At 40.0% G+C, this 57128-nt stretch carries 62 protein-coding genes, 1 tRNA gene, 1 pseudogene and 1 other annotated feature (1 of these 65 running past the window's edge); of the genes and pseudogenes, 57 read left to right on the top strand and 7 right to left on the bottom strand.

What is annotated here, in order from left to right:
- The 23 genes from MOZ64_RS07525 to MOZ64_RS07415 form a co-directional block, all read left to right on the top strand.
- Window positions 1-2656 carry the 3' portion of an acyl-CoA dehydratase activase gene (locus MOZ64_RS07525; RefSeq protein ID WP_320325963.1) on the top strand. It extends 263 nt beyond the left edge of the window, so the window shows 2656 of its 2919 coding nt (coding positions 264-2919); the start codon falls outside the window, past its left edge; the stop codon is at window positions 2654-2656.
- 1 nt (window position 2657) lies between these two features.
- On the top strand, window positions 2658-3908 hold the full coding sequence (locus tag MOZ64_RS07520) for a 2-hydroxyacyl-CoA dehydratase (protein WP_320325962.1): 1251 nt from the start codon (window positions 2658-2660) through the stop codon (window positions 3906-3908).
- Window positions 3905-4777 carry a putative ABC transporter permease gene (locus MOZ64_RS07515; RefSeq protein ID WP_320325961.1) on the top strand — a complete coding sequence of 291 codons (873 nt, stop codon included), beginning with the start codon at window positions 3905-3907 and terminating at the stop codon, window positions 4775-4777. Before MOZ64_RS07520 ends, MOZ64_RS07515 begins: the two co-directional genes overlap by 4 nt.
- 100 nt (window positions 4778-4877) lie before the next feature.
- Window positions 4878-5174 carry a 30S ribosomal protein S6 gene (gene rpsF / locus MOZ64_RS07510; RefSeq protein WP_320325960.1) on the top strand — a complete coding sequence of 99 codons (297 nt, stop codon included), beginning with the start codon at window positions 4878-4880 and terminating at the stop codon, window positions 5172-5174.
- A gap of 10 nt (window positions 5175-5184) precedes the next feature.
- Window positions 5185-5646 (top strand): single-stranded DNA-binding protein, encoded by a 462-nt coding sequence (gene ssb, locus MOZ64_RS07505; protein ID WP_320325959.1) that lies wholly within the window; start codon window positions 5185-5187, stop codon window positions 5644-5646.
- Window positions 5647-5661: 15 nt separating this feature from the next.
- Complete coding sequence (gene rpsR / locus MOZ64_RS07500; RefSeq protein WP_128520116.1) at window positions 5662-5892, top strand: 30S ribosomal protein S18; 231 nt, start codon at window positions 5662-5664, stop codon at window positions 5890-5892.
- Window positions 5893-5940: 48 nt separating this feature from the next.
- Window positions 5941-6813, top strand: coding sequence for a YybS family protein (locus tag MOZ64_RS07495; RefSeq protein WP_320325958.1), 873 nt, complete (start codon window positions 5941-5943; stop codon window positions 6811-6813).
- 1 nt (window position 6814) lies between these two features.
- Window positions 6815-8782, top strand: coding sequence for a GGDEF domain-containing protein (locus tag MOZ64_RS07490; protein WP_320325957.1), 1968 nt, complete (start codon window positions 6815-6817; stop codon window positions 8780-8782).
- Window positions 8763-9212, top strand: coding sequence for a 50S ribosomal protein L9 (rplI, locus tag MOZ64_RS07485; RefSeq protein ID WP_320325956.1), 450 nt, complete (start codon window positions 8763-8765; stop codon window positions 9210-9212). The genes MOZ64_RS07490 and rplI overlap by 20 nt, the downstream gene beginning before the upstream one ends.
- Before the next feature lie 3 nt (window positions 9213-9215).
- Window positions 9216-10562 (top strand): replicative DNA helicase, encoded by a 1347-nt coding sequence (dnaB, locus tag MOZ64_RS07480; RefSeq protein ID WP_320325955.1) that lies wholly within the window; start codon window positions 9216-9218, stop codon window positions 10560-10562.
- Complete coding sequence (locus MOZ64_RS07475; RefSeq protein ID WP_320325954.1) at window positions 10552-11304, top strand: MBL fold metallo-hydrolase; 753 nt, start codon at window positions 10552-10554, stop codon at window positions 11302-11304. Before dnaB ends, MOZ64_RS07475 begins: the two co-directional genes overlap by 11 nt.
- Window positions 11305-11367: 63 nt before the next feature.
- Window positions 11368-11988, top strand: coding sequence for a uracil phosphoribosyltransferase (upp, locus tag MOZ64_RS07470; RefSeq protein ID WP_320325953.1), 621 nt, complete (start codon window positions 11368-11370; stop codon window positions 11986-11988).
- A gap of 8 nt (window positions 11989-11996) precedes the next feature.
- Entirely contained in the window at window positions 11997-12359 is a 363-nt protein-coding gene (locus MOZ64_RS07465) for an ATP synthase subunit I (RefSeq protein ID WP_320325952.1), read from the top strand.
- Window positions 12343-13050 (top strand): F0F1 ATP synthase subunit A, encoded by a 708-nt coding sequence (atpB, locus tag MOZ64_RS07460; RefSeq protein WP_320325951.1) that lies wholly within the window; start codon window positions 12343-12345, stop codon window positions 13048-13050. Before MOZ64_RS07465 ends, atpB begins: the two co-directional genes overlap by 17 nt.
- Window positions 13051-13075: 25 nt before the next feature.
- Window positions 13076-13321, top strand: coding sequence for an ATP synthase F0 subunit C (atpE, locus tag MOZ64_RS07455; RefSeq protein WP_128520107.1), 246 nt, complete (start codon window positions 13076-13078; stop codon window positions 13319-13321).
- 5 nt (window positions 13322-13326) lie between these two features.
- A complete protein-coding gene (gene atpF / locus MOZ64_RS07450) occupies window positions 13327-13839 on the top strand; it encodes a F0F1 ATP synthase subunit B (protein ID WP_320325950.1) in 513 nt (170 codons plus the stop codon).
- Entirely contained in the window at window positions 13836-14366 is a 531-nt protein-coding gene (gene atpH / locus MOZ64_RS07445) for an ATP synthase F1 subunit delta (RefSeq protein WP_320325949.1), read from the top strand. Before atpF ends, atpH begins: the two co-directional genes overlap by 4 nt.
- A gap of 10 nt (window positions 14367-14376) precedes the next feature.
- Window positions 14377-15912: a F0F1 ATP synthase subunit alpha gene (gene atpA, locus MOZ64_RS07440; protein WP_320325948.1), complete on the top strand. Its 1536-nt coding sequence runs from the start codon at window positions 14377-14379 to the stop codon at window positions 15910-15912.
- A complete protein-coding gene (atpG, locus tag MOZ64_RS07435; RefSeq protein WP_320325947.1) occupies window positions 15899-16747 on the top strand; it encodes an ATP synthase F1 subunit gamma in 849 nt (282 codons plus the stop codon). Before atpA ends, atpG begins: the two co-directional genes overlap by 14 nt.
- A gap of 11 nt (window positions 16748-16758) precedes the next feature.
- A complete protein-coding gene (gene atpD / locus MOZ64_RS07430; RefSeq protein WP_320325946.1) occupies window positions 16759-18165 on the top strand; it encodes a F0F1 ATP synthase subunit beta in 1407 nt (468 codons plus the stop codon).
- A 1-nt stretch (window position 18166) separates the two neighbouring features.
- Window positions 18167-18550, top strand: a complete 384-nt coding sequence (gene atpC / locus MOZ64_RS07425) for an ATP synthase F1 subunit epsilon (RefSeq protein WP_320325945.1) — start codon at window positions 18167-18169, stop codon at window positions 18548-18550.
- 25 nt (window positions 18551-18575) lie between these two features.
- On the top strand, window positions 18576-19115 hold the full coding sequence (locus MOZ64_RS07420) for a DNA-3-methyladenine glycosylase I (protein ID WP_320325944.1): 540 nt from the start codon (window positions 18576-18578) through the stop codon (window positions 19113-19115).
- A gap of 42 nt (window positions 19116-19157) precedes the next feature.
- Window positions 19158-19232: transfer RNA gene (locus MOZ64_RS07415), tRNA-Glu, on the top strand.
- Between the two features lie 33 nt (window positions 19233-19265).
- On the opposite strand, the gene MOZ64_RS07410 is transcribed toward MOZ64_RS07415, so the two are convergent.
- On the bottom strand, window positions 19266-20099 hold the full coding sequence (locus MOZ64_RS07410) for an AraC family transcriptional regulator (protein WP_320325943.1): 834 nt from the start codon (window positions 20097-20099) through the stop codon (window positions 19266-19268).
- Between the two features lie 123 nt (window positions 20100-20222).
- Between MOZ64_RS07410 and MOZ64_RS07405 the strand changes: the two genes are divergently transcribed.
- From MOZ64_RS07405 to aroE, 6 genes are all read left to right on the top strand, one after another.
- Window positions 20223-20633 carry a Dps family protein gene (locus MOZ64_RS07405; RefSeq protein ID WP_320325942.1) on the top strand — a complete coding sequence of 137 codons (411 nt, stop codon included), beginning with the start codon at window positions 20223-20225 and terminating at the stop codon, window positions 20631-20633.
- 1 nt (window position 20634) lies between these two features.
- The gene (ahpC, locus tag MOZ64_RS07400) at window positions 20635-21198 is read left to right on the top strand and encodes an alkyl hydroperoxide reductase subunit C (RefSeq protein WP_320325941.1); all 564 of its coding nucleotides are present in this window, start codon (window positions 20635-20637) and stop codon (window positions 21196-21198) included.
- A gap of 56 nt (window positions 21199-21254) precedes the next feature.
- Window positions 21255-21551 (top strand): glutaredoxin domain-containing protein, encoded by a 297-nt coding sequence (locus tag MOZ64_RS07395; RefSeq protein WP_320325940.1) that lies wholly within the window; start codon window positions 21255-21257, stop codon window positions 21549-21551.
- A 114-nt stretch (window positions 21552-21665) separates the two neighbouring features.
- Window positions 21666-22787 carry a 5-methyltetrahydropteroyltriglutamate--homocysteine S-methyltransferase gene (locus MOZ64_RS07390; RefSeq protein WP_320325939.1) on the top strand — a complete coding sequence of 374 codons (1122 nt, stop codon included), beginning with the start codon at window positions 21666-21668 and terminating at the stop codon, window positions 22785-22787.
- A 59-nt stretch (window positions 22788-22846) separates the two neighbouring features.
- Window positions 22847-23251 (top strand): hypothetical protein, encoded by a 405-nt coding sequence (locus MOZ64_RS07385; protein ID WP_320325938.1) that lies wholly within the window; start codon window positions 22847-22849, stop codon window positions 23249-23251.
- Between the two features lie 100 nt (window positions 23252-23351).
- Entirely contained in the window at window positions 23352-24227 is an 876-nt protein-coding gene (gene aroE, locus MOZ64_RS07380) for a shikimate dehydrogenase (RefSeq protein WP_320325937.1), read from the top strand.
- A 41-nt stretch (window positions 24228-24268) separates the two neighbouring features.
- Here the strand turns inward: aroE and MOZ64_RS07375 are convergent, their stop codons facing one another.
- Together MOZ64_RS07375 and MOZ64_RS07370 are read right to left on the bottom strand one after the other, a co-directional pair.
- Complete coding sequence (locus tag MOZ64_RS07375; protein WP_320325936.1) at window positions 24269-26269, bottom strand: oxidoreductase; 2001 nt, start codon at window positions 26267-26269, stop codon at window positions 24269-24271.
- Window positions 26270-26396: 127 nt separating this feature from the next.
- A complete protein-coding gene (locus MOZ64_RS07370; RefSeq protein WP_277633650.1) occupies window positions 26397-27284 on the bottom strand; it encodes a LysR family transcriptional regulator in 888 nt (295 codons plus the stop codon).
- A gap of 148 nt (window positions 27285-27432) precedes the next feature.
- Here MOZ64_RS07370 and MOZ64_RS07365 point away from each other — a divergent pair, with 148 nt between their 5' ends.
- The 7 genes from MOZ64_RS07365 (at window position 27433) to MOZ64_RS07335 (ending at window position 34170) form a co-directional block, all read left to right on the top strand.
- Window positions 27433-28308 carry a shikimate dehydrogenase gene (locus MOZ64_RS07365; RefSeq protein ID WP_128520089.1) on the top strand — a complete coding sequence of 292 codons (876 nt, stop codon included), beginning with the start codon at window positions 27433-27435 and terminating at the stop codon, window positions 28306-28308.
- Window positions 28309-28334: 26 nt separating this feature from the next.
- Complete coding sequence (locus MOZ64_RS07360) at window positions 28335-29546, top strand: MFS transporter (protein WP_128520088.1); 1212 nt, start codon at window positions 28335-28337, stop codon at window positions 29544-29546.
- 5 nt (window positions 29547-29551) lie between these two features.
- Window positions 29552-30313 carry a type I 3-dehydroquinate dehydratase gene (gene aroD, locus MOZ64_RS07355; RefSeq protein ID WP_320325935.1) on the top strand — a complete coding sequence of 254 codons (762 nt, stop codon included), beginning with the start codon at window positions 29552-29554 and terminating at the stop codon, window positions 30311-30313.
- Between the two features lie 86 nt (window positions 30314-30399).
- Complete coding sequence (locus MOZ64_RS07350; RefSeq protein WP_173446580.1) at window positions 30400-30948, top strand: TRAP transporter small permease; 549 nt, start codon at window positions 30400-30402, stop codon at window positions 30946-30948.
- A 1-nt stretch (window position 30949) separates the two neighbouring features.
- The gene (locus tag MOZ64_RS07345; RefSeq protein ID WP_320325934.1) at window positions 30950-32245 is read left to right on the top strand and encodes a TRAP transporter large permease; all 1296 of its coding nucleotides are present in this window, start codon (window positions 30950-30952) and stop codon (window positions 32243-32245) included.
- A 6-nt stretch (window positions 32246-32251) separates the two neighbouring features.
- Entirely contained in the window at window positions 32252-33268 is a 1017-nt protein-coding gene (locus tag MOZ64_RS07340) for a TRAP transporter substrate-binding protein (protein WP_320325933.1), read from the top strand.
- A gap of 80 nt (window positions 33269-33348) precedes the next feature.
- Window positions 33349-34170: a shikimate kinase gene (locus MOZ64_RS07335; protein ID WP_320325932.1), complete on the top strand. Its 822-nt coding sequence runs from the start codon at window positions 33349-33351 to the stop codon at window positions 34168-34170.
- Here MOZ64_RS07335 and MOZ64_RS07330 read toward each other — a convergent pair.
- Window positions 34162-35058 carry a LysR family transcriptional regulator gene (locus MOZ64_RS07330; protein WP_320325931.1) on the bottom strand — a complete coding sequence of 299 codons (897 nt, stop codon included), beginning with the start codon at window positions 35056-35058 and terminating at the stop codon, window positions 34162-34164. The genes MOZ64_RS07335 and MOZ64_RS07330 overlap by 9 nt on opposite strands.
- A 91-nt stretch (window positions 35059-35149) precedes the next feature.
- On the opposite strand from MOZ64_RS07330, the gene MOZ64_RS07325 reads away from it, so the two are divergent.
- The 5 genes from MOZ64_RS07325 (at window position 35150) to MOZ64_RS07305 (ending at window position 39724) form a co-directional block, all read left to right on the top strand.
- Window positions 35150-36571 (top strand): alanine/glycine:cation symporter family protein, encoded by a 1422-nt coding sequence (locus MOZ64_RS07325; protein ID WP_320325930.1) that lies wholly within the window; start codon window positions 35150-35152, stop codon window positions 36569-36571.
- 120 nt (window positions 36572-36691) lie between these two features.
- The gene (locus tag MOZ64_RS07320) at window positions 36692-37567 is read left to right on the top strand and encodes a DMT family transporter (RefSeq protein ID WP_320325929.1); all 876 of its coding nucleotides are present in this window, start codon (window positions 36692-36694) and stop codon (window positions 37565-37567) included.
- Window positions 37548-38132 carry a DUF308 domain-containing protein gene (locus MOZ64_RS07315; protein WP_173446574.1) on the top strand — a complete coding sequence of 195 codons (585 nt, stop codon included), beginning with the start codon at window positions 37548-37550 and terminating at the stop codon, window positions 38130-38132. The genes MOZ64_RS07320 and MOZ64_RS07315 overlap by 20 nt, the downstream gene beginning before the upstream one ends.
- Entirely contained in the window at window positions 38116-38925 is an 810-nt protein-coding gene (locus tag MOZ64_RS07310; RefSeq protein ID WP_320325928.1) for a Cof-type HAD-IIB family hydrolase, read from the top strand. Before MOZ64_RS07315 ends, MOZ64_RS07310 begins: the two co-directional genes overlap by 17 nt.
- A 28-nt stretch (window positions 38926-38953) precedes the next feature.
- Entirely contained in the window at window positions 38954-39724 is a 771-nt protein-coding gene (locus MOZ64_RS07305) for a carbon-nitrogen hydrolase family protein (RefSeq protein ID WP_320325927.1), read from the top strand.
- 57 nt (window positions 39725-39781) lie between these two features.
- Here the strand turns inward: MOZ64_RS07305 and nadA are convergent, their stop codons facing one another.
- Entirely contained in the window at window positions 39782-40699 is a 918-nt protein-coding gene (nadA, locus tag MOZ64_RS07300; protein WP_320325926.1) for a quinolinate synthase NadA, read from the bottom strand.
- A gap of 123 nt (window positions 40700-40822) precedes the next feature.
- On the opposite strand from nadA, the gene MOZ64_RS07295 reads away from it, so the two are divergent.
- The 3 genes from MOZ64_RS07295 to MOZ64_RS07285 are packed head-to-tail and all read left to right on the top strand — an operon-like array spanning window position 40823 to window position 43517.
- On the top strand, window positions 40823-42097 hold the full coding sequence (locus tag MOZ64_RS07295; RefSeq protein WP_173446571.1) for an L-aspartate oxidase: 1275 nt from the start codon (window positions 40823-40825) through the stop codon (window positions 42095-42097).
- Between the two features lie 9 nt (window positions 42098-42106).
- Window positions 42107-42961, top strand: coding sequence for a carboxylating nicotinate-nucleotide diphosphorylase (gene nadC, locus MOZ64_RS07290; protein ID WP_320325925.1), 855 nt, complete (start codon window positions 42107-42109; stop codon window positions 42959-42961).
- 10 nt (window positions 42962-42971) lie between these two features.
- Window positions 42972-43517: a transcription repressor NadR gene (locus MOZ64_RS07285; RefSeq protein WP_320325924.1), complete on the top strand. Its 546-nt coding sequence runs from the start codon at window positions 42972-42974 to the stop codon at window positions 43515-43517.
- A 27-nt stretch (window positions 43518-43544) separates the two neighbouring features.
- Here MOZ64_RS07285 and mnmE read toward each other — a convergent pair whose 3' ends face one another.
- On the bottom strand, window positions 43545-44873 hold the full coding sequence (mnmE, locus tag MOZ64_RS07280) for a tRNA uridine-5-carboxymethylaminomethyl(34) synthesis GTPase MnmE (protein WP_320325923.1): 1329 nt from the start codon (window positions 44871-44873) through the stop codon (window positions 43545-43547).
- 37 nt (window positions 44874-44910) lie between these two features.
- On the opposite strand from mnmE, the gene MOZ64_RS07275 reads away from it, so the two are divergent.
- The gene (locus MOZ64_RS07275; RefSeq protein ID WP_320325922.1) at window positions 44911-45513 is read left to right on the top strand and encodes an L-threonylcarbamoyladenylate synthase; all 603 of its coding nucleotides are present in this window, start codon (window positions 44911-44913) and stop codon (window positions 45511-45513) included.
- 28 nt (window positions 45514-45541) lie between these two features.
- Window positions 45542-45750, top strand: a binding site (T-box leader).
- Window positions 45751-45788: 38 nt separating this feature from the next.
- Window positions 45789-47699 carry a lysine--tRNA ligase gene (gene lysS, locus MOZ64_RS07270; protein ID WP_320325921.1) on the top strand — a complete coding sequence of 637 codons (1911 nt, stop codon included), beginning with the start codon at window positions 45789-45791 and terminating at the stop codon, window positions 47697-47699.
- 113 nt (window positions 47700-47812) lie between these two features.
- On the opposite strand, the gene MOZ64_RS07265 is transcribed toward lysS, so the two are convergent.
- Window positions 47813-48208: a pyridoxamine 5'-phosphate oxidase family protein gene (locus MOZ64_RS07265; RefSeq protein ID WP_320325920.1), complete on the bottom strand. Its 396-nt coding sequence runs from the start codon at window positions 48206-48208 to the stop codon at window positions 47813-47815.
- A 109-nt stretch (window positions 48209-48317) separates the two neighbouring features.
- Between MOZ64_RS07265 and MOZ64_RS07260 the strand changes: the two genes are divergently transcribed.
- From MOZ64_RS07260 to MOZ64_RS07210, 11 genes and pseudogenes are all read left to right on the top strand, one after another.
- On the top strand, window positions 48318-48662 hold the full coding sequence (locus MOZ64_RS07260; protein ID WP_320325919.1) for a winged helix-turn-helix transcriptional regulator: 345 nt from the start codon (window positions 48318-48320) through the stop codon (window positions 48660-48662).
- A gap of 233 nt (window positions 48663-48895) precedes the next feature.
- Window positions 48896-50179, top strand: coding sequence for a M48 family metallopeptidase (locus MOZ64_RS07255; protein WP_320325918.1), 1284 nt, complete (start codon window positions 48896-48898; stop codon window positions 50177-50179).
- A complete protein-coding gene (locus tag MOZ64_RS07250; RefSeq protein WP_320325917.1) occupies window positions 50169-50861 on the top strand; it encodes a DUF434 domain-containing protein in 693 nt (230 codons plus the stop codon). The genes MOZ64_RS07255 and MOZ64_RS07250 overlap by 11 nt, the downstream gene beginning before the upstream one ends.
- Window positions 50858-51808: a sugar-binding transcriptional regulator gene (locus tag MOZ64_RS07245; protein ID WP_320325916.1), complete on the top strand. Its 951-nt coding sequence runs from the start codon at window positions 50858-50860 to the stop codon at window positions 51806-51808. The genes MOZ64_RS07250 and MOZ64_RS07245 overlap by 4 nt, the downstream gene beginning before the upstream one ends.
- A gap of 157 nt (window positions 51809-51965) precedes the next feature.
- On the top strand, window positions 51966-52757 hold the full coding sequence (locus MOZ64_RS07240) for an SDR family oxidoreductase (RefSeq protein WP_320325915.1): 792 nt from the start codon (window positions 51966-51968) through the stop codon (window positions 52755-52757).
- Window positions 52758-52760: 3 nt separating this feature from the next.
- Window positions 52761-53180, top strand: a complete 420-nt coding sequence (locus tag MOZ64_RS07235) for a PTS sugar transporter subunit IIA (protein ID WP_320325914.1) — start codon at window positions 52761-52763, stop codon at window positions 53178-53180.
- Window positions 53180-53668: a mannose/fructose/sorbose PTS transporter subunit IIB gene (locus MOZ64_RS07230; protein ID WP_320325913.1), complete on the top strand. Its 489-nt coding sequence runs from the start codon at window positions 53180-53182 to the stop codon at window positions 53666-53668. Before MOZ64_RS07235 ends, MOZ64_RS07230 begins: the two co-directional genes overlap by 1 nt.
- A gap of 15 nt (window positions 53669-53683) precedes the next feature.
- The gene (locus MOZ64_RS07225) at window positions 53684-54490 is read left to right on the top strand and encodes a PTS mannose/fructose/sorbose transporter subunit IIC (RefSeq protein WP_320325912.1); all 807 of its coding nucleotides are present in this window, start codon (window positions 53684-53686) and stop codon (window positions 54488-54490) included.
- Window positions 54491-54502: 12 nt separating this feature from the next.
- Window positions 54503-55336: a PTS system mannose/fructose/sorbose family transporter subunit IID gene (locus MOZ64_RS07220; RefSeq protein WP_320325911.1), complete on the top strand. Its 834-nt coding sequence runs from the start codon at window positions 54503-54505 to the stop codon at window positions 55334-55336.
- 13 nt (window positions 55337-55349) lie between these two features.
- Window positions 55350-56585 (top strand): zinc-binding dehydrogenase, encoded by a 1236-nt coding sequence (locus tag MOZ64_RS07215; RefSeq protein WP_320325910.1) that lies wholly within the window; start codon window positions 55350-55352, stop codon window positions 56583-56585.
- Between the two features lie 77 nt (window positions 56586-56662).
- A pseudogene (locus MOZ64_RS07210) lies at window positions 56663-57128 on the top strand (sulfide/dihydroorotate dehydrogenase-like FAD/NAD-binding protein); the annotation flags it as partial.

Genomic DNA, 57128 nt, shown 5'->3' with positions numbered 1-57128 from the left:
ATTATATCCAGAAACGGATTGTGCCATTGAATTGGGTGGAGAAGATGCCAAGATCTTATTTTTTAAAGGAAGCATCGAACAACGAATGAATTCTCAATGTGCTGGAGGTACGGGTGCTTTTATTGATCAGATGGCGCAATTGCTCAATATGAGTTTGGAAGAAATGAATGAAGCGAGTCTTCAATATCATCGTATCTATCCGATCGCATCGCGTTGTGGTGTATTTGCGAAAAGTGATATTCAACCACTGATCAATCAAGGTGTTGCGAAAAGCGATCTCTGTGCGAGCATCTTTCAAGCGGTTGTCGGACAAACCGTGACATCTTTGGCACAAGGCCATAAGATTGAGGGTAATATCTTATTTTTAGGGGGCCCTTTATACTTCCTTTCGGGTTTGCGTGATCGTTTTCAAGAAACGTTGCATTTAACGGATGATCAAATCAATTGTCCCGATACGGCCATTCATTATGTGGCTTTAGGAACAGCTCTTTGCGCTGATAAAACCTATACACGAGAAGAACTCGAGAAAATTCTTACGGATGCGGTTTCGGCTCCAATGGAAATGTCTGAATCCGAACCATTGTTCGAAACCGAAGCCGATTATGAAGCATTTAAGAAACGTCACCAAAGTCATGATGCGAAATATGGGGATTTAGCTACGTATACGGATAAAGCGTATTTAGGAATCGATAGTGGTTCGACAACCACCAAATTGGCATTGATTGGTGAATCCGGAGAGATCCTATATGATTCGTATTCATCCAATAAAGGAAATCCATTGGATGTGGTATTAGCGGATTTGAAACAAATCTATAAGACTAATCCAGATATTCGTATCTATGGTGCATATGCGACCGGATATGGGGAAGAATTGATGCGCCATGCCTTCCATTTGGATGGGGGTGTGGTTGAAACCTTGGCGCATTATACCGCTGCCAAGACATTCAATCCTGATGTGGATTATATTTTGGATATTGGTGGACAAGACATTAAATGTTTCAAGATTCGTGATGGCCATATCGATGATATTATCTTAAATGAGGCTTGTTCTTCGGGGTGTGGATCCTTTATTGAAACCTTTGCGAATTCCTTAGGCTATGATTCTAAGACTTTTGCGAAATTGGGATTAAAAGCCAAACATCCCGTTGATCTTGGTACGCGTTGTACGGTCTTTATGAATAGTGGTGTCAAACAAGCGCAAAAAAATGGGGCGACGGTTGAAGATATTTCGGCGGGTTTGTGTCGATCAGTGGTTCGTAATGCCTTATATAAAGTTATTCGTACGCGAAACAAAAACGAGATTGGAAAACATATTGTTGTTCAAGGCGGAACATTCCAAAATGATGCGGTATTGCGTTCTTTTGAACAAGAATTAGGATACAATGTCATTCGTCCAAGCATTGCTCATTTGATGGGGGCTTATGGTGCTGCTTTGTATGCACAAAAGTTACATCGTACACCAAGTGCTATTTTGACGGCCAAGGAACTGGATACTTTCCGTCATACTTCGGAAAGTCGGGCTTGTGATCTTTGTACGAACCATTGCGCATTGACGATCAATACCTTCTCGGATGGCTCGCGTTTGATTGCAGGTAATAAATGTGAGCGTCCATTGAAATTAAATAAAGCCGAAGTGGAATTGCCGGATATGTATAAGATCAAAATGGCCATGCTTCAAAAGGTGCGGACTAAGTACAAACATAAGAAGAAGATTGGGATGCCTTTGGTCTTGAATAACTATGATTTGATGCCTTTCTGGTCTCAATTCTTTGATTCTTTGGGCTATCAAGTTATTTGGTCTTTGCCAAGTACTTTAGAAACCTATCAATTGGGACAACAAACCATTCCATCGGATACGGCTTGTTTCCCAGCGAAAGTCACGCATGGTCATATCCAGCAACTATTGAATTATCATTTGGATACGATTTTCTATCCTTGTATGACCTACAATGTGGATGAAAATTTGGGTGATAATCATTACAATTGTCCTATTGTGGCTTACTATCCACAAGTCATTCAAAATAATATGGATCTGGGTGATACAAAATTTATTTCCCCTTTCTTATCTTTTGATGATGAAAAGAAATTTATTCAAGCCATTCAAGTGCATTTTGAAAAAGCAGGTATTTCTTTTAAGAAAAAAGATATTAAAATTGCGTTGCATGCGGGTGTCAATGCCTATAATGAATTTATGTATGAGCTACATATCAAGCATAATGAACTTGTTGATTTTGCTCGAAAGAATCAGTATCCCATTGTTGTTTTGTGTGGTCGTCCGTATCATTTGGATCCATTGATCAATCATCAGATCAATCAATTATTGACACAATTGGGTTTTGTGGTTGTTTCAGAAGAATCCGTACCGGAACAAGCACCACATCCAACCAATGTATTGAATCAATGGACATATCATGCCCGTTTGTATCAGGCTGCTCATTATGTTTGTGAAAACGAGGATATGCACTTAGTGCAATTGGTAAGTTTTGGATGCGGACTGGATGCCGTAACGACCGATGAGGTCAAATCCATTCTTAAATCAGCGGATAAGTTCTATACGCAGATCAAAATCGATGAAGTGGATAATTTAGGTGCGGTCCGTATTCGTTTGCGTTCTTTAAAAGGGGCTATTGAAGAAAAAGCAGAGAAAGGAGCTTAATATGTATACGAAGTTTACCTCGGATATGAAAAAGGATCATTTGATCCTTGTCCCTAGTATGTTACCCATTCATTTTAAGTTTCTAAAACCTGTTTTTGAGATGAATGGCTATCATTTGGAAGTCTTAGAGACCGATAATGACAATATTCGTCAACAAGGATTGGCTCATGTACATAATGATATGTGTTATCCGGCCTTATTGGTCATTGGTCAAATGATCGATGCCTTAAAAAGCGGGAAATATGATTTGAATCATGTGGCTTTAGCCATTACCCAAACGGGTGGTGGATGTCGTGCCAGCAACTATTTATCTTTACTTCGAAAAGCCTTGGAACAAGAAGGTTGGGACTATATTCCCGTTATTTCTGCGAATATGTCCGGTTTGGAAAAAGATAGTGGGATCGATTTTACACTGCCATTGATCTTGCGTGTTGTGTATGGTGCTTTATATGGGGATGCATTGATGTGGTTAAAAAATCAAGTACAGCCTTATGAAGTACATCCGGGACAGACGGAACGAGTCATTGACGAGATTGTCGATGAATTGATGGGTTCTTTTGAAACGGGGGATTATCGCAAATCCAAACGAATCTATAAGATCATGATCGATCGTATGAAAACCGTAGAACGTACGACGGATAAAAAAATTCGGGTTGGCATCGTGGGCGAAATCTATATGAAGTATTCGCCATTAGGCAATCAACATCTGGAAGATTATTTGATGCAAGAGGGATTTGAACCGGTTTTATCCGGCGTGATGGATTTTGCGTTGTATTCTATTGAAAATGGAATCATTGATTATAACTATTATCATATGCATGCCAAAACGCATTATTTCTATCAATTGGCCAAGGATATCATCATGCGTATGCAAAAAACCTTCCGTGATGCCATTCAGGCGGATGGCACGTTTACCCCACCGGATGATTTTAGTGAAGTGATTGCCAATGGAAAAACGGTGATCGATCCAGGTGTGAAAATGGGTGAAGGCTGGTTATTGACAAGTGAAGTGGTATCGTTGGTGAAATCGGGCGTGGATAATGTCATCATGTGTCAGCCTTTTGGTTGTCTACCAAATCACATTGTCGCAAAAGGAATGACTAAGAAAATCAAGGAAGAATATCCCCAAGTCAATATTGCACCGATTGATTATGATCCATCGGCATCGAAGGTCAATCAAGAAAATCGTATTCGTTTGATGATGGCCAATGCCCGTCTAAATGCCCAAGCCAAACAGGAGAAGTATCAATGAGTGGGGCTGATCTTGTTTATGCTTATTTTTATTTCATCATTTATTCGATGATTGGTTGGGTATGTGAAACAACCTATGTGAGCATCGGAAAAAGACATTTTGTGAATCGTGGTTTTTTCTATGGGCCATATATTCCTATTTATGGATTGGGTTCTTTGATTGCCTTGTATCCTTTGGGAGGAAATATGCCCATCCAGACCCCAAATCCTTTGGTGATCTTCTTTGTGGGGGGCTTACTATGTACGATCTTGGAGTATTTTACTTCCTGGTTGATGGAAAAGCTCTTTCATATGCGTTGGTGGGATTATTCGCATAAAAAGTATAATATTCATGGACGTGTTTGTTTGTTGAATAGTACTCTATTTGGACTCATGTTGTTGGTGTTGGTTTATATTGTCCATCCGATGTTTGCGAATGCTTCGGGCCAAAAAGTTCCATGGTCATTTGTGGAACCGTTTGTTCAAATATTTACCGTTGTCTTCGTGATCGATGCTATCTTCACACTGATCAGTTTGTTCAAACGGAAACATATCATGGAGAAAATTCAAAAAGATATGGAAGCCTTTCAGGTTCAATATGAACAAGATCGAGCGATTCGATTGGCCAAATGGGATAATATGCGTGCAAAAGAAAAAGAGAAGCGATTGGCTTATGTGGCAGATTGGGATGCGCATAAAGATGAATTTATTGATTGGTTAAATCAGAAAAGTGATTTATCCGATCGTGTCCATGCTTTCCATGAAAATATGGATAAGATTCGTGATCTACAACATACGCATGCGGCCAATGCATTCCCTGAACGACAAGTGGAAGAAGATTTTGTGGAATTGAAGAAAGTAGCGGATGAATTGAATAAGAAATTGAAATAATTCTTTGCAACCAAAGGAAATAAGTGCTACTATTACAGAGCAAGTTTGCGCTTGCTCTCTGTTTCGCATAGAAACCAAAAGACCAAAGGGAGGTGTACACATGAAAAAATACGAAATCATGTACATTGTCAACGCATCTTTAGATGATGATCAGTTCCAAAAGGTAACGGATCGTTTGAACAACACAATCACTGAAAATGGTGGAACCATTGATTCATTCGATGATTGGGGAATCAAAGAATTTGCGTATGAAATCGATCACATGAAAAAAGGACATTATGCAGTTGTGAATGTAACTGCCAATAATGAAGGTATTGCTGAATATCAACGTTTAGCTCGTATTAGCAATAGTATTATCCGTATCATGGTTGTAAAAACAGAAGACGAAAAGAAGTAAGAGGTAGATCATGATCAATCGTGTCGTATTAACGGGTCGCTTGACAAGAGATCTGGAATTACGTAGAACGCAAAGTGGAACTTCGGTTGTATCGTTTACTTTGGCTGTTGATCGTAATTTTCGCCGAGAAGGTCAGCCGGAAGCTGATTTTATCAACTGTGTCGCATGGAATCGCCAAGCTGAAACCATGGCACAATATTTACATCGCGGATCTTTGATTGGTGTGGATGGACGTCTGCAAACACGAAATTATGAAAATCAACAAGGACAGCGTGTCTATGTGACAGAAGTTGTTGTTGATAATTTTACGTTCTTGGAATCGCGTGCTCAATCGCAACAAAATGCGACAAGCTATAATTCGAATCCAATGCCAAGCCAACCACAACCGCAACAACCAATGGATTCTTCTTTTGATACTTCATTTGATGAAAATGATACACTCGATATTGCGAGTGATGACTTACCATTCTAGAAAGGAAAGGATAACATGGCATTTAGAAAACAACGTATGGGCCGTAAAAAGGTTTGTTACTTCACAAAAAATAAGATCACATACATTGATTATAAAGATGTTGAATTATTAAAACGTTTTATCAATGCGAATGGAAAAATTATTCCTAGACGCGTAACGGGAACACGTGCAAAATATCAAAGAATGCTTGCGAAAGCAATCAAGCGTGCTCGTCAAATGGCTTTATTGCCTTATGTCGTTGATTAATCAGGTGCTCAATGAGCATCTTTTTTTATGTTATGGTAGAATATGAATATGGACACTAAACAAATTACTCGTGGCGCAATGATGTGTGCCATTTATGGCTTATTATTATTTTTGAATCAACAAACCGCATTGACCATTGAAACATCGGCCAATTGGCTTTTTGCTTTTCCAATCCTGATTTATACATCGATGTATGGCAACTATGGAGGTGGTATCGTCTCCCTGGCAATGATCTTGATGACTTTTTTATTTGGTGGTTTTACCACTTGGTTTTATAGTTGGTCGGCGATCTTGATTGGTTACTTATATGGATCTGGCGTTTATCATAAACGAAGTCATATGAGTAATTTTTTATTGACGGCGATCCTGTCGATCATTGCGACGGCTTTGATCATTTACTTATGGGCAGGCATTTTTGGGTATGATGTGAATACGGATTTTAAAGACATTGTTGCTTTATTCCCAACTATTCATTTGCGTGTTTTGGTTTTCTTGTTTGTGATCGTATTGGGTACAATGGAAGCTTTAGCTATCCATATGGTTGGATTGATGATCTGCATGCGCTTAAAAATTGATATGGTACCTATCAAACCCATCACCAAGATGTTGCCACCTCGTTGGTTTGGCATTCTTTCGATCCTCATGTGTGTTTTATACCTTTTTAGCCAGAATGTGTTACACTTAAGCGTAGATATTACCGATTTGCTCCAAGTGCTCGCCATTTTAGATCTAATGGTCTTGGATTATTTCGGTGTTTTATATTTTATGAATAAAGTGATTCAAAAATCGCAAAGAAAATGGGCTTTTTTTGCCATTATAGGTGCCTTTATTCCAATTGTGAATGGCATCTGGGTCGTAGCGGGCCTTTTGGATTGTCTATGTGGCTTGCGAGCCCGACAACAATTAGACTCGAGGGAGTAGTATGAAAGATTTTCAAAAATGGATTTCATTGATCATTTTCGCAAGTATTGCCTCTGTCATTTTTATTGTTTATGAAATCAATGGTGGCTATCGATGGGAAGCAGGCATGTTGTTTGTCATTATTTTGCTTTTCCTTGCTGCTTTTTATGGGTTTTGGTCGACAGTTCACAAACAAGGCGTCAAGACGGAAGTGGATATTTCGCGCTTTTTAGGAAAAGATGCCAAAGGCGCTCTGAATTTTGGCAATATTGGTCTATTGACCTATGATGATGAATATGTCGTTACTTGGGCATCGGATTTTTTTAAGAAACGCAACATTGATATTGTCAATAAAAAAGCAACAGCTTGGATTCGGGATATTCGTCATTTGTTCGAAGATAAAGTGGATGCGATCATTGGTCGTTATCAAGATTCGTATTATGAAATCATTCGGGCGGAAGAATCCAATGTGTTATATGTGCGGGATGTCACTAAATACAAAAAATTATCCAAGATCTATGAACAAAATAGTATTGTGGTTGGCTTGATCCAATTGGATAACTATATGGAGTACCAAAGCTATGAAAGTGAAGATATGATGGCTTTGATCAATACGCATTTGCGTGTTCCCGTCGTTCAATGGGCCCATGATCATGGTATCTTGATTCGACGCTTGCGATCGGATCGTTTCTTCTTGGTTTTAAATCGTGAAATCTTTAAGGCACTTCAAGCTGAAAATTTTGCCATCTTACAAATCATCAAGGATGAAGCCGATAAATTGGATGTATCGATGTCCTTAAGCATGGCTTTTGCGTATGGGACCAATGATTTTACCAAGCTGGATCGCATGGTCAATGAATTGATTGAATTGGCGCAATCGCGTGGTGGGGATCAAGTGGCTTTCCGCAATGCGAATGGTTCGGTTCGTTATATTGGGGGCAACAGTGAAAGTGCTTCCAGTCGTTCGAAGGTGCGTGTACATACCATGGGGCAAACGATCCAAAGTTCGATCAAAGATGCACCAAAAGTTTTTATTGCGGGACATGTCGATTCGGATTTTGACTGTATGGGAGCTGCCTTAGGCGTTTCGGCCTGGGTCAAATCTTTAGGAAAATCCGCTTATATCGTATTAAAGAATGTACCTCGTGATGCGCAACTTCAGGAAACGATGGATCATTATCATCAAACGATCTTAGATCGTCATACATTTGTTTCTCCAGATGAAGCCTATGAAATGATGGATCTGGAGAATGATTTGTTGATCATGGTAGACCATGGAGTAGGTGCAATTTCAAGTGCTCAAAAATTTGAAGAACTTTGTAAGAATGTGATCGTGATCGATCATCATCGTCGCGGGGATCATTTTGTTTCCAATGCGAAATTAGCGTATGTGGAAAGTGGCGCTAGTTCGACTTGTGAATTGATCGTTGAATTGATGCAAAATGTTCCTAATCATATTCCTATCTATGAAACCGAAGCAACCATCATGTATTTGGGTATTTTAGTCGATACCAATCGTTTTAAGATGCATACGGATTCGCGTACTTTTGAAGCGGCGGCTGCTTTGCGTTCGTGGGGTGCCAATGGAAACTTGGCAGAACGGGCACTTTGCGTGAATTTTGATGAATTTAAAACTAAAAATCATTTGATCGATCAAGCCAAACAATATGGTCATTTTATGGTTGTTTGTGTGGATGAGCCACAAGATAAGACCATGTTAGCGAAAGCAGCACAATCGTTGACCTTGGTCAAAGGCTGTTATGCATCGTTTGTGATTGCACCTTTAAAAGGCAAAGAAAAAGTAACAGCTGTCTCCGCTCGAAGTTTGGGTCGATTCAATGTGCAAAAGATCATGGAGCAATTGCAGGGGGGTGGCCATTTTTCGGCGGCTGCCGTGGAGCGAAATGATTTAACACCAAATGAATGCAAGACCATATTATTGGAAGTATTACAGAAGGAGGAAGAACAGGATGAAGGTAATCTTGCTTAAAGATATTCGTAAATTAGGAAAAAAAGATGAAGTCAAAGAAGTGAGTGATGGGTATGCACGCAACTATTTGATCAAGAATGGGTATGCCGTAGCGTATACCAAGGGATCCAAAAAAGTATTGGATCAACAAATGGAAGTGCGTAAAGAAGAAGAGGCGGAATTAAAAAAAGAGGCCGAAGCCATTAAAGAACAATTGGAAAACACACCCGTTGAATTTTTGTTGAATGCAGGGGCCAATGGCCAAGTTTTTGGGTCTGTTTCGACCAAGAATATTGTGGCTGCCTTACAAAAGAAAGGCATTCAAATTGATAAACGAAAAATTGAATTGGATGCACCCATTTCGAGTTTAGGAACTACGCGTGTCAAAGTTGATCTGTATCGGAATCAGGTCATTGGCGAAATCGTCGTAAAAGTTCGCCAAAAGGGGTAAGCCATGGTGCGCGAGTTACCCAATAGTCAACCATTAGAGTGCGCACTTTTGGGAGCTATGATGATGTGGCCCGAAGTTTTCACGATGTGTTTGGATGCCGACCTAGAAGCGGAAGAATTTTATTTGCCTGCTCATCAGCGTCTGTATCAAACGATGTTTGACCTTCATGAACAAGGTAAACCCATTGATCAAATCACGGTGATGACAAGACTCCAAGATCAGGATCAATTGGCAAGTGCTGGAGGGGCAGATTATATTGTCTCTTTGGTGGATACAGCGATTGGCCCATCGATTGTCCCTTCTTATATTGAAGAGATAAAAAATAAAGCGCAATTGCGTCGTTTGATCCAAACCAGTGATGCGATCACGAATTTAGCTTATACAGATAGCAGTGATATCGATGCGGTATTGGATCAAGCCGAACGTTCAATCATGGATGTGACCCGGGTTCGTCGTGGTGCGGAATTTGAATCGAGTCGCGAAATCAGTAATCGAGTCATTGCGGAATTAAATGAATTACGCAATCATGAAGGTGTTACTGGAATCAAAACTGGATTTACGGATCTGGATGGGATCACCAATGGCTTTCAAAGAGGGGATCTTATTATTCTCGCGGCTCGTCCAGCCATGGGAAAATCGGCTTTGGCATTGAATTTTTTGAATCAAGTGGCCAAGCGCAATGCCGGTTGTGTGGCGATGTTTTCTTTGGAAATGCCAAGTGATAGTTTGATGAAGCGTTTGTTGAGTTGTGAAAGCCGTGTGTATGCCGATAAGTTACGTAGTGGTCATTTGAATGAGTCGGATATGTCGAAGTTAAATGCAGCAGCTTCGCATTTAAGCGAACGCGAAATTTATATCGATGATACTTCGAGCATCCGGGTATCACAAATCTTTTCGAAGTGTCGGAAATTAAAGAGTGAACATGGCCAACTTTCTTTAGTTGTCATCGATTATCTGCAATTGATCACGGGTGGACGTCAAGAATCTCGTCAACAAGAGGTGTCGGATATTTCACGTAATTTAAAGATCTTAGCGAAAGAAATGGATTGTCCCGTTATCGCGCTATCCCAGTTATCACGAAAAGTGGAAGAACGAACGGATCATGAACCGCAATTATCGGATTTGCGTGAATCAGGTTCCATTGAACAGGATGCGGACATTGTCATGTTTTTATATCGTGAAAACTATTATGAAAAGGATAAAGAAGAGGAAAGTGATACGGAAGTGGTTGATCTTTCGTTGGCAAAACATCGAAATGGTGCCATTGGCAAGATTCATTTAGCGTTTGAAAAGAGTTTGTCGCGCTTTACGAATTATGCCAGTCAAGGAGATGATATTTATGCGCATTGATTTATTGTGTTCGGGATCGAAAGGAAATAGTTGTTTGATTCGGAGCGCGCATTCACAGCTCTTGATTGATTGTGGCTCAACCAAAAAATATTTGGCGAAAGCTTTTGATCAAGTGCAGGCAGATATCAATGACAGTGATGGAGTACTAATCACACATACGCATAAGGATCATATATCACGGATCAAGGATGTGGCGCATTTACCAGTGTATTCCTATTGCGAAATCGATGATTTGAAAGAGCATCATGTGGTATGTCCCAATGAAACGTTTGATTTGGGAGATTTTCATATTCGGGTTATTCGTTTATCGCATGATGCGCCAAAGACAGTGGGCTATGTGATCGAAACGCAAACCCAAAAGTTGGTTTATATCACCGATACGGGTTTTGTTCCCAATGAAGAAAAAGAATACTTACAGGATGCGGATTATTATATTTTCGAAAGCAATCATGATGTGGCAAAACTCATGCAGACAAGCCGCCCCATGTTTATCAAACAGCGGATCTTAGGGGATGATGGCCATTTGAACAATGAGGATTCTGCGCATAATTTGATGCAGGTAGTCAATACAAGAACCAAGGAAATTGTTTTGGCGCATCTTTCGCAGGAAGCAAATCATCCGCAATTGGCATTGGATGTTTTAGAGGATGCGTTTCGTAAGCAGGGATCGACACATGCAGGCATTCGCTTGCGAGCAGCCAATCAATTTGATGTATGCACAATTGGAAAAGTGTTGTATTGAAAACGCTTTTTTCTTTGTTTAAAATAGATAATTGTAAGATGTTGAATAGGAGAAAAGAAACAAATGTTAACAGTGATTAATCATCCATTGATTCGTCATAAATTGACGATCATGCGAAACAAGAATACCGGAACGAAAGATTTTCGTCAGAATTTAGATGAAATTGGTGGCTTGATGGTGTATGAAGTGACGCGCGATCTACCAACTCGAGATATTCAAATTGAAACGCCTATGGCCCCTTATGTCGGTCAGGAATTGGCTAAGAAGGTTGTGATCATGCCCATCTTGCGAGCCGGCTTAGGTATGGTTTCGGGCATCATGGATTTGATTCCAACGGCTCAAGTAGCGCATGTTGGTATGTTCCGTAATGAAGAGACGTTACAACCACAAGTGTATTTTGAAAAATATCCAAAAGATTTTCCAGAATCCGAAGTGATCATCGTTGATCCGATGTTGGCAACCGGTGGTTCAAGCATAGCCGCGATTGATATGGCCAAGGCCCATGGCGCCCAATCGATTCGTTTGGTTTGTTTGGTTGGGGCCCCTGAAGGGGTCAATGCCGTGGAAAAAGCGCATCCAGATGTACATCTATATTTAGCTGCTTTGGATGAGCGTTTGAATGAGCATGGATATATCATTCCTGGTTTAGGAGATGCAGGCGATCGAATTTTCGGTACGAAGTAATGGATGCCATGCAGAAAATGACGGATTTCGTTGTTCGCACATCACTTTTGTTTGGCATCGTAGCCGCTTTGATTGGCTGGGTTTTCTTTGATGGAAAAGTGGCATGCAGCATTGGAATTGGTCTAGGGATGGGATTGCTAGGTTATTGTTCGATTGTTCGTTTGACGCAATCTTTATCTATGGAAGATGGCAAGGCACAAGGTCAAAAAGGATATGTGGTTCGCTATACTATGTATGGTTTGATCTTGGTGATTTGTGCTTGGATGCATCTTTCGATTCTTGGTGTATTGGTTGGGTTTTTAATGCATAAAGCCAGTCTTTTGGCTTATGCACAAATAGATAAGGAGGATCATCATGGGAGAGCAAGTTAGTGCATTAGAGATCCAAATGGGAAGTTTTCATTTGGAGATCCAACAATCCATCTTGGTGTGGTTTTGTTTATGCATTTTGTTTGCGATCTTCTTCTATGTTGCTGGCAAGAAAATTGATCAAGCCGATCCTTCAAAGAAACCAACGGGTGTGGTATATGTAGCAGAAGAGATGCTCAATGCGATCATGTATGTCATCAAACCGAATTTACGGGAAAAAACATGGGAGTATCTGCCTATTTTTGGTACGTTGTTTTTTATGATGATCGCTAGTAACTTAATGGGTCTTCTTGGTCTACAAAATCCAACATCCAATGTGAGCTTCAATGGAACCTTGGCTTTGAGCTTATTTGTGATGGTACAGGCATATGGAATTAAAAAGGCGGGTCTTGTATCGCGTTTGAAGGAATGGGCACAACCGTTTTGGTTCTTATATCCATTGAACTTGATTGGTGAAGTAGCACCGGTTATTTCTTTGACGATGCGTTTGTTTGGAAACATGCTGGCCGGATACATCATCATGATGTTGGTCTATACATTGATGAAGATCACGATGCCGTGGGGTGTGCTTGGGTATATCGCAACGCCATTTTTGCACATGTATTTTGATTGTTTCTCGGCATTTATTCAATCATTTATTTTCTTTACGTTGGGTTCTTATTTCTTAGGAGAACAAGTAGCGCCAACGGACTAAATAAACAAAAGGAGGACAATATTTTATGTTTAATGAAGAATTTGTGAAAGGTATGGCTTGTTTAGGCGCAGGAATTGCGATGATTGCTGGTTTAGGCCCTGGTATTGGTCAAGGTATTGCGGCCAGTCGTGGTGCGGAAGCTGTTGGTCGTAATCCGGATGCACAATCCAAGATCAACTCAACCATGGTATTAGGTATCGCCTTAGCCGAAACTACAGGTATCTATTCCTTGGTCATTGCGATTCTTTTGATCTTTGTTAAGGCGGCATAGGTGTTATGATTGATTTTAACGTAGCGAACTACCTGCGTATCAATCTGCAAGATATGGTCATGACATTGATCTCCACAGTCTTGATTGTATTGTTTGCGAAACATTTTTTTTGGGATAAGATCTTAGCTTTTGTGAAGAAGCGTCAAGATTTGATCCAGGGCAATATTGATTCGAGTGAAGATTTGAAAAAAGCCGCGTTGGCACAAAAAGAGAAGTACGATGTACAGATGCAACATGCGGGACAAGATGCGCATGTGATCATTGAGACGGCGCGTGCCAATGCGACACAACAGAAAAAAGAAATCTTGGATCAAGCCAATTCGGAAGCTGCCCGTATCAAAGCGAAGGCGCAGGAAGATATAGACCGAGATCGTTTGAAGGCGCAGGATGAAATGAAAGAGGCAATCAGCGATGTCGCCATTGAAGCCGCGAAAAAGTTGGTCGATAAGGAAATGGATGAATCCACACAGCGCAAGTTTGTGGATGATTTCTTGGCTAAGGCAGGAGATCAACAATGATAGATATGATGCCCTATGCACAGGCTTTATTTGAAATTGGTATCGAATCCCAAAAAGATGCCATCTATTTAGATCAGTTGAAAGCGTGCGCGAGTGTATGGATGTCGGATCAAGAACTGGTTGCAGTCTTGAAACATCCGAAAATCAAGCGAGAACAGAAGGAACAAATTCTTTCGGCGTGCTTTGAAAAAGCCGTGGATCCTGTTGTTTTTCGTTATCTTCGTGTGTTGAATCAACATGATTTGTGTGCATATATTCCGGAAATCTATCAAGCCTATAAGAAATGTTATGACAAGTATCATCATATTGAGATGGTCGAAGTTTATTCGGCTGCTTCTTTAGATGCTAAACAAGTCGAAGATCTAAAGAAGGTCTTGTCTAAGCGTTTGCATAAAACGGTTGAACTGGATGTGAAAGTGGATCCAAAGTTGATTGCTGGATTGAAAGTTCAAACGGCCGATTTTGTACTAGACAATACGGTGTTGGCTAGGGCAAATGAAATGAAAGAACAAATTAAGAAAAGCTAGAGGTGGTACTATGAGTTTAAATCCCGCAGAGATCAGTAAACTGATCAAAGCCCAAATTCAAAATATCGACCAGGATCTAGAAATGACAGAAAGTGGCACGGTCATCAGTATTGGTGATGGAATTGCGACCGTTTATGGTCTTCGCAATGCGATGATGAGTGAATTGTTGCTGTTTCCTCATGATGTGTATGGCATGGTCATGAACTTGGAACAAGAAAATGTTGGTGTCGTTTTGTTGGGAGAAGACCCCGATATCAAAGAGGGCGATGCTGTAAAGCGAACCGGTCACATTGTGGAAGTACCGGTTGGCGATGGTTTATTGGGTCGTGTTGTCAATGCCTTAGGACAGGCGATTGATGGGCAAGAGCCAATCGAATACAACAAGACGCGTCCGGTTGAACGAGTAGCACCTGGTGTCATTACGCGTAAAAGTGTTTCGGTTCCCCTACAAACGGGTCTAAAAGTCATTGATTCTATGATTCCTATTGGTCGTGGTCAGCGTGAGTTGATCATTGGCGATCGTCAAACGGGAAAGACCGCAATCGCGATCGATACCATTTTGAATCAAATGGATACCAATGTGAAATGTATTTATGTGGCGATTGGTCAAAAAGCCAGTACGGTTGCACAGATCGTTGAAAAGTTGAAGCAAACAGGGGCCATGGCCTATACAACGGTTGTGGTCGCAACGGCTTCGGATTCGGCACCGTTACAATATATTGCACCCTATGCTGGATGTGCCATGGGTGAAGAATGGATGGAAAATGGCGAAGATGTGTTGATCATCTATGATGATTTGTCAAAACATGCTGTGGCCTATCGTACTTTGTCTTTATTGCTTCGTCGTCCACCAGGACGAGAGGCCTATCCAGGTGATGTATTCTATTTGCACTCACGTTTATTGGAGCGTGCTGCACGGTTGAATGAAGACTATGGAAATGGATCGTTGACCGCTTTGCCAATCATTGAAACGCAAGCTGGTGATATTTCGGCCTATATTCCAACCAATGTCATTTCAATCACGGATGGTCAGATCTTTTTAAAGACGGATATGTTTAATGAGGGACTTCGTCCAGCCGTAGACAGTGGATTATCGGTTTCTCGAGTGGGTTCAGCCGCTCAGATCAAAGCAATGAAACAGGTGTCGAGTTCTTTGAAATTGGATCTAGCCCAATATCATGAAATGGAAGCCTTTGCGCGTTTTGGTTCGGATCTGGATCCAACCACAAAAAAGATCTTAGATCATGGGGCACGTTTGGAACATTTGTTGGTACAGAAACAATATCAACCGATGCCAGTCAGTGAACAGGTCATGGTGTTGTATGCTGCCCAACATGGTTATGTAGATAGTATTGATATGGATGCTTTGAGTCAATATGAGACGGATATGTTGTCGTACATCAAAGCGGAGTATCCCAATATCTTGGATCAAATTAATCAAAAGGGTCAACTGGATGATGAATTGGAAAAAACGATCAATACAGCGTTAACCGCGTTTGGTCAAGTTTTTTCAGTAGCTGAGGGTCATTCCTATGGCGCAGAGTAGACAGGCGATACAATCACGAATTCGATCGGTCGAGTCTACCCGTAAGATCACGCGGGTCATGCAGTTGATTGCGAGCACAGAGCTGACCAAACAACGTCGTCGGATGGAAGAAAACCGTGAATATGCGAATGGTTTGGAAGATTTATTGGCTTTTGCGGTTCGTTCGAGTGCAGATGATTCCATTTATTTAAAAGAAAATAAAAACAAACCGAATCTGGTCATTGTTTTCACGTCGGATATGGGATTGTGTGGGGCCTATAATGCGAATATCTTGCGGATGGTCCAGGCACATGCAAAGGATGAACTTGTGATGATTGGTGCCAATGGTTGTACGTGGGCAAGATCCAATCATACGATGTTGTATAAGAGCGTAGAAAATTTGAATATGGATAATGCCTATGAAATCGTATCAAAATTATTGAATGATGCTTTGAAACGATTTGAAGCTGGTGAAATTGGTAAGATCCAGGTCTTGTATACGCATTTTAAGAACGTTTTAACATATGTTCCTACGTTGGAAACGATATTGCCGGTTCAAAAGCAGAAAATAAAAAAAGAAGTAGAAGAAGGTGCCAAACAGATGACGGATTTTGAGCCCGATCAAGAAGAAATGTTGGCACAAATCATTCCGATGGCTGTCAAATCAGCTGTTTATGCTCGATTTTTGGAATCGAAAACGAGTGAACAAGCGTCTCGTCGTATGGCAATGGAAGCGGCAACGGATAATGCCGATGAGCTGCATGATGAATTGATGTTGGCATATAACCAGGCGCGTCAGGCGGCAATCACCAATGAAATCATTGATATTGTTGGTGGGGCGAATGCTTTATCATGAGGAGGTAATGGATGAATCAGAATATAGGAAAAATTGTACAGATCATTGGCCCGGTTGTCGATGTCGCATTTTCTGAAGATCATTTACCTGATTTATTAACGGCCATTGAAGTACCAAGAAAAGATGCCGATACTTTGGTTTTAGAAGTAGCACAGGGCATTGGTGCCGATCAAGTGCGTTGTATTTCCATGGGATCAACAGATGGTTTAGTTCGGGGAATGGAAGCGATTGATACGGGTCATCCAATCTTGGCACCCGTTGGGGAACAAGTTTTAGGACGAATGTTTAATGTCTTAGGTCGTCCAATCGACGGTTTGGGGGATGTTCCCAATGGGGTGGAATACAAACCCATCCATCGCGAGGCGCCAGCCTTTGATGAGCAATCCACAAAGAGTGAACCATTGGAAACAGGAATCAAAGTCATTGATTTATTAACGCCATATATGCGTGGTGGTAAAATTGGTCTTTTTGGTGGTGCCGGTGTCGGTAAGACCGTATTGATCCAAGAATTGATCAATAATATTGCGATGGAACATGGTGGTAAATCGGTCGTTGTTGGTGTTGGTGAACGTACTCGTGAAGGAAATGACATGTACAACGAAATGAAAGATAGTGGTGTTTTGGATAAAACGGTCCTTGTCTATGGACAGATGAATGAATCACCAGGAGCCCGCATGCGAGTCGGATTGACAGGTTTGACCATGGCCGAATATTTCCGTGATGAAGAACATCAAGATGTATTGTTGTTCATTGATAATATTTTCCGTTTTACTCAAGCTGGTTCCGAAGTGAGTGCGCTATTGGGTCGTATTCCCAGTGCAGCTGGTTATCAACCGACTCTGGCTACCGAAATGGGGCAGCTACAAGAACGTATCACATCGACCAATGAAGGATCGATCACGTCGGTCCAAGCGGTCTATGTACCAGCGGATGATTTAACCGATCCAGCACCGGCCACGGCATTTACGCATTTGGATGCACGTGTTGTTTTGGATCGTAGCATTGCTGCATTGGGCATTTATCCGGCAGTGGATCCATTGGAATCCAGTTCACGAATTTTGGATCCATTGATTGTTGGTGAAAAACATTATCGTGTGGCTCGTGGTGTGCAAAACATCTTACAACGTTACAAAGAGTTACAAGATATCATCGCTATCTTAGGTATGGATGAATTGAGTGAAGAAGATAAGAGAATTGTCAATCGCGCTCGTCGTGTGCGTAATTTCTTATCGCAACCGTTCCATGTGGCCGAAGTTTTCTCGGGAATTCCAGGTAAATATGTATCACTAGAAGATACGGTAGATAGTTTTGATCGGATCTTAAAGGGTGAATTTGATGATTTGCCTGAACAAGCATTCATGATGGTCGGTACGGTTGAAGAGGCCGTAGAAAAAGCCAAAAAGTTAGCTGGTGAGTAATATGATCCATATCAAGGTCGTAACACCGAGAGGGACATATCTCGAAAGGGATGTGGATCAAGTGCATATGAAGACAGTCGAAGGTGAAATTACCTTATTGCCTAATCATACGCCTTTATTTGCTGCGTTGGTTCCTTGTCGATTGGATTTAAAACAAGAGGACCCCTATGCATTGGCTGGTGGATTTACCAAGTTTGAAAAGGATCGTTGTTTGATCTTGACCGATGCGATCGAAGGTCGAAAAGATATTGATATTGAACGAGCAAAACAAGCAGCGAAACGTGCACAAGATCGATTGGATAAAAAAGATCCCAATACGAATATGAAACGTGCTCAATTAGCTTTGGCTCGTGCCATCAATCGAATTAGTGTATATGGAGGATAGAAATATCCTCTTTTTTGGAGGAAACATGAATCGTTGTACTTGGTGTAATACGAAGAATCCAGTGTATGTCGCTTATCACGATACGGAATGGGGACGACCACATCACAAGGATCAGGCCTTATTTGAATTATTGATCTTAGAAACTTTCCAAGCTGGTTTGTCTTGGGAAATTGTCTTGAATAAACGAGAAAATTTTCGTAAAGCTTTTGATCAATTTGATATCAAGAAGATCCTTCATTATGATGCATCGGATGTTGCGCGTTTGTGTCAGGATCCAGGCATCATTCGTAATCGTTTGAAGATTCAGGCCACCATTGTGAATGCGAAAATTTATCGATCCATTCAACAAGAGTGGCATTCATTTGATGCGTATATCTGGCATTGGACCGATGGTAAGATCATCTATGAAACAGGGAAGACGCATTCCGATCTTTCGGATCGTATCTCAAAAGATCTGAAAAGACGAGGAATGAAATTTGTGGGAACGACCATCGTCTATTCTTATTTGCAAGCTTGTGGCATCATCAATTCGCATGAAGAAACTTGTTTCTTGTATCATAAATAACGTTGCAATTTTGTGTGTCTATGATAAAATAAATGGGCACATGGCATGTTCGGCAAGCGGTTAAGCCACAGCCCTCTCAAGGCTGTATCACGGGTTCGAGTCCCGTACATGCTACCATTGTTACTAACAGGATGAAATATCCTGTTTTTTTTATGCATTCCGATACGCTTTAGGCGTCATACCATATTCTCTTAGAAAGAGACGATTGAAATAACTTTGTTGGTTGAATCCACATGAAAACGCAATGTCGGCAATGGAAGCATGGGTGTTTTTTAATAGGGCAGCCGCTTTTTCTAAACGATAGGCATTGAGAAAATCAATGGGTGATGTTGCCGTATATTTTTTAAATACAGTCGAACATTTCGAACGACTGATGCCACCCGCTTGGGCAATTTCACTCAGTCCAATTGCTTCGCCATAATGTTCATAAATAAAGGTAGCCATTTTTTTCTGAATTCGAAGATCTTCATCATGTTCAGATTCGAGCGGTCCATCGTTATGTACGATATAGACTTGACGCAAGATCATCGATACATAGGCTAAGGCCTGAAGAGCATATCCAGATGGTTTTTCTTGGGCTAATGTTTGTAGATCATTCATCAAATTCGAAATCAGATGGGCATGACTATTGCGTCCATGCATTCGAATATGGGTAAAATCAGGATCTGAGATGATGGGCAAGATCAAAGTATGAAAAAGATCATGGATCGAAGTTAACATCATCGGATCCACCGAAAGGGTATGAACAAGACAAGCCCCTTCCTTACTGTAGATTCGATGAACCTGATCTTGATTGATGATACAAATATCGCCTTTTTTTAATAAGAAATCCGATTCATTGACATGGCAATGCATTTGTCCCTCTTTGACTTGGATGAGTTCAAGAGTATCGTGCCAATGCGCTAATTCTTGATGAGGGATCGTAGTGTTAATTTCTCTTTCTGTCAAAGTGACAGGCAGGCTTTCAAAAGTGAATGTTTCCATATATCTATATTTACATAAAATGTAAAATAATGCAAAAAATAAAGATAATATTACTATAAAACTTTAAAACAAAAGAATATTATATAAACACAAAGAAGTTTGATAACCGGAAAGGAGATAAACATGAATCAATTATTAAGTAGTTTAGAAGTTTTTTATCATAAGTTGCAAGCGTATCACTGGTATGTGAAAGGATCGAATTTCTTTACCTTACATACACAGTTGGAATCGTATTATGACGAAATTGCCGAACAAATCGATACCGTAGCTGAAACGATGTTGATGGTTGGACAAGAACCAGTATCCACTCTTTCTGAATTCCAAGAATTATCAACGATCAAGGAAGCTGAGCATGGTTATGTATCTGGTAAAGATGTATTGGTTGCTCTACAAGCGGATTTTACAGAACTATGCAACCAAGCCAAAGCCATTCAAGCCGAAGGAGATGTCTTGGTGTCACCAACCATGGATGCATTGATTGCTTTGTATAGTAAAGCAATCTGGATGATCTCCCAATCACTAATGGAGGAATAATATGTCAATGATCAATACGGAAGTTTCCGATTTTTCGGTCCAAGCATATGTAGATGATACATTTAAAGAAATCACGAAAGCACAGCTTCTAGGAAAATGGAATGTATTCTTCTTTTATCCAGCAGATTTCACATTCGTTTGTCCGACCGAACTAGAAGATCTACAAGATCATTATGAACAATTGAAAGAAATTGGCTGTGAGATCTATGCCATATCTTGTGATACCGAGTATGTACACAAAGCATGGCATGATCATTCAGAAGCTATCGCCAAAGTAACCTATCCAATGATTGGGGATCCGACCCATCAGCTTGCTAGAGCATTCCAGGTTCTGATCGAAGTGGATGGTGTCGCCGAACGAGGCACATTTATTATTGATCCCGATGGCAAGATCGTTTCGTATGAAGTGAGTTCTGGTAGTGTGGGACGCAATGCGGCTGAGCTTTTGCTCAAAGTAGAGGCTTGTCAATTTGTTCGAGACCATGGAAGTGAAGTGTGTCCAGCGAATTGGAAGCCAGGGTCAAAAACACTTCGACCAGGCATCGATTTAGTAGGAAAACTATGAGCATTTAAATAGAGCTATATTTGGATATTTGGTATAGTAAAACCAGGAGGTACCTTATGAAAATCATTGGTTCAAATCTTTGTCCACATTGTATCGAGGCAAAAAATTTCTGTGATAAAAAGGGAATCGATTATGAGTTTGTCGATATCAATGCTTCATTGGCAAATTTAAAGATGTTTCTTCAACATCGTGATCAAGATCCACAATATGATGAAGTGAAGGAAAAAGGACAGATTGGGATTCCTACATTGGTCTTGGATGATGGGACATGGACACGCGATTGGCGTGGGTATTTAAAAGCAGAACCGGTACAAGAAGGTCAAGCTTGTGGTTTAGATGGAAAGGGCTGTTAGGCTCTTTCTTTTTGTATGTGTTATAGTTTAAAACTATGAATGAACTAATTATTAACTATTATTAAAATAACTCCTTTTGCGGTAAAGTAAAGATACTGAAAAGGAGAATGAAGTATGAGTCAAAGACCATATCGTTATGATATCGTAGGTAGTTTTTTGCGCCCGGCCTACTTAAAAGAAGCGCGCGCTCAATATGCCAAGGGAGCTATTTCTAAGGCAGAATTAACAACGGTTGAAGATAAGGCCATCAAAGAATTGGTCGAAAAAGAAAAGGCCGTTGGTTTAAAAGCAGTGACCGATGGCGAATTTCGCCGGAGAATGTGGCATTTGGATTTCTTGGAAGAATTAGATGGCGTTCAACATGTGGATCAAACCAATTGGTCGGTTGAATTCAAGGGAGATAAGCCAAAAGGAGCCACTTTAACGTTTACGGATCAAGTAGATTTTCCTGAAGACCATCCTTTCTTATCTCACTTTGCGTATTTAAAATCCATTGCCGGTGATGTGGATCTGAAACAAACCATTCCTTCACCAAGCATGTTGCATTTGATTGCGTGTGTACGTTCCAGTGATACGTATCAACCAATCGATCGATATAAAGATAATGAAGATGTATTATTGGATGATATTGCGAAAGCGTACATCAAAGCGGTTCATGCGTTTTATGATTTAGGTTGTCGTTACTTACAATTGGATGATACGTCTTGGGGTGAATTCTGTGATGCTTCCAAACGAAAGAATTATGCCCAAAAAGGAATCAATGTGGATGAAGTAGGTCGGAAATATGTTAAGATGATCAATCAGATCATCGATGCCAAGCCAGATGATATGACGATCACGATGCATATTTGTCGTGGTAATTTCCGTTCTACTTGGTTCTCAAGTGGAGGTTATGAACCAGTCACAGATATTCTATTTAAGAACTGTCATGTGGATGGTTTCTTCTTAGAATATGATTCAGATCGTTCGGGTGATTTTCGACCATTATCCTTTATCCAAGATCAAAAAGTCGTCTTGGGATTGGTTACTTCGAAATTTGCACAATTGGAAGATCCCGAAGCTGTGAAAGCACGTATTCAGGAAGCAACAACCTATGTACCATTGGATCAATTGTGTTTATCTACACAATGTGGTTTCTCTTCGACGGAAGAGGGAAATAAAATTACGGATGAGGATCAATGGAAAAAATTGAGCTTGATCAAAACAATTGCCGAAGAGGTTTGGAAAGACTGCTGATATCAGCAGTTTTTTTAATTTATTTAAGAAAAGGACTATAATAAGTATGGGTGATTTACATGGAGATTTTTACAATTCGTACGTATGAAACAAAACCAGAAGCTTTTACTATTGATGATGTGGCACAAATTCATGATCAAATGATCATGGAGATTGGTCAGGATCTGATTGCACTTGAATATTATCATCGTTTATTGCGTGCCGGTATCTCATATATGGATATTCGTACCAAATGGGCGATACAGACTAAGGAAGAGAATCATGCGATGAATGATGAGCGAACCAAAAAACACAATAAGGTGATCTATGAATTGGATGAATTAGCGAATTATCTTCGTTCGATGGGATATCGTTGTGCATGGCGAGATCGTATTGGTTACGAAAAAGATGGAAAGTATTTCCGTAAACGTTGTGGCGATTTTGGTTGTTACTTGGCCTTTTTGGCTTCGTTGCACACGCGATAATGTAACAAAACTGAAAACAAAAATGAAAATATTTTCAAAATCAATGGAAATCGAATTCTCTATTTGATATGATGTACCTACATAATAAAAGGAGACGTTTATGACAACAGACAGAATTTCAGGAAAAACAGGATTATTAGCTTTAATTGGATCGCCGGTCGGCCATTCGGGGTCACCAGCTATGTATAATTACAGTTTTGAACGATTGGGATTGGATTATGTCTATGTTGCCTTCGATATCAAAGAAGATCAAGTACCCGATGCTTTACAAGCCATGCGGACTTTCCATATGCGTGGATGCAACGTCACGATGCCAGATAAAATTGCGGCAGCCCAGAATGTAGATGAACTTTCCCCAGCCGCCAAGATTATTGGCGCGGTCAATACGATTGTCAATGAAGATGGTAAATTGGTTGGTCATATTACCGATGGGGAGGGTTTCAATAATAATTTACGTGATCATGGTGTCGAAGTGAAAGATAAGAAAATCACCATTGTGGGTGGTGGTGGAGCAGCCACAGCCATTGAGGTACAGTTAGCCTTGGATGGTGCTCGTGAAATTTCCATTTTCAATATTAAGGATGCTTTCTTCCCACGTATTGAAGAAACAGCGAAAAAGATCATGGATGCGGTTCCTGCATGTAAAGTGAATGTGATCGATTTGGCGGATAAGGAAGCTTTTAAGAAGGAAATCTTAGATAGTGATATCTTGGTGAATGCCACGATCGTTGGTATGAAACCAATGGATGATAAGTCCGTGGTTGATGATATGTCGGTTTTCCATGAAGGTTTGGTTGTAGCGGATACGGTATACAATCCAGTAGAAACCAAATTATTAAAGGATGCCAAAGCTCATGGTTGTCAAACCGTTGGTGGTAAAGGCATGTTGCTGTGGCAAGGTGTAGCGGCTTTCAAGCTGTATACAGGAATGGACATGCCAGTTGAAGAAGTGAAAGAAAAATTCTTTGCGGAATAAAAAAAATGGATCATATCAAAGATATGATCCATTTTCTTTTTTTACATAAAATCGTGACGTTTTAATACTTCGATCACGTTACGTCCTTCGGTCGTACCTTCAATGATACGACGAGCACGTTTACTATCACCAATATTATAAACTTCCACATTGGTATCGGCATATGCTTCTTCTAAGTCTTTTAAAACTGGAGTGCTTGCACGCATACCTAAACAAATGAAGCCATAATCGAATGGTACATCTTCAATTTCACCTTCTGGATTCTTTACCACAAATTTATCATTGTGTACTTCTTGAAGAGCGGTCTTTGTCATTTGTCTCACATTGTATTTCTTCATTTTGGTTTGGGTATCACATTTTGTGACAGGATCTAAACCATTACCGATGATTGGTAACATCTCGATCATTGTGACAGCGGCTCCTTTTTCAGTGAAGTATTCCATCACATCAAGTCCGACAGCACCACCACCAACGACAGCGACTTTTTGACCTTTCATATCTTCTGGATAGGTATCCATTCGTTCGATCATCTTTAATACAGTAGCTACACGTGTACCTTCTTTATCGACTAAATCATGAAGACCGGTAATTGGTGGCAAGGTTGGCGTGGAACCTGTCGCATTGACAATGATGTCGGGATTTAAGCTCTTGACCAAATCAACCGTTGCTTCCGTATTCTTAAAGATGAATAAATTATGTAGTTTGGAAGCACGATGGATCAAGTATTTAGGGAAGTCTTTCATTCTAGTTTTATCCGGAATGTTGGAAATGATCGATGCAAGACCACCCAATTGATTGCTCTTTTCCAGCAAGAAAGTTGTACAACCGACTTCTGCGGCAGTGCAAGCGGCTTCTAAACCAGCCGTTCCACCACCAACAACAACTACGTTGCATGGTTTATTGACTTTTTGTTTATAATAATCGGCACCACTATTGACAGCTGGATTGACAGTACAACGAATTGGTTGATTTAAACCAATTCGATGACCGGCACAACCAACGTTACAAGAAATACATTTACGAATGTCTTCTTCATGTCCGAATTCGACTTTATTGACCCAATCTGGATCGGCAATCAAACCACGTCCCATACCGATTAAGTCGGCATCACCACGAGCTAAGATATCTTCAGCAACTTGAGGATCACGGATGTTACCAACGGTTACAACTGGTTTGCCATAGGCTTCCTTGACACGACGTGCCATATACGAACGCCATCCATCAGGCATATAGTTGGCATCCAATTGATATTGAATGGAACCATTTAAGCCGGCCGATACATCATACACATCGACATTGTCACCGAAATATTGTAAGTAATCGATACAATCATCCAATGTGTTTCCACCATCTAAGAATTCATCGGCACTGATACGTACAAAAATTGGGAAGAAAGGACCCACTTGGTTGCGGACTTCATCAATGACTAAACGAGTAAATCGAGCTCGATTTTCCGCACTGCCACCAAATTCATCGGTACGCTTGTTTGTCAATGGACTTAAGAATTGGCTCAATAAATAAGAGTGTCCAGCATGGATCTCTACGGCATCAAAACCAGCAATTTGGGCACGCTTGGCAGCTTCTCCATATTTTTTAACGATCATATAGATTTCATCTTTTTCCAATGGACGAGGAATTTCGCCACCTTCTTTGCTTGGAATATTAGAAGCAGAGACAGGTTGTTCTCCCGTTCTGGATGACATGGCACTGGCACCGGCATGATTTAATTGGATCGAGATGCATGCTCCATGTTTATGCACACGCTCGCATAAATTGAATAAACGAGGGATGAATTCATCGCGGTCAATGCGTAATTGGGTCGTTCCGTTTGATCCTTGTGGGGAATAGACACTGGCATTTTCGACTGTTAAAAGGCCAACGCCTCCTTTGGCACGTTGTTCATAATAATTAATGTGTAAAAAACTCATTTCGCCACTATGTTCACCAAAGTTTGTACCCATTGGCGTCATGACAATACGATTCTTCGTGGTCATGCGTTGTACTGTAAATGGTGAAAAAATGTGTGAATACTTACTTTTCATGTTTCCTCTCCTTGCTTGTTAAAATACTAACAATTAACCATCTACAAGTGTAAAGAACCGGGGAATGAATGTCTAATTCTTATTTTGTTCAAAATTAGTACAAAAAAACTATTAAAAAAGAGCAATCTCACATTGCTCCTGCATTTGTTTTGACATACTCGATCATTTTTCGTACCGCGGGCATTTGCACCGCGTGCTTTAAATAAGCCATATATATCGTATGCATAAATTGTTCTTCCGGGATCAATCGTTTGATTACGATATCATCCCGATAGATGGGTTTCGAATCACTGGCCAAGGCAATGCCAAAACCATCCGCAACAAAGGCAGCCAAACTGTCTTCATCTGGAAAGGTACTCGTAATATTGGGATGGACATTATATTCTTTGAAGTAATTCACGGTTGTTTTTCCTAAACCTGTTTTGGGATCGTAGCACAAGACGGGATATTTTGAAAAGATCGTATGATCAAGATATTTTTCATTGACCATGGGATGATCTTTTGGCAATAAAACAACCATTTCTTGTTTCAATATTGGAATAAAAGTGACATCGGGTTGATCTTCTTTACTGGAACCAAACACCAAATCATATTTTTTTTCACGAAGTCCTTTGATGTTCTCATCGGTATATCCTTCATAAAAATTAAATTGGATATTGCGATTATCCACCGATTGTTTGAAATGTTTGACCAAAGAAGGTAAAAACCAATGGGCCAGTGGTGCTACATACGCAATGACGACATGTCCACCACTTTCAGTAAATTCATGCATCCGCATACGAGCGGTACTGATATCATTCAAGATAATGGTGGCTTGCTCTAAAAAAAGTCGCCCGGCTTTGGTCAATGAGACATTTCGACCCTTCTTTTCAAATAAAGATGTTCCTAGTTCTTGTTCCAAGGAAGAAATGGATCGCGAAAGGGAGGGTTCCGAAATATGTAGACTTTCAGCGGCCAAATTGAAGTGTTCCAATGTAGCAGCACGATGAAAATATAATATTTGATTTAATGTCACAATGTTTCTCCTGCGACAATTATATCATCATTAATACATTGAATGTACTGATTTCCAACAAAAATGATATTAGAAATGCAAAGATGGCTAGATTATAATACCCATGAATTGTTAAATTTTTAACATGTAAGACAAAAGGAGAAAGAAAATGACTGAAAGATTAACAGGACACACAGAATTGATTGGTTTAATGGCTTATCCCATTCGTCATTCAAGTTCACCTGCAATGCATAATGAAGCATTCGCATATTTAGGACTTGATTATGCATATTTGGCTTTCGAAGTAGATAACAGCACTTTGGAAGATGCCATCAAAGGATTGCGTGCATTGAAAATGGTTGGTTCCAATGTTTCCATGCCAAACAAAACCGTGGTTGGACAATATTTGGATAAATTATCACCAGCTGCTGAATTATGTGGAGCGGTCAATACGATCACAAATGATAATGGTGTATTGACTGGACATATCACCGATGGAATTGGTTATATGGAATCTTTGAAAGACTATGATATCGATGTCATTGGTAAGAAAATGACGATTGCTGGTGCTGGTGGTGCGGCTACTGCCATTGAAATCCAAGCAGCATTGGATGGTGTAAAAGAAATTTCCATCTTTAATCGTCATGATAAATTCTGGGAAAATGCGCAAGCAACAGTAAAGAAAATCAATGAAAAGACAAACTGTCATGCACAATTGTTTGATTTAGATGATAAAGAAGCCTTGCGTCGTGAAATTGCCGATTCCTATTTACTGGCAAACGCAACTGGTATGGGAATGAAACCATTGGAAGGACAAACTTGGTTGCCAGATACTTCGTATCTACGTCCTGATTTGATCGTAACGGATACGGTATATGCGCCAGCCAAAACAAGATTCTTGGAAATGGCAGAAGAAGTTGGATGCAAGAAAATGAATGGATTTGGCATGATGTTGTTCCAAGGGGCTGCTGGTTTCAAAATGTGGACGGGTCATGATATGCCAATCGAACACATGAAAGAAGTCTTAGGAATTAAATACGAATAATAAAAGAGAAAAAGGGAGACAAATAAATGAAGAAAAAATATTTGCCTAGTGCATTGATCATGTACTTGAATTACTTTATCCATGGTGTGGGATGCTCTGTTTTAGGACAAGCATTGATCAAAGATGCACTTGCGGCTTCATGGCAAGTGGAAGCCATGGCCATTACAGCTATTTCGGCAGCACTTGGTTTAGGACGATTGATCGCGTTGCCATTTGCCGGTCCATTATCGGATAAATTGGGACGTCGTATTTCTACTGCGATTGGTAGTGCTTCCTATGCGATTTACTTGATTGGTTTGGCTTTTGCGTTTAATGCCGGTCCAAATGGTGGATATCAAATTGCGTATATTTGTGCCATTGTTGGTGGTATTGCCAACTCTTTCTTGGATACAGGAATTTATCCAGCTGTTACTGAAATCTTCTATTCGGCACCAGGTGTCGCAACAATGGGAATCAAATTCTTTATCGCGATTTCGCAAATGTTGTTGCCTTTCTTCTTAGGTGTGACAGTTTCAACAACAGCTGCTGGATTGACATCGTATAATCGTTTATTTTGGATTTGTGGTATTGCGTACCTTATTCTATTTGTACTAGTAATGATCTTCCCATTGCCAGATGCTGATCAAAAAGCCGAAGGCAAGAAGGAAGGCTTAGTAGAAAGTTTAAAACATACGCATTTCTCGTTGGAATCCATTGCGATGATCTTGATTGGTTTCACTTGTACGGGTACATTCCAGTTATGGTTAAATTGTGCGCAAAACTTTGCAGTCGAAAATGTGGGTTGGGCCAATCCTTCCATCATGCAAACGTATTATTCCGCTGGTACGATCCTTGCCTTGATCGTGACGGCCTTATTAACACGTAAGATCAAAGATGTTCGTTTTATCTTGGTGTATCCTGCCATCTGCTTGATCACTATGATCGTTGTGTTGATTGGTAAGACACAAAGCTTGATGATCCTTGGTTCTTTTGTTATTGGTTGGGCTGGAGCTGGTGGATTGCTTCAGATTGCGACTTCGGTATGTAATATGTTGTTCCCAAAAATCAAAGGAACTGTAACGGCATTGGTCATGATTGCTTCTTCTTTATGTAACTATACGATCTTAACGGCTGCTTCAAAAATGGCACCGAGCCAAGTCATGGTCATGAATATCGTGATCACTGGTATTGGCGTATTATTGGGATTGTATGTAAACTTACGTTATACGAAAATGGTTGATTCGGTAGAACAAGGATAAAAAAGATGAATAGAGTACAAGTAAAAAATGTCACGATTGGCGAAGGTCTTCCGAAGATCATCGTGCCAATTGTTGGCCAAACAAAAGATGAAATTATTGCTGCTGCCAAGTCATTTGCGAATGTTGAATTAGACATTGTGGAATGGCGAGTAGATTGGTTTGAAGGTGTATTTGATTTTGATCAAGTCAAGGATGTAGCGCAAGCTTTACGTGATGTTTTGCAAGACACACCCATCTTGTTTACTTTCCGTACCGCAAAAGAGGGTGGCGAAAAAGCCATTGAGCCAGATGTTTATGTGGCATTGAATCAAAAAATGGCGCAAACGGGTTTGGTTGATTTAGTGGATGTAGAAGCTTTTACTGGTGATGACTATGTAGCACAAATCATTGAGGTTGCTCATCAAAACAATGTAAAAGTCGTAGCTTCCAATCATGATTTTGATAAGACACCAGATCAAGCAGATATTGTTTCGCGGTTACGTAAGATGCAGGAACAAGGCGCCGATATCCCAAAGATTGCGGTAATGCCAAACAATAAAAAGGATGTATTGACATTATTAGCGGCTACTGAAGAGATGGCAACAAATTATGCAGATCGGCCAATTATCACCATGTCCATGGCAGGTACGGGATTAATTTCACGTTTGTGTGGTGAGGTATTTGGTTCGGCAGCTACCTTTGGTGCGGTTGGCAAAGTATCAGCACCTGGTCAAATGAATGCCGAAGATCTAAATACGATCTTAACATTGATTCATAAGAGTCTGTAAAAAGCAAGGAAGCATATGTCATCTTCTGCGTGACATGTGCTTTTTATTTAAGTATAATTTTATTATTATTCAGAGAGGAAAGTAGGATGAAAGTTCTGAAGTATTTAGAAGAAAATCTCGAAGAAATACTGATGGTGCTCCTTCTGATTGCGATGGCAGTGATCATGGGCATGCAAGTGATTTCGCGTTATTTACTTGGTGTTTCTTTGTCGTGGTCAGAAGAAATCACCCGGTATTTATTTATCTGGTCTGCTTTTTTAAGTGTCAGTCTTTGTACGCGAAAGTGTATTTCGATCAAGATCGATCAGTTTATCAAAATGTTTCCAAAACGTGGAGAGGCTATGTTTAAAGTTGTGAACTTGACAATTTCCATTCTCTTCTTTGGGGTATTGATTCCCTATGCCTATCGTTATTTGGTGGCAACCATTGAAAGTGGTCAGTTATCACCTGCATGCGGCATTCCCATGTATTATGTGCAAGCAGCACCTTTCTTTTGTTTCATCTTAACAGGCATTCGTTTGATCCAGCGTTGGTTCATCAATATGGAAATCGTATTGAAGAAGGATGTGGATTTTCCAGAAGAAGGAACATTGGCAGATGAAATTAGCGATACAGTAAAGGAAAAGGGTAAGTAATATGTCAGTTGGAGTTGTATTTATTATTTTTGCCATTTGTCTATTGATTGCTGTACCTATTTCTATTTCATTAGGCATCGTAGCTGTATTGCCAGGATTGTTTGATCCAAGTTTTACGGCGAGTGGTAGTTTTGTGATTCGTTCCATGTTGGGTGGTATTGATAGCTTTCCTTTACTGGCTGTCCCTATGTTTGTGCTGGCTGGTATTATCATGGCACATGGACAGATTTCTAAGAAATTATTTGATATTTTTGCCTATTTTTTAGGTAAACTCACTGCGGGTATTCCGTGTGCTGTAGTAGTTACGTGTTTGTTTTATGGAGCCATTTCCGGATCAGCCCCTGCTTCAGTAGCAGCGGTAGGTTCTATGACCATTCCTTTTTTGTTGGAACTGGGCTATGATAAACGATTTTCCATTGCGATCGTTGCGGTAGCTGGTGGTTTAGGCGTTATTATACCACCAAGCATTCCATTTATCATGTTTGCGATGGCCAGTGGGGAATCGGTCAGTAATTTGTTCATTGCCGGTATCGTGCCTGGTTTATTGATTGGGTTCTTATTGATGGCATATTGCGTTTATTACTGTAAACGATATGGCGAAGATAAAGAAAAGATCGATGCGAAAGTCAGTGAATTGCATGAAGCCGGTTTTCTAAAAGTATTCAAAGATGGTTTCTTGGCTTTGTTGAGTCCAGTTATCATTTTAGGCTGTATTTATTCAGGTATTGCTTCGCCAACCGAAGCTGCCGTGATTTCGGTCTTCTATGCTTTGATCATTAGTTTGTTTGTATATAAGACATTGAAATTTACGGATATTTGGCATATCTTTGTCGAAGCTGTTCATACGTATGCACCTATTTTATTTATCTTGGCCGCTGCTGTGGCTTTCTCGCGTGTATTAACGTTGATGCAAGTGCCACAAACCATTAGTGCTTGGATCTTATCCCACTTTACAAACAAGGTTGTTTTATTGTTGGTGATCAATGCGTTCTTATTGGTAGTTGGTATGGTCATGGATACAACTCCAGCGATTTTGATCTTGTCACCAATCCTAGTGCCAATTGTCACGCAAGTAGGTATGAATCCAATTCATTTTGGTGTCATGATGGTCGTCAACTTAGCCATCGGTTTTGTGACACCACCAATTGGCGTCAACTTGTTTGTAGCTAGTTCACTAACGGAAGTGCCAGTCATGGATATTGCTCGTAAGGCGATGCCAATGATTGGAATCTTCTTGATTGCCTTATTATTGATCACATTTATTCCACAAATCAGTTTGTGTTTATTAGGAGGGTAGAATCGAATGAAACATCCATTGAAAAAAATAACTGCCCTTGCATTGAGTGGGATTTTATCCCTTTCCTTAGCTGGTTGTGGGACCCAAGCCAGTACGGGTACACAACGATATGCTTGGCCATTGGGAACATCGAGTCCAGAAGATACCGTTACCCAGATTTATGCAGAAAAGTTTGCACAAGAAGTTTCACGATTGAGTCAGGGTAAGATGAAAATCCAAGTGTATCCCAATAGTGTATTGGGTGGTGATCGTGAATTGTTGGAAAGTCAAAAGGATGGAGATATTCCGTTTGTGGTGCAAAACACAGCACCACAAGTCACTTTTATGCCGGATATTGCGGTTTTTGATATGCCTCGTGTCTATAATGATATTAACTTGGTACGAACGGCTATTGATGATCCCGAATTCATGGAAAAAATTCAGAAAGTGTACAACGAAGGCGGTTATGAATTGCTTGGTTATGCCGATCAAGGCTTCCGTGTCATGTCCACCAATAAAAAAATCACGTCCATCGATGATTTTAAAGGTCAAAAGATTCGAACAATGGAAAATTCTTATCATATGATGTTTTGGAAACAATTAGGGGCCAGTCCAACACCAATGACTTTTTCGGAAGTTTATATTGGTTTGCAGCAAGGAACTATCGATGCACAAGAAAATCCATATGAAGTCATTGTTTCCAATAAATTGTATGAGCAACAAGATTATATCGTAGAAACCAATCATTTACCGCATTTGATTTCTTTGACGGTTTCAAGTGAATTTATGAAGTCTTTGCCAAAGAATCAACAGAAGATCATTCGTCAGGCAGCGCAGATTGCGAAAGAATATGCACGAAAACAGTCGGATCAGCGCATTGCTTCCCGTATTCAAACAATCAAGGATAGTGGTACGCAAATCATTACGTTGGATATGGCAACACAAGCAGAAATGGATACGCGTAGTGAAAAGGTCTATGAAGCGATTGAGAAACAAGTGGATGCATCGTTGGTGCGTGCATATATGAAAGAGGCCAATCAATAAATCCAACTTGTCGGAAAAATGGAGATAAGGTATAATGATAGCCACATAAACGTGGCTATTTTTTTTGAGGTGAAAAATATATGAGCGATACAAAACAGTTAGAAGAAATTCGTGAGAAGATTGGGAATACCGATGTTCGTATCATTGATGCTTTAGCCGATCGAATGGAATTGATCCAAGATATCATTGCGTATAAAAAAGCAACAGGTATTCCTATCTTACAGCCAGAACAAGAAGAGAAACAAACTAAGGCCTTAGAGGAATATTTAAAAGATAATGAATTTGAAGAAGAGATTTTGGATGTTTTCAAATATATCATGAAGAATTCACGTCGGGTTCAGGCCAAGGCTTTATTTGATTATAATGTCTTCTTGATTGGTTTCATGGGGGCTGGAAAAACGACCATTGCGAGTGAGTTGGAGCGTAAATTGGAAATGCATCGAATTGAAATGGATGACATGATCGTAAAGAAACAGGGTATGTCCATTTCCGAGATTTTTGATGAATATGGTGAAATCTACTTCCGTAATTTGGAATCGAACTGTTTGATTGAACTACAAAAAGTCAAACAAGGTATCATTTCTTGTGGTGGCGGAGTGATCCTGCGACCAGATAATGCGGATCATATGAAGAAGAATGGTCGAATCGTTTTATTGACTGCCACACCAGAAACCATTTTAGAACGGGTCAAAGACAGTGATGAAAGACCCATCTTAAATAACCATATGAATGTAGAATTTATCACAGATTTATTGAATCAGCGAAAAGATAAATATCGTGCCGTGGCAGATGTGATCGTAGCGACGGATGGAAAAAACACGGATCAAATTTGTGATGAGATCATCGCCAAATTAATTGCGTTTGATCGTGATAAGGAAGCAAAAGAGAAGAGCTCACAGTAAGCTCTTTTTTTGTAGATGAATGTTGGATAAAAAATCAATGGTTGCTTGAAGGACAGGACTGATCCATTTTTCTTTGTGGATAAAGATTTGTTTCCAAACATGGAGTTGAATGTCGGGAATATCTAAATAGACAATTTCGTGTTTTTCGATGTAGGGCTCGACCACAAAATCAGGTAAGAAGGAAATCCCGACATTTTGCCGGATAATTTCACAAATATCCTGGGTCGACGCAAATTCAAGAATGGGTTTGATTTCCCATTGTTTTTGGGCAAGAAGAGTATCTAACTTACGACGATAGCTCATATTCTTTTCGGTCAAGATGAAATCATATTGCATGAGTTGTTCAATCGGTATGTTTTTTTGATGGGCTAAGGGATGTTGTTTAGCGGCAACAAAATGGCAGGGAATCTTTTCTTCGTTTGTCACTAAGTGGGTCATATCGTATAAATGATCATCCAAGGTACATACGATATCGACTTGATTGTGATCGATCATCGAATACATATCAAAGGTGCCTCCGGTCGTGATGATCCAGTCAATATGGGGATATTGTTCATGAAATTGTTGAAAGTGTTTGGTGATAAGGGGATCACATAAAGAATCAGCCATCGCAATATGGACCGAACCTTGATAGCTATCTGTTTTTGGGGTAATAAAAGCTTGTAGTTCATGATGAATGGCTTGCGCCATCATGAGTTTTTGATGGCCTTGTTCTGTCAACTTGATCGTGTGACCAACGCGTTCAAAAAGGGGCACGTGGAGTTCTTCTTCTAATTGTTTGATTTGTAGCGAAACGGTTGGTTGGGAATAACCCAGTTTTTTAGCGGCTTGCGAGAAGCTATTGAGTTCAGCGACAGTAATAAATGTTTGAATGAGTTTTGTTTCCATAAGAATTGCCAATGCTTATTATAAAGACTATTAATTGTACAAATATATAATTTTATTCTATATTGAACGATGAGAAAGTCAAGGTGTAACAATGGCGTTTGTACAGTTTATTTATAATTTATTGTGGGGTGATTTGATCACCATTTCATTGCCGCATTTTCATGTTGGATTATCGTTGTTGGTGTTGATCCTGATTCCGGCTGGTATCTTTTTTTCGATTCGAACACGTTTTTTACCCATTCGGCATTTTAAAGATATGATTCAGATCACCATGGAAAAGAAAGATCAAGAAGCCCATGCCATATCGGGATTGGAAGGCTTGATCGTTTCAACGGCTACTCGGGTTGGTATGGGAAATTTAGTAGGCGTTGTCGCCGCTATCAGTGCGGGTGGTGCTGGTGCGGTATTTTGGATGTGGCTGACTGCCATCCTAGGTTCTTCAACGGCTTTTGTGGAAGCCACCCTAGCTCAGCTCTATCATGAAAGAGATCCATTATATGGTGGCTATCGTGGTGGGCCAGCCTACTACATTCATGCCTTCTTTACTCGTAAAACGAAACAAAAGAAAAGTATCATCGCGATCTTATTTGCGTTATCGGGTCTATTGTGTTGGTTCGGTATTAGTCAAGTGGTAGGTAATTCGGTGTCTTCTGCATTTGAGAATGCCTTTCATATTCCACCGATTTATACCACGATTGTCTTGGTCGTGCTAGCGGCTTGGATCGTGTTACGTAAAAACATGACGGTCAAAGTACTGGATGTGATCGTACCGATCATGGCTTGTTTCTATTTTGGATTGACCATTTATGTCATGGTTCGTAATATTACGGTTTTACCTTCGGTCATCCATGAAATCTTTGTTCAAGCGTTTGGCTTGAAACAAATGGTTGCAGGTGGTTTCGGCGCTGTTTTGATGAATGGAGTCAAACGTGGTTTATTTTCTAATGAAGCCGGTTCAGGATCGGCTCCTTGTGCTTCGGCTACGAGTCATGTTTCTCATCCAGTCAAAAGTGGCATGCTCCAAAGTTTAGGTGTCTTTATTGATACGATCGTGATTTGTACGTGTACAGCTATGATCATGTTGACTGCGCCACATGCAGTGATCAATGGACTACAAGGTATGGATTTGTTGCAGAGTGCGATGTCCTATCATTTTGGTCAAGTGGGTGTCATCTTTATTGCGATTGTCTTGTGGCTGTTTAGTTTTTCAACATTTATTGGGATCTTGTATTATGCACGCAGCAATGTGGCTTATCTTTTTGGCGATCGTTGGTTGCCACAAACCATCTATAAGATCCTGGCATTAACACAATTGTTCATTGGTGGTTTAGCGACCTATACCTTTGTCTGGGATCTGGGTGATATTGGCATTGGTTTGATGACAATCTTTAATATGATCGTTTTGATTCCGATGTCCAAAGAAGCCATTGCATCTTTGAAAGAATATGAAGAACAAACCAATAAAGAAACGGTACCATCGATGCAAGAAGTATTTGAAAATGAGTCGGTCTAGCAGAAATGCTAGGCCTTTGTGCTATAATGGGCATATGCGCAAAAGAAGTCAAAATATGCGCGTTTCAGTAAGGAGGATGGGCACCTTTCTTTATTTTGTTGAAAGGTTTAAAATCTACGTATGAATGATCATGTAAAGGGAATTTTATTTATATTATTGGCCGCTTTAGGCTTTGCGTTTATGAGCTTTTTTGTGAAGTTGGCAGGAAATGTGCCAACGATGCAGAAGGCCTTTTTCCGAAATATCGTTGCGGTCTTGATTGCGAGTGTTTCTTTGGTTCGATACGAAGGATCGTTGCATGTCGATAAAAGAGATTATTTGCCGTTATTTTTGCGATCGTTGTTTGGCACCATCGGTTTGATTTTTAATTTCTGGGCAATCAGTCGTTTGGCATTGCCCGATGCGAATATCTTAAATAAGATGAGTCCCTTCTTTGCGGTCTTGATGTCTATTTTTATTTTGGGTGAAAGACCCAATTCCATGGATATCCTTACGGTCATTGTTGCGTTTGTCGGCGCCATGTTTGTGGTCAAGCCAACCGCAGGATTGGCCTCATTACCAGCTATTGTGGGATTGATTGGTGGCATGTGTGCAGGAACGGCCTATACTTTTGTGCGTAAATTAGGAAAGCATAATGTGCCAGGACCATTGATTGTCTTTGTTTTTTCGGCCTTTTCATCGATTGTCTGTTTGATCCCGATGCTCATGGATTATCAACCGATGACATTTATCCAATTATTGTGTTTGATTTTAGCAGGCTGTTCAGCTGCTTTGGGCCAATTTAGTGTGACCGCTGCTTATACATTTGCACCGGCCAAAGAAATATCGGTGTTTGATTATTCACAAGTGATCTATGCAGCGATATTGGGCTTTTTGGTTTTCCATGAATGGCCGGATCGAATGAGCTTGATTGGTTATGTGTTGATCATTGGCACAGCTATCGTAAAATGGTATTTGAATACCCATGGAGGAGAGAATGAAACGGTTCAAGAATAATGGCGCGATCTTACAAGCCATCACAGCGGTGGCAAGTATCCTCATTGGTGCAGCCATGTTGTTTTCCAAAAATGTGCAATTCAGTAGTTTGTGTTATGTCTTTTGTATCGTCTTATGGGGCATCGGGATTTATGAGATCGTTTCGTATTTTCTGAGCAAATCGTATCAACACATGTCGGATTATGGGTTTACCTTAGGGGTCTTATTGATCCTATTGGGATTGGTTGGATTGATTCGTATCAATGATATGACGAGAAATGTCAAAGAATATATGCAGTTGTTTTCTTTGATCCAGAGTATTTTTATTCTCCAAAATAGTGTGCAGATGTATGCCTTAAAGAGTAAAGCGTGGTTATTGGATCTTATATTTTCTTTGTTGATGATCCTTTTATCGATTTTTGCGTTTACTGGACAATTGAAACAATATACATATAGTATTCTTATGTTTGCCGGCATATTTGGATGTATCAGTGTCTTTTTATCGTCAATGGTCGTTCGATCCTTCCATAAAAAGACGATACAAGAAATGCCAAAGGAGAAAGTGGAAGATGAAGAAAAACATTAAATTCGTTGTTTGTGATATTGATAATACGCTGATCGTACCGCATGCTTCGCTGTCTAAACCTGCAAAAAAGATCATTGAATTATTGCGTGCCAAAGGAATCCTATTTGGCTTAGCCAGTGGTCGTCCCTTAGAAGATCTTGACTTTATGATTGAAAACTGGGGCATTGATGTTGATATGATGATTGGGATGAATGGTTCAAGTTTGCGTGATTGTCGAACCAACCAGGAATATAGTTACTATATGATGAAACCAGAGTGGATCAAAGAAACCATTGATTTGATGAAACCGTTTCATGGCAATCCCATCATTTATGAACCAGGTGTCGTTGTTTGTGTCAAAGAAGATGAGATGGTTCAGGTTTCAGCGTCTTCTTCCAATCGAAAGGTGAAGAAAGTCGATGATCTTTCGTATTTGTATCGAACGGAGAATGCGAAAATCATGTTCCGTGTACCCGAAAGTGAAATGGCAGATGTAGAAGCGTATTTTAAAGCCCATCCGATCCAATCTGGATATGAAGGCTTTAAAACGCAATCGACCTTATATGAATTTGCGAATAAGCATACCAACAAGGGATTTGCACTCAAGAAATATTGTGAATTGAAACAAATACCAGCTTATCAAGTCATGGCTTTTGGTGATACATCGAATGATAATTCGATGTTAGCATATAGTGGTTTGGGTGTTTGTATGAAAAATGGTTCGCAAGATACCAAGTCCGTGGCGGATATCATCACAAAAAAGCCTTGTGATCAAGATGGTTGGGCCGATTTTATGATGGGATATGCGATGTAGGAGTCTAGAAATAGACAAAGGATAGCGTATGAAAATAGCACTCGCACAAATGCAGATGTCAAAGAATTGGGATGAAAATGTAGCAAAGAGCTTGTCTTTATTACGAGAGGCAAAAGCGGATTTGATTGTGTATCCCGAGGTGCAAATGTCGCCTTTTTTTGCTCAATATCGTCATCAAGATGCCAAAGCAATCGATCAAGAGGATCCGATATTTACCCAATTTCGTGAATTGTGTAAACAATATCAAATCATGGCTTGTCCAAATTTTTATTTTCGAGAAGAGGATAAAAAATATGATGCCAGTTTTTTGATTGACAAAGAAGGTCAGATCATAGGTTGTCAAAAGATGGTGCATATTGCCCAAGCCAATCAGTTTTACGAACAAGATTATTACACCCCATCCAATGATGGCTTTCATGTGTTTGGTGATATCGGGATCGTGGTTTGTTTCGATCGACACTATCCGGAAAGTATTCGTACCGAAGCCTTAAGAGGCGCCCAGTTGATCTTGATTCCAACGGCGAACACCAAAGCAGAACCAATGGAATTGTTTGAACAAGAAATTCGTGTACAAGCTTACCAAAATTGTTGTTTTCTTGCGATGTGTAATCGTACTGGAACCGAGGATCAAATGGATTTTGCGGGTGAATCTCTGGTCTGTGATCCAGATGGAAATACGATTGCCAAAGCCGGCTATGAAGAGGAGCTATTGATCGTAGATATTGATTTGGATCAAGCCAAAGAAGCTTGTCAATCTCGTCCGTATTTAAATCTTCGTCGAACGGAATGGTATGAATAAGTTTTGAATTAAAACACCAGAAGTCCTTTATTCATGGACTCTCTGGTGTTTTTTTTATTATTTTCCGGCCTTGACCATTCGATCAATGGCGGTTTTTGCACCTTGTAAGATTTCATCATCCAAGATGATTTCTTCTTGTTCTTTACCGGTGATGGTATTGTAGACATCGACCAATGTCGTTTGACGCATATTGTGACAAACACATTCTACAGATAAACAATAGAATTTCTTATCCGGGCAGTCAAATTGCAGATGTTGGACGATGCTGTTTTCGGTACCAATCACAAATTCTTTTTTATCACTTTCTTTGGCGTATTTCATGATGCCTGTGGTACTTCCTGCATAATCGGCCAATTCCGTGACTTCTGGTTTACATTCAGGATGCACCAAGATTTCGGCTTCGGGATGTTCTTTACGTGCTTTTTCTACATCTTTTTTGGAGATGCGCCAATGGGTTGGACAACCACCCTGGAAGGTCTTGATGTTTTTTTCAGGTAGTTGATTGGCAACCCAGGAACCTAAATTGGGATCTGGAATAAACAAGATGTCTTTTTGAGGCATCTTTTTTAATATACGCACGGCACTGCTTGAGGTCACGACCATATCGACAACCGTTTTTAATTCCGAAGTGGTATTGATATAAGCAACTACGGCATAGTCTGGATATTTTTCTTTTAACATCAAGACATCTTCTTTGGTCATTTGTTGGGCCATGGGACAGCCTGTATAGCGATTAGCTAAATAAACGTGCTTATTTGGCGATAAGATCTTTACGGTTTCAGCCATAAAGCGAACACCACACATGACGACGTTTTGATGTTTGGTTTTGGCAGCTTGGACGCTTAATCCATAGGAATCACCCATATAATCGGCAACTTCTAATATATCTTGACTTTGATAGGCATGGGCCAATATCAACATATCTTTTTCTTTCTTGATGCGTTTGATTTCCTCTTGTAATTCTCTGGTGTTCATAATTTATTCTCCTTGACAAACAATGACATTATAAAAAGGGATGGTAATACTGTCAAGTCCATTGTCTTGACAATAGACTTGACAAATAATATAATGCTCACTGTCAGGAAAGAAGGATATCTTATGAAAACAGATATTTGTATAGTAGGTTGTGGTTGTTCCGGATTGTATGCGGCGTTACAACTTCCAAAAAATAAAAAAATTCTTATGATCACAAAATCTGATGCAGAAAGTAGTGATTCGTTCTTAGCACAGGGTGGCATCTGCATATTGAAAAATGAAGCAGATTATCAATCGTATTTTAAAGATACGATGAAAGCTGGCCATTATGAAAATGATCCAGAAAGTGTGGAGATCATGATTCGTTCGAGCCAAGATGTGATTCATGATTTGATCAAATACGGCACTGATTTTCATAAAGATAAGGATGGAAAATTAGACTATACCCGAGAAGGGGCTCATTCCCATGCGCGAATCCTATTCCATGAAGATGAGACAGGCAAAGAAATCACGAAGCATTTGCTTGAAAAAGTGCGTGCATTACCTAATGTGACCTTGTTGGAATATACGACCATGTTAGATATCGTCGAAGCAAACAATACTTGTTATGGTATCATCATGCGAAAAGCCGATGGTACCATTGAAACGGTATCGTGTGACTATGTCTTATTGGCGACTGGTGGTGTGGGTGGTGTTTATCGTCATTCCACCAATTTCCGTCATTTGACTGGAGATGGCATTGCGGTAGCCATTCGACATCATATTACGTTAAAGAATATCAATTATGTACAAATTCATCCGACCACTTTTTATTCACCCAATGAGAAGGATCGTTCCTTCTTGATCAGTGAAAGTGTGCGTGGTGAAGGGGCTCTTCTTTATGATAAGAATATGCAACGATTCACGAATGAATTATTACCACGCGATCTTTTAACCGAAAAAATTCGTGAACAAATGAAAAAAGATGGAACCAATCATGTATGGGAAGATCTACGTCCCATTGGTCATGAACAATTGATGAGTCATTTTCCACATATCGTACAACATTGTTTAGAAATGGGATATGATCCGGAAAAAGAACCAATTCCAGTTGTACCGGCTCAACATTATTTTATGGGTGGTATCAAAGTCAATAAACAATCCAAGACTTCGATGGATCATTTGTATGCGATTGGTGAAACCGCATGTAACGGGGTACATGGAAAGAATCGTTTGGCATCGAACTCGTTATTGGAATCCTTGGTTTTTGCGAAACGAGCTGCCAAAGAAATCGCATCGGCATATGAAATGTTGCATAATCCAATGGTTTTTGCACATATCCAAGAAGCAGATTATACGAATATGGCGTCATTGAAACAAACCTATCGTCATATGGTACAGGCTGAAGTCATGGTGTAGGAGGTAATTATGTTTGATCCAATCACAATGCGTTTGCACGTGGATCCTTTGATCCAAAGTGCTCTTGAAGAAGATATCAATAGTGAAGATGTATCGACCAATTGTGTCATGCCCACATCCAAACAAGGCCAAGTTGACTTGATTGCGAAAGAAGATGGCATTCTTTGTGGGGCTCAAGTTTTCGAGCGTGTGTTTACCCTTCTCGATCCAACCATGAAAATCGAATGGATGGCAAAGGATGGCGATGCGATTCATGATCAACAAGTACTCGCTCATGTAACGGGTGATATTCGCGTTTTATTATCTGGAGAGAGAACGGCTTTGAATTTTTTACAACGAATGAGTGGAATCGCGACGTATACACATCAGATGGCAAAGTTATTAGAGGGAACGTCCATTCAACTGTTGGATACACGAAAGACAACACCAAATATGCGCATTTTTGAAAAATATGCGGTTAAAGTTGGCGGTGGTCATAATCATCGGTATAATTTATCTGATGGTGTGATGTTGAAGGATAATCATATCGATGCGGCTGGTGGTGTTTCACAAGCCATTCAAATGGCAAGGGCTTATGCGCCATTTGTCCGCAAAATTGAAGTCGAAGTAGAAAATTTAGACATGGTCAAAGAAGCGGTATCAGCTGGAGCAGATATCATCATGTTAGATAATATGGATCATGATACGATGGTGCAAGCAATCGAGTTGATTGACAAAAAAGCGAAGATCGAGATTTCGGGAAATGTGACCAAAGAAAATATCGATCGGATCAAAGATCTTGCGGTTGATTATATTTCAAGTGGCGCTTTAACGCATTCATCTCCCATCTTGGATGTATCACTAAAACATTTGCACGCATTGTAGGAGGTATAAAATGACGGGAAAACAACGAAGAGAAGAAATTATTCACATTTTATCGAAACAAGAACAGCCATACTCTGGTACTTTATTGGCTAAACAACTTCATGTTTCTCGTCAAGTTGTCGTCCAGGATATTGCGTTATTACGAGCTGAAAATAGGCAGATCTTATCAACGAATAAGGGGTATCTTCTCTTGGCTGAAAATGATACGACTCGTGTATTTAAGGTGCATCACACCAATGAACAAGCTCGCGATGAGATGAATCTAATCGTTGATCTGGGTGGCAAAATTGAAGATGTGTTTGTGTATCATCGTGTCTATGGTGTATTGAAGGCACCGTTGAATATTAAATCACGACGTGATGTGGATCGGTATTTACGAGAAATTGAATTGGGAAATTCGACATTATTATTGAATGTGACGGCTGGTTATCATTATCATACGATATCTGCTGAAGATCAAAAGACCTTAGATTTGATTCAAACAGAATTAGATCATGCCGGTTTCTTAGCGCCTCTACAAGATTATGAACCCGTTGATTTTTGGAAAGAGCACTAAAAAAGTTCTCAACAACGAGAACTTTTTTTATTTACCTAAACAGAATTTAGAAAATAGTGTATCGATAAGGTCTTCCCGATGGACTTCTCCAAAGATTTCTTTTAGATGATCATGGGCGGATTGAATATCGATTTCAACCAAATCGGGTTCCACGCCCATTTCCATGGCTGCTTTGGCATGCAACATATCTTGTTTGGCTTGTTGGATCAGACCGATTTGGCGTTCACTCGATAATAAGGGATGTTCATTGACAACATTGGTTTCAAATAATTGTTTCATGGCATCCAATAAGGAATCAATTTCATGATTTTGAGCCGAGATCCAAATACCCTCACTATGTGTTTCCAACTTGTCTTTTTTATTGTAGACAATGAGGCGTGTCTTTTCTTTTGTTTGGTCTAATAATTTTTGATCTTCCGCATCCAATGGTTTGGAACCATCCAATACGACGATTACTAGTTGTGCTTGTTTCAATTTTTCTTGGGTTTTTTGAATACCAATTTGTTCAATTTGATCTGTCGAGGCATGCAAACCAGCGGTATCGATCAAATTAAATTGTGCGGATCCAATATGAATTTGGCCTTCCACTAAATCACGGGTGGTTCCGGCAATATCGGTCACAATGGCTTTATCTTCTTCCAATAAGGCATTTAATAATGAGCTTTTACCTACATTAGGCTTACCCACTAAGATCGTATCGATTCCTTTTTTCGCTAATTGACCACTTTGAGCACGGGCAAGGATCGCATCGATTTTTTCAAGCCATGTCTTGGTCATGGGCAATAATTCTTCGGTGGTTAATTGGGCGACATCTTCATATTCCGGATAATCAATATTCACTTCAATTTGAGCAATGATATTTAATAAATCTTCAATCAATGGTTTGATCAATTCCGCGATACTGCCACGAATGCCTTGGATGGCCATGTTGGAGGCGGTATCATTGGTGGCTTCGATCATATCTTCAACCGCTTCGGCTTGTGATAGATCAATGCGGCCATGGTAAAAAGCACGTTGGGTAAATTCTCCTGGTTTTGCCATTTGCGCGCCATGACTTAAGACCATGGTCAATATTTTACGAGTGATGAAAACACCGCCATGGCAATTGATTTCGACAATGTCTTCGCGTGTATATGTTTTGGGTGCTCGAAAAATAGAAACCAAGACTTCATCGACGGGTTGTTTATTTTCATCAATGATGTAACCATAATGCATGGTATAGGATTTGGCCTTTGTGATGTCTTTATTAAAAATAGATTGAACGATGGATATCGCATCTTCACCGGAAACGCGGACGATCGAGATGGCGCCCGGTGCCAGTGCCGTCGATATCGCAGCAATAGTTGTATCAAACATGTCTTTATTTTATCATAGATAAAAAGAGGTTTACAGTATGAAGATATATACACAATTCGATGCACAAAAGGTGGCCGATGCCTTTTTGGCCCATGATGTTTTAGCGATTCCAACCGATACGGTTTATGGTGTAGGTGTTATTTATGGAAGTTTAGAAGATCTTTCACGATTAAAACATGCCAAACATCGACCAGAAACCAAGCCCATTCCAATGATGGTCGCTACGGTTTCGCAAATGCAACAAATTGCGCAAGTGGATGCGCGTACAGAAAAGCTCATTGATGCTTTTTTACCGGGACCATTGACTTTGATCCTGCCTTTAAAAGAAGGTGTTGCCAAAGAATATACGAATGGGAAGGATACCGTCGCTGTTCGTATACCGGATGCACCGTTTATTTTAAATGTGATCCAGCGATTGAATAAACCATTATTGGTTAGTAGTGCGAATATTTCAGGGCATCCTGCAGCGATTACTTTTGATCAGGCCAAAGAAAATCTACCCAATATCGATGGAATTGTACAAGGACAATGTCAGCAAGGTATGGCAAGTACGATCGTGGATTGTACAAAAGAGCAGTTAGCTATATTACGAGAAGGACCTATTTCACTTTCGGAATTAGAAAACGCAATCTCTGATTGACAAAGTGGATTTGGTTTTGTACGATACCCATAAGGCTATGAAAAGGACGAGTACCTATCAAGAATGGTCTAGAGAACTCTTGGCTGGTGGAAAAGAGGACAGGATGATGGGGAATAAAACCTTGGAGCTGCTTGTTGTTCCTGCATTAAAGGAAGCACTGTTTAGTGACAGTGGCAGAGGTTTAGAAAGTGATTTCTAGACAAAATAGGGTGGTAACACGAACATTTCGTCCCTTGGATGAGATGTTCTTTTTTTATGAGTGAAAAGGAGAAGACATGAAACAGAAACTTACGCAACAAGAACAAGTGCGTCGTCAAAAGATGCAAGATTTGATCGATATGGGCATTGATCCATTTGGTCGTCGTTTTGATCGTGATGCCCGTTGTGGTCAAATTAGTGAAGAATATGATCGATATACCAAGGAAGAACTAGAAAAATTAGATGTACATGTAACGATTGCTGGTCGTATCATGCGCAAACGTCGTCAAGGAAAAGCCGGATTTATGAATATCCAAGATGTGACCGGAGATATCCAGATCTATGTTCGTAAAGATGAATTGGGCGATGAAATGTATGAAATCTTTAAGAAAAACGATATTGGAGATATTGTTGGCATTGAAGGTACCGTCATGAAGACCGATCATGGCCAATTGTCGGTACGTGCCAAGGAATACACGCATTTATCGAAGTCTTTGCGTCCTTTGCCAGAAAAATTCCATGGCTTGCAAGATACAGAAGAGCGATATCGTCGTCGTTATGTGGATTTGATCATGAATCCAGAAGCAAAGAAAATTGCGCTCACAAGACCAAGAATCATTCGAGCAATCCAAGAATATTTGGATGATCAAGGCTTGATGGAAGTGGAAACACCGGTTCTACAACCAATTCTAGGTGGAGCAGCTGCTCGTCCATTTGTGACCCATCACAATGCTTTGAACATGGATTTCTATTTACGAATTGCCACAGAATTGCCATTAAAACGCTTGATCGTTGGTGGTTTGGAAGGTGTGTATGAAATTGGTCGTTTGTTCCGAAATGAAGGAATGGATGCCACCCATAATCCGGAATTCACAACGGTTGAAGCTTATGTCGCGTATAGTGATTTACATGGCATGATGGATCTAATTGAAGGCATGTTCCGTTTTGTCTCTGAAAAAGTATTAGGTACCAATGTGATCACCTATCAAGGAACACAATTGGATCTTAGCCAGCCATTCAAACGAATCACGATGTGTGATGCCGTAAAAGAAAAGACGGGTATTGATTTTAAACAAGAGATGTCATTTGAAGCGGCGAAGCAATTGGCGGTTGAACATGGTATTGAATTGGAACAGAAACACAATTCCGTTGGACATATCATTTCCTTATTCTTTGAAAAATATTGTGAAGAAACCATTGAACAACCAACGTTTGTCTATGAATATCCAATTGAGATCAGTCCATTGGCTAAAAAGAATGCAGATGATCCTCGTTTTACGGATCGTTATGAATTGTTCATTTGTGGGCATGAATATGCCAATGCTTTCTCGGAATTGAACGATCCAATCGATCAAAAAGAACGTTTTGAAAAACAATTGGAACTTCGTGATCTAGGTGACGATGAAGCCAATGAAGTGGATACTGATTATGTAGAAGCTTTGGAGTATGGTATGCCACCAACAGGTGGTGTTGGTTTAGGAATTGATCGTTTTGTGATGTTGCTGACCGACCAAAGAACCATTCGCGAAGTTTTGTTATTCCCTCATATGAAATTGGTGGGAGATTCCAAGGCGGCCAAGCGTGCCAATACGCCTGCACCTGAAGAAAAGATTGATTTCTCAAAGGTAGAAGTTGAACCTTTATTCAAAGATTTCGTTGATTTCGAAACATTCAGTAAGAGTGATTTTAGAGCCGTTAAGGTCAAAGAATGTATTGCCGTGCCAAAGTCAAAGAAATTGTTGCAGTTCACCTTGGATGACGGAACCGGTACCGATCGAACGATCTTAAGTGGTATTCATGCTTATTATGAGCCAGAAGAACTTGTTGGTAAGACACTCATTGCCATTACGAACCTTCCCCCTCGTGCGATGATGGGTATTGATTCTTGTGGTATGTTACTCAGTGCCATCCATAAAGAAGCAGGTGAAGAAAAGTTACATCTATTGATCATAGATGATCATATTCCAGCTGGAGCAAAACTGTATTAAATCAAACATACCCGGAAATATTTGTATTTCTGGGTGTTTTCTTTCATCGTGGGATCATACAAAAAGAACTCTGCTTAAAATGCAGAGCTCTTTTAACTTTCAAGGTATCCTTTTTAAAGTTTGATGACTTCGGGGTCGGCATGAAAAGAATAGATGGTTGCGGTTGCATGTTCAAAGTAAAAGACAGTCATTAAGTTGTCATCTACCGTATACATGCTGCTTAGTGAAGCTGTGTTATCATTCATCATTGCCACGCGAGCTTCTTTACGTGTATCTTCTTTAACTTCACCTTCTACTCGAATCCAAGTGCCTTTGTACATGCCGCAAATTTCCACCTTGCCATTGGCTTTCATTTGTTGGTATACCTTCTTTTGGTTGTTTGTGACAATATATAGTTTTCCTTCAAATTCACAAACAGCACCAAAAGGACGTACATGAGGTTGACCATTTTCTTCTGTGGCAAGATAGAAAGTGCCACAAGATTTTAAATATTCAGTGATTTTGTTCATTATGAAAACTCCTGTTCGTTTTTACTGTTTATGGGTATAATTATAAAGACAGGAATCAAAATAACAAGTACGATATTTATTGATACTAGTATCAGAAAGGAACGTGTATATGGAAAAACCAGAATTATTTGGCATATGTCCTTATGTAACGGCCCAAAAGGTCTTGACGGGGAAGTGGTCCATCTACATCATGTATTTGCTTTCCGACGGTCCCGTACGATTTAATGAGTTGCAACGACGAATGCCGGAAGAAATGACGCATACAACATTATCGCGGCAATTAAAGGTACTCGAAAGAGAGGGATTGATCGTCCGAAAAGAATATCAACAAATTCCACCAAAAGTGGAATATAGTTTAAGTGAGATCGGGATCAAGTTCAAAGAAGTGTTGTCGGTGTTAGAAGAATGGGGAAATGAGTATATCCAGTATCTTCATACGAGGAAGGATATATAAAAAGGATCTGTTCATGATTTGTGAACAAATCCATTTTGTAATTGGGCTGCTTGTTGCAGCCATATGCCATCAATTACAATTCTACATGTTAATACATTTTTTTGCGTTAATCAAACATTATTTTTTGAAAAACATCTATATGTTTATTTTTGATGTATAAGTATCTATATAAAATGAACAAAGAATTAATGCTTGCATGTGCTGTTGTATCCTAGAAAAATGGAGATTTATATATGTTGTTGAAAATGATATTGATCGTGTTTTTAGTCATTGCGTTTGGTTGGCAAAGATGGATATCTTATCTTACTTGGAAACAAAGGGATAAACCACTGCCCGAAGTGGTTTCTGATATTTATACACCCACTCGTTATGCCCAGTTTCTATCCTATAAGAAAGAATATGCCAAAATGTCTTTTTGGGTACGATTGGGAACCTTAGCTTTGAATATCTTCTTTATTTTGTCCCCTTTCTTTACTTGGTTTGATGGGACCAATCCATATGTGTGTGCTTTTTTGACCTATCTTGTGATGGAGCTGATTCAAGAATTGATCGATCTTCCGGTCGAATATCATGAAACCTTTCATATCGATGAAAAGTATGGCTTAAATAAACAATCCAGAAAATCATGGATCAAAGATCATATCTTGGATTTTGGCTTTGAAACCTTCGTGACACTGGTGGTAGGTGGTTTATTCATTTATTTGTGTACACATCTTTCAAGATGGACATCCAATTTTTCGATATCGTATTCGCAATCTTTTCTTTTTGGTTTGATCATCGTTGCCATTTATTTGATCTTGATGATCACCATGTCTTTCTTGTCTTTGTTGGTGATGCGAAAGAAATATACCTTTACCGAAATGGAAGATGGTGAGTTGCGCTCTCAAATTGAAGCGTATGCATCCGAAGCCAAGAAAAAAGTACGTCATATCAAGATTTATGATGAATCCAAGAAATCTAATGATAAAAATGCATTCTTATTGAAGTTTTTATGGATCCGTGAATTTGGAATTGCGGATAATTTTATCAATGAAAATAGTGAAGATGAATTATTAGCAGTATTGTTGCATGAGATTGGTCATTTGAAACATAAGAAAAATATTTGGAACTATATGCATTATGCATTTTTAGTCTTGGTCTTTTTGTTCTTTGTCTGGTTGATACCGCATGCACAATATATCGTCGATCTGAATGCACTGATCAATCGATCTTTTGGTTTGGATCATACCAATTATGTTTTATCGTTGATGGTCTTTTCCTATGTTTTTGTTCCTGTATCCTTTGTGACTGGGCTCTATCATAATTTTGTCTCTTGTAAAGAAGAAAAAGAAGCGGATAAAAATGCAGTGGATCATGGATATGGACAAGCTTTGATCGATACCTTTACGCAACTATCGAGTGATGAATTGATCGATGTCAACCCTCATCCCATCGTTGAACGTTTCTATTATGATCATCCCGGCATGTATCAGCGCATTTCCTATATCCAAGCATGGGAGAATGAACATGCAAGCTAGAAGAGGGTTTGTAGTCGAAGATGAAAAAAACTTTTGTGATGATGCGATGTCTATATTGTCTAAGGCTATGCAAGATGTCTGTTATTTGATCAATGCAGGCTATGATCGGAAGCAAGCATCTACTTTTGTGGGCAATCATTATTGTTTGCCAGAAAGACAGCGTTTGGCAATTGTGCGTAGTGTGGCAACGCAAAAACAATTGGCAGAAAGAAAAAGGAAAGAAATTTTTGATTTTCAAGCACAAGATGTTTGGATCGATGGTTTCAATCAAATCATTACTTTAGAAGTATTATTAAACCATTCCCCTCTATTTTTGGGAATGGATGGAGTTGTTCGGGATTTAGCCTCTTTGCGTGGCAACTATCGAATCATTCCACAAACCAAACAAGCCGTTGCTTTATTGTTAGAAATGGTATATGCCTATCATCCTGGAACCATCCATATCCTTTTAGATGCACCGGTTTCTAATTCAGGACGACTCAAATCAAAGATTCATGAAGTGGATCCTTTGGTGGATGTGCAAATTGTTCAACATGTTGACTTGATTCTTTATGAAAAAGCCAATGTGGTCACTTCGGATTCGATTATTTTGGATGCTTGTATTTCTTGGTTCAATTTAGTGTCTTTGTGTTTGAAAAAACAACATTCCATGGCTTATGATATTACGGGAGTCGATCAATGACAAAAGATGAACAAAAACAATTAGTGAAAATAGCGGAGATGTATTATCTCGAAAACAAGACACAAAGCGAAATTTCTCGGGCTTTACAAATTCATCGATCAACGATTTCACGTTTATTGAAATTGAGTCGTGAAAAAGGTATCGTGAAAATTACTATTGATCCTTTTCAAGCAGGAACGTATTCGTATGAAGAAGAATTGGTCAATAAATTTGGTTTGGATAAAGCTATTGTGGTGACTACTTCGGGAAATGTGAATGATGAAAAGGTATTGATGGATTTGGGAAAAGCAGCGAATTCGTATTTAAAAGAAATTGTAGAGGATGATATGATCATTGGCTTTTCTTGGGGATCGGCCATGGCAGCATTTGCTCAATCCATATCGGGTATTGAAAAACGGAACATTACATGTGTGCCTATCGTTGGTGGTCCTTCAGGACGTGTGGTCAGCAAATATCATGTCAATACGATCACGTATCAAGCCTCTCTGGCGTTGCATGGAAAAGCTTTGTTGATTGATGCACCAGCTATTCCTGAAACGTTGGAACTGAAAAAAGCATTGTTGGATAATAGTTTTAATCAATCGTTGATCCATTATTGGCGCAATTTGAATATTGCGGTTTTGGGAATTGGCTCACCCACCATGAAAGAAAGTGATCGATGGAAAGATTTCTATGGGCAGGATGTGTTCCAGTTTGTGACAGAAAATAAGGTTGTGGGTGATGTGGTCTCCCGGTTCTATGATGCACAAGGGCACCATATCGAAAGTGAATTGGATTCACGAATCATTGGCATTGATACGACGGATCTAAAACGGGTAAGATACAAAATTGGAATTGCCGAAAGTCGAGATAAGGTGCCAGCTATTATTGGCGCGATACGAGGTGGTTATGTCAATGTATTGGTCACAACACAAGATACGGCCCGAGAATTATTGAATGAAGATTGATCTTCATTCTTTTTTTTTTATGCGTTCTATAACAAATGTGAGATTAGAAAATCAAAAATGTGATATTTTTTGTTGACTTTCCTTGTGGAAGCGGTTACTATGGTGTTGTTAAAAATTGTGATTATAATAAATCACAATTGTGAAGGAGCGTGGAGTTATGAGTTTTGATTTAAACAAGAAAGTCATTATTGTAACGGGCGGTGCTTCAGGTATTGGAAAACATGTTGTCCAAAAACTAATGGAAGCCAATGCACGACCGGTCGTAGCGGATCTAAATGTCACAACCGAAGATCAGCAAGAGGGTGCCTTGTGTGTGCAATGCAACGTTACGGATCCGAATAGTGTACAAGCCATGGTTCAAACTGTTGTGGATACCTATGGCAAAGTAGATGGCTTGGTCAATAATGCTGGTATCAACAAGCCAAGATTATTGGTCGATGTAAAGGGTGAACATCCAGAATATGAGTTGGATTTAAAGACATTGGATCAAATGTTTGCGGTCAATGTGAAAGGCTTGTTCCTTTGCGCTCAAGCAGTTGCTCGTCAATTGATTCCGCAAAAACAGGGTGTCATTGTGAATATGTCCAGTGAATCGGGTAAAGAAGGAAGTCAAGGACAAAGTGCTTATTCTGCTACCAAAGGGGCCTGTGATAGTTTTACTCGTTCTTGGGCTAAAGAATTAGGAAAATACAATGTGCGTGTTGTAGCGGTAGCTCCTGGCATCATGGAAGCAACGGGACTTCGTACGCCTGCTTACAATGAAGCCTTAGCGTATACACGTGGTGTTAAACCAGAAGAGTTATCCACCGATTATAGCAAACAAGTCCCATTGGGCCGCGATGGCAAATTAGATGAAGTCGGTAATTTGGTTACATTCTTAGTTTCCGATGAAGCAAGTTATATTACGGGAACAACATACAATATTTCTGGTGGAAAAAGTCGAGGTTAGACCATGACCGATGTAATTTTGTTGGCCCATGGCAAGTTGGCTACAGCTATGAAAGCTTCGGGTGAAATGATCTTTGGAGAATTACCAGATTTTCATCCCATTGAATTCTTAGTCGGTGAGGGTTTGGATACTGTGGTTGAAAAATTAGGGGAAACGGTTGCGACGATCAATGCCGATTCGGTGTTGATCCTAACCGATATTTTCTCAGGTACACCCTACAATGCCAGTTGTGCCTATGCGATGAAACATAGTGATAAAGAAATTCGAATCTTATCGGGGATGTCCTTACCAATTGTTTTGGAAATAGCCACCATGCGTGAAAATGCCAATGCAGATGCCATAGTTGCTCATATATTAGACGTCGGAAAAGATACGATTCGAACCTTCGAACTATCTGCGATTGAACAAGAGGAGGAATTATAATGCAGATTCGATTAGCAAGAATTGATGATCGCTTGATCCATGGTCAAGTGGCAACGGTTTGGTCAAAAGAGGCTGGTGCCGAACGAATCATCATTGTCAGTAAAGAAGTCAGTAACGATCAAATTCGTAAAACGTTAGTGCGTCAGGCTGCCCCTCCGGGAATCAAAGTCAATGTAGTGGATGCACCTAAGGCCATTCGTGTCTACAACAATCCTAAATATGCAGATGATACGGTCTTCTTTCTATTTACGAATCCCGAAGAGGTCTTGGAAATGGTGGAAGGAGGCGTACCCATCAAAACCATCAATATTGGAGGCATGCAGTTTAAAGAAGGGCGTACGCAAATCACCAAAGCAATTTCTTGTACGCCAGAAGACATTGCAGCTTTCAAGAAATTGAAAGAATTGGGAGTAGCTTATGATTTGCGTTGTGTCGCTTCCGATCCAAAAGGAGATTTTGAAGCGGCTATGAAGAAAGCCGGATTTTAATAGAAAGGATAACATATGACAATCAGTACAATACAAATTATTTTAATCTTTATTTGGTCATGTATCTGTGGGGCAGGAAGTGTATTGGATGAATTCCAGACGCATCGTCCTTTGATTGCATGTACCGTTGTTGGCTTGATCTTAGGTGATCCAACCAAAGGCATTATTCTTGGAGGAACTTTGGAATTGATCGCGTTAGGTTGGATGAACATTGGAGCCGCTCAATCCCCTGATTCAGCATTAGCCAGTGTAATCTCGACTATTTTAGTTATTGTTGGCCAACAAGGCATCCAGGAAGGAATAGCGATTGCGTTGCCCGTTGCTGCAGCTGGTCAAGTATTGACTGTCTTCGCTCGTACCATTACGGTTGCCTTCCAACATGCTGCAGATAAAGCCGCTGAAGATGCGAATTTCAATAAAATTATTGCGTTACATTTTAGTGCTCTATTTGTACAAGCGTTGCGTGTTGCGATTCCATCGACCATTGTTGCAGCGGCTGTTAGCCCAACCATGGTTCAACATATGTTAGCGGCTATTCCTGATGTGGTAACCGGTGGTTTAAGTGTTGCAGGTGGCATGATCGTCGTAGTTGGATATGCGATGGTATTGAACATGATGGAAATCAAATACTTGATGCCTTTCTTCTTCTTAGGTTTTGTATGTGGTGGTTATTTAGATTTCAGTTTATTGTCATTCGGTATCATTGGTTTGATCTTAGCCATTGTTTATGTCGAATTGGATCCTAAATTCACCAAACAAACGGTTGCAGTGGCAACCGCTTCAGCAAACGATGATGAACTAGACGATGAATTGGAAGATTAGGAGGAAAAACACATGGCTGAAGAAAAAAGACAAACTCAAATCACTAAAAAAGATATGATGCAGACATTCTTTTTTGAAAATTTTCAACAAGCATCTTTTAACTACGAACGTATTCACGCATTGGCATTCTGTGTTGATATGATTCCTACGATCAAGCGTGTTTATCATAAAAAAGAAGATCAAGTGGCAGCTTTAAAACGTAACTTGACATTCTTCAATGTAACTCCAGCTGTTTGTGGTCCTGTCGTCGGTGTGACAATGGCTATGGAAGAAGCCAAAGCCGAAGGTGAACCGATTGATGAGGGAACGATCAACTCCTTGAAAATTGGCTTAATGGGTCCTCTATGTGGAGTGGGTGATCCATTGATCTGGGGTACATTACGACCTATCACGGCAGCTATTGGTGCATCCATGGCCGTAAATGGCAGTGTGGCTGGTCCCATCTTGTTCTTTGTTGCTTTCAATGCTGTTCGTTTGGCTTTGAAATGGTATGGTTTAAAATATGGTTTTGAAAAAGGGTTGGATATTGTACATGATTTATCCGGTAACTTATTGCCAAAATTGACCGAAGGCGCTACTATTTTAGGCTTGTTTGTCATGGGGGTCTTGGTTACGAAATGGACCAGTATCAATGTTCCACTTGTGGTATCCAAAACCGTTGCCAATGGGAAAACAACCATTACTACAGTCCAAGATATCTTAGATCAATTGTGTCCTGGTTTACTGGCTTTAGGATTGACCTTTTTGATGATGAAATTGTTAAAGAAGAAAGTCAATCCAATCGTATTGATCTTTGCCTTGTTTGCTGTCGGAATCGTCGGTTATGGATTGGGTATCTTAGCGTAGAAGGAAGAATCATATGAAAACATTTGCCGTTCGTTTGTATGGTAAACATGATTTACGCTTAGAAGAATTTGAATTGCCAGAGATGCAAGAAAATGAGATCTTGGCAAAAGTCATTACCGATAGCGTATGCATGTCTACTTTGAAACTGGTCAATCAAGGTGAAGACCATAAAAAAGCACCGAATGATTTAAAAAACAATCCGGTCATCATTGGCCATGAATTTTGTGGAATCATTATGGATGTGGGAGCCAAATGGTCACATAAATACCAAAAAGGGGAAAAGTTTGTGATCCAAGCGAACCTCTTGTTGGAAGATAAACCTTATAGTTGTCCAGGTTATTCCTATCATGATATGGGAGGAGATGCGACCTATTGCATCATTTCAGATGATGTTATGCGTGCGGATTGCTTGATTCCTTATCGTGGAGAGACCTTCTTTGCAGGTTCATTGGTTGAACCCTTATCGTGTGTAATTGGTGCGATTGATTCACAATATCATATTCCTTTAGGTACACATACACATGAAATGGGTTTAAAAAAAGGTGGGAACCTATTGATCTTAGGAGGAACGGGGCCCATGGGCATGTTAGCGATTGATTATGCGCTACATGGTGAAAAGAAACCCAAACACATTGTGATCACCGATCATCATCAGGATAAATTGGATCGAGCACAATCGTTTTTGCCAAGCCAAAATGGGGTGGAAGTCACTTATTTGAATACTAAAGGTGTAGATGATGAAGTAAGCTTGCTTCAAGAAGTTGTCGATGGTCAAGGCTATGATGATATCCTAGTGATGTCGGCTCGAAAATCCGCGGTAAGTGAAGCTTCCATATTGGCGGCTGATGATGCGTGCATTGACTTCTTTGCGGGACCACAAGATAAAAACTTTATGGCGGAAATTAATTTTTATGACATCCATTATTCTCGGACACACTATATGGGAATTTCAGGGGGAACAGCCGATGATATGCGAAAAGCTGTTCGTTTGATTGAAGATGGAACGTTAGACCCATCCATGATCGTGACTCACGTTCTGGGATTGAATCAAGCTGCTTATACAACGGAACATCAAAAGGAAATTGGTGGGGCTAAGAAAGTAATCTATACCCATAAAAAGATGGATCTTACCGCTTTATCGGATGTTTCCGCTTCCAGTGAATTAGGGCAGATCCTTGCCAAAACAAAGGGTGTTTGGTCAAAACAGGCCGAAGACTATGTACTCAGCCATATGCCAGATATTGATTAATATTCTTCTCTTTGAAAAAGTCCTTCAAAATACACGGGGGCTTTTTCTTTAGATCAAGTATGGGAAAGGAAATGATCATGTATAAGATTCTAAAAAAAGAGGTGTTGAATCCTACCGTTACCAAATTGGTCGTGGAAGCACCTTTTGTTGCGAAACACGCAAAAGCTGGACAATTCATCATTTTGCGTGTTGACAAAGATAGCGAACGTATTCCGTTTACGATTGAAGATGCCGATCCTGCAACCGGAGCCGTCTCGATCATCTTCCAGATCGTGGGTGGGATGACTATGCTTCTAAACACGAAAGAAGAAGGTGACTTTATCCATGATTTCGTGGGTCCTTTGGGCAAACCAAGTGAAATTGATGGAAATAAGAAAGTAGCGATCATTGGTGGTGGCGTAGGCTGTGCCATTGCACTGCCAACGGCCAAAGCCTTTCATCAAGCCGGAGCCCAGGTCACTTCGATCACCGGATTTCGAAACAAGGATCTGGTCATCCTGGAAGATGAATTCCAAGCCAACAGTGATGCGTTCTATTTGATGA

Origin of the sequence: Absicoccus intestinalis (assembly GCF_033971885.1) — a bacterium.
Classification (GTDB): Bacteria; Bacillota_I; Bacilli_A; order Erysipelotrichales; family Erysipelotrichaceae; genus Absicoccus; species Absicoccus intestinalis.
The sequence above is the reverse complement of the archived record's forward strand: the minus strand, read 5'-3'. Positions and strand labels throughout refer to the sequence as shown.

Coding starts and splice junctions, on each gene's coding strand:
- MOZ64_RS07520 (WP_320325962.1), top strand. CDS start 2,658: ATGTATACGAAGTTTACCTCGGATATGAAAAAGGATCATTTGATCCTT.
- MOZ64_RS07515 (WP_320325961.1), top strand. CDS start 3,905: ATGAGTGGGGCTGATCTTGTTTATGCTTATTTTTATTTCATCATTTAT.
- rpsF (WP_320325960.1), top strand. CDS start 4,878: ATGAAAAAATACGAAATCATGTACATTGTCAACGCATCTTTAGATGAT.
- ssb (WP_320325959.1), top strand. CDS start 5,185: ATGATCAATCGTGTCGTATTAACGGGTCGCTTGACAAGAGATCTGGAA.
- rpsR (WP_128520116.1), top strand. CDS start 5,662: ATGGCATTTAGAAAACAACGTATGGGCCGTAAAAAGGTTTGTTACTTC.
- MOZ64_RS07495 (WP_320325958.1), top strand. CDS start 5,941: ATGGACACTAAACAAATTACTCGTGGCGCAATGATGTGTGCCATTTAT.
- MOZ64_RS07490 (WP_320325957.1), top strand. CDS start 6,815: ATGAAAGATTTTCAAAAATGGATTTCATTGATCATTTTCGCAAGTATT.
- rplI (WP_320325956.1), top strand. CDS start 8,763: ATGAAGGTAATCTTGCTTAAAGATATTCGTAAATTAGGAAAAAAAGAT.
- dnaB (WP_320325955.1), top strand. CDS start 9,216: ATGGTGCGCGAGTTACCCAATAGTCAACCATTAGAGTGCGCACTTTTG.
- MOZ64_RS07475 (WP_320325954.1), top strand. CDS start 10,552: ATGCGCATTGATTTATTGTGTTCGGGATCGAAAGGAAATAGTTGTTTG.
- upp (WP_320325953.1), top strand. CDS start 11,368: ATGTTAACAGTGATTAATCATCCATTGATTCGTCATAAATTGACGATC.
- MOZ64_RS07465 (WP_320325952.1), top strand. CDS start 11,997: ATGCAGAAAATGACGGATTTCGTTGTTCGCACATCACTTTTGTTTGGC.
- atpB (WP_320325951.1), top strand. CDS start 12,343: ATGGGAGAGCAAGTTAGTGCATTAGAGATCCAAATGGGAAGTTTTCAT.
- atpE (WP_128520107.1), top strand. CDS start 13,076: ATGTTTAATGAAGAATTTGTGAAAGGTATGGCTTGTTTAGGCGCAGGA.
- atpF (WP_320325950.1), top strand. CDS start 13,327: ATGATTGATTTTAACGTAGCGAACTACCTGCGTATCAATCTGCAAGAT.
- atpH (WP_320325949.1), top strand. CDS start 13,836: ATGATAGATATGATGCCCTATGCACAGGCTTTATTTGAAATTGGTATC.
- atpA (WP_320325948.1), top strand. CDS start 14,377: ATGAGTTTAAATCCCGCAGAGATCAGTAAACTGATCAAAGCCCAAATT.
- atpG (WP_320325947.1), top strand. CDS start 15,899: ATGGCGCAGAGTAGACAGGCGATACAATCACGAATTCGATCGGTCGAG.
- atpD (WP_320325946.1), top strand. CDS start 16,759: ATGAATCAGAATATAGGAAAAATTGTACAGATCATTGGCCCGGTTGTC.
- atpC (WP_320325945.1), top strand. CDS start 18,167: ATGATCCATATCAAGGTCGTAACACCGAGAGGGACATATCTCGAAAGG.
- MOZ64_RS07420 (WP_320325944.1), top strand. CDS start 18,576: ATGAATCGTTGTACTTGGTGTAATACGAAGAATCCAGTGTATGTCGCT.
- MOZ64_RS07410 (WP_320325943.1), bottom strand. CDS start 20,099: ATGGAAACATTCACTTTTGAAAGCCTGCCTGTCACTTTGACAGAAAGA.
- MOZ64_RS07405 (WP_320325942.1), top strand. CDS start 20,223: ATGAATCAATTATTAAGTAGTTTAGAAGTTTTTTATCATAAGTTGCAA.
- ahpC (WP_320325941.1), top strand. CDS start 20,635: ATGTCAATGATCAATACGGAAGTTTCCGATTTTTCGGTCCAAGCATAT.
- MOZ64_RS07395 (WP_320325940.1), top strand. CDS start 21,255: ATGAAAATCATTGGTTCAAATCTTTGTCCACATTGTATCGAGGCAAAA.
- MOZ64_RS07390 (WP_320325939.1), top strand. CDS start 21,666: ATGAGTCAAAGACCATATCGTTATGATATCGTAGGTAGTTTTTTGCGC.
- MOZ64_RS07385 (WP_320325938.1), top strand. CDS start 22,847: ATGGAGATTTTTACAATTCGTACGTATGAAACAAAACCAGAAGCTTTT.
- aroE (WP_320325937.1), top strand. CDS start 23,352: ATGACAACAGACAGAATTTCAGGAAAAACAGGATTATTAGCTTTAATT.
- MOZ64_RS07375 (WP_320325936.1), bottom strand. CDS start 26,269: ATGAAAAGTAAGTATTCACACATTTTTTCACCATTTACAGTACAACGC.
- MOZ64_RS07365 (WP_128520089.1), top strand. CDS start 27,433: ATGACTGAAAGATTAACAGGACACACAGAATTGATTGGTTTAATGGCT.
- MOZ64_RS07360 (WP_128520088.1), top strand. CDS start 28,335: ATGAAGAAAAAATATTTGCCTAGTGCATTGATCATGTACTTGAATTAC.
- aroD (WP_320325935.1), top strand. CDS start 29,552: ATGAATAGAGTACAAGTAAAAAATGTCACGATTGGCGAAGGTCTTCCG.
- MOZ64_RS07350 (WP_173446580.1), top strand. CDS start 30,400: ATGAAAGTTCTGAAGTATTTAGAAGAAAATCTCGAAGAAATACTGATG.
- MOZ64_RS07345 (WP_320325934.1), top strand. CDS start 30,950: ATGTCAGTTGGAGTTGTATTTATTATTTTTGCCATTTGTCTATTGATT.
- MOZ64_RS07340 (WP_320325933.1), top strand. CDS start 32,252: ATGAAACATCCATTGAAAAAAATAACTGCCCTTGCATTGAGTGGGATT.
- MOZ64_RS07335 (WP_320325932.1), top strand. CDS start 33,349: ATGAGCGATACAAAACAGTTAGAAGAAATTCGTGAGAAGATTGGGAAT.
- MOZ64_RS07330 (WP_320325931.1), bottom strand. CDS start 35,058: ATGGAAACAAAACTCATTCAAACATTTATTACTGTCGCTGAACTCAAT.
- MOZ64_RS07325 (WP_320325930.1), top strand. CDS start 35,150: ATGGCGTTTGTACAGTTTATTTATAATTTATTGTGGGGTGATTTGATC.
- MOZ64_RS07320 (WP_320325929.1), top strand. CDS start 36,692: ATGAATGATCATGTAAAGGGAATTTTATTTATATTATTGGCCGCTTTA.
- MOZ64_RS07315 (WP_173446574.1), top strand. CDS start 37,548: ATGAAACGGTTCAAGAATAATGGCGCGATCTTACAAGCCATCACAGCG.
- MOZ64_RS07310 (WP_320325928.1), top strand. CDS start 38,116: ATGAAGAAAAACATTAAATTCGTTGTTTGTGATATTGATAATACGCTG.
- MOZ64_RS07305 (WP_320325927.1), top strand. CDS start 38,954: ATGAAAATAGCACTCGCACAAATGCAGATGTCAAAGAATTGGGATGAA.
- nadA (WP_320325926.1), bottom strand. CDS start 40,699: ATGAACACCAGAGAATTACAAGAGGAAATCAAACGCATCAAGAAAGAA.
- MOZ64_RS07295 (WP_173446571.1), top strand. CDS start 40,823: ATGAAAACAGATATTTGTATAGTAGGTTGTGGTTGTTCCGGATTGTAT.
- nadC (WP_320325925.1), top strand. CDS start 42,107: ATGTTTGATCCAATCACAATGCGTTTGCACGTGGATCCTTTGATCCAA.
- MOZ64_RS07285 (WP_320325924.1), top strand. CDS start 42,972: ATGACGGGAAAACAACGAAGAGAAGAAATTATTCACATTTTATCGAAA.
- mnmE (WP_320325923.1), bottom strand. CDS start 44,873: ATGTTTGATACAACTATTGCTGCGATATCGACGGCACTGGCACCGGGC.
- MOZ64_RS07275 (WP_320325922.1), top strand. CDS start 44,911: ATGAAGATATATACACAATTCGATGCACAAAAGGTGGCCGATGCCTTT.
- lysS (WP_320325921.1), top strand. CDS start 45,789: ATGAAACAGAAACTTACGCAACAAGAACAAGTGCGTCGTCAAAAGATG.
- MOZ64_RS07265 (WP_320325920.1), bottom strand. CDS start 48,208: ATGAACAAAATCACTGAATATTTAAAATCTTGTGGCACTTTCTATCTT.
- MOZ64_RS07260 (WP_320325919.1), top strand. CDS start 48,318: ATGGAAAAACCAGAATTATTTGGCATATGTCCTTATGTAACGGCCCAA.
- MOZ64_RS07255 (WP_320325918.1), top strand. CDS start 48,896: ATGTTGTTGAAAATGATATTGATCGTGTTTTTAGTCATTGCGTTTGGT.
- MOZ64_RS07250 (WP_320325917.1), top strand. CDS start 50,169: ATGCAAGCTAGAAGAGGGTTTGTAGTCGAAGATGAAAAAAACTTTTGT.
- MOZ64_RS07245 (WP_320325916.1), top strand. CDS start 50,858: ATGACAAAAGATGAACAAAAACAATTAGTGAAAATAGCGGAGATGTAT.
- MOZ64_RS07240 (WP_320325915.1), top strand. CDS start 51,966: ATGAGTTTTGATTTAAACAAGAAAGTCATTATTGTAACGGGCGGTGCT.
- MOZ64_RS07235 (WP_320325914.1), top strand. CDS start 52,761: ATGACCGATGTAATTTTGTTGGCCCATGGCAAGTTGGCTACAGCTATG.
- MOZ64_RS07230 (WP_320325913.1), top strand. CDS start 53,180: ATGCAGATTCGATTAGCAAGAATTGATGATCGCTTGATCCATGGTCAA.
- MOZ64_RS07225 (WP_320325912.1), top strand. CDS start 53,684: ATGACAATCAGTACAATACAAATTATTTTAATCTTTATTTGGTCATGT.
- MOZ64_RS07220 (WP_320325911.1), top strand. CDS start 54,503: ATGGCTGAAGAAAAAAGACAAACTCAAATCACTAAAAAAGATATGATG.
- MOZ64_RS07215 (WP_320325910.1), top strand. CDS start 55,350: ATGAAAACATTTGCCGTTCGTTTGTATGGTAAACATGATTTACGCTTA.